General features: G+C 70.4%; 52 protein-coding genes and 1 riboswitch (2 of these 53 cut by a window edge). Of the genes, 30 read left to right on the top strand and 22 right to left on the bottom strand.

Going from position 1 to position 57247, the window contains the following annotated elements; all coding sequences use genetic code 11:
* Window positions 1-468, top strand: partial view of a 3-keto-5-aminohexanoate cleavage protein gene (locus D451_RS0102155; protein ID WP_014908185.1) — the 3' portion only. Its footprint begins 258 nt before the window's first position; only the last 468 of its 726 coding nucleotides appear in the window; its start codon lies beyond the left edge, outside the window; it ends in the stop codon at window positions 466-468.
* Here D451_RS0102155 and D451_RS0102150 read toward each other — a convergent pair.
* Together D451_RS0102150 and D451_RS0102145 are read right to left on the bottom strand one after the other, a co-directional pair.
* Entirely contained in the window at window positions 465-809 is a 345-nt protein-coding gene (locus D451_RS0102150) for a MerR family transcriptional regulator (protein ID WP_017533257.1), read from the bottom strand. The two genes, D451_RS0102155 and D451_RS0102150, sit on opposite strands and share 4 nt — an antisense overlap.
* A 34-nt stretch (window positions 810-843) precedes the next feature.
* On the bottom strand, window positions 844-2061 hold the full coding sequence (locus D451_RS0102145; protein WP_017533256.1) for an MFS transporter: 1218 nt from the start codon (window positions 2059-2061) through the stop codon (window positions 844-846).
* A 407-nt stretch (window positions 2062-2468) separates the two neighbouring features.
* Between D451_RS0102145 and D451_RS0102135 the strand changes: the two genes are divergently transcribed.
* Together D451_RS0102135 and D451_RS0102130 are read left to right on the top strand one after the other, a co-directional pair.
* Window positions 2469-3818, top strand: coding sequence for a hypothetical protein (locus D451_RS0102135; protein ID WP_241463275.1), 1350 nt, complete (start codon window positions 2469-2471; stop codon window positions 3816-3818).
* 130 nt (window positions 3819-3948) lie between these two features.
* The gene (locus D451_RS0102130) at window positions 3949-4734 is read left to right on the top strand and encodes an SAM-dependent methyltransferase (protein WP_017533253.1); all 786 of its coding nucleotides are present in this window, start codon (window positions 3949-3951) and stop codon (window positions 4732-4734) included.
* A 22-nt stretch (window positions 4735-4756) separates the two neighbouring features.
* Here the strand turns inward: D451_RS0102130 and thpR are convergent, their stop codons facing one another.
* Window positions 4757-5305 carry an RNA 2',3'-cyclic phosphodiesterase gene (gene thpR, locus D451_RS0102125; protein ID WP_017533252.1) on the bottom strand — a complete coding sequence of 183 codons (549 nt, stop codon included), beginning with the start codon at window positions 5303-5305 and terminating at the stop codon, window positions 4757-4759.
* Between the two features lie 75 nt (window positions 5306-5380).
* Here thpR and D451_RS0102120 point away from each other — a divergent pair, with 75 nt between their 5' ends.
* A complete protein-coding gene (locus tag D451_RS0102120; RefSeq protein ID WP_014908304.1) occupies window positions 5381-6112 on the top strand; it encodes a sulfite exporter TauE/SafE family protein in 732 nt (243 codons plus the stop codon).
* Here the strand turns inward: D451_RS0102120 and D451_RS0102115 are convergent.
* Both D451_RS0102115 and D451_RS0102110 read right to left on the bottom strand, forming a co-directional pair.
* Complete coding sequence (locus D451_RS0102115) at window positions 6102-7520, bottom strand: MFS transporter (RefSeq protein ID WP_036567672.1); 1419 nt, start codon at window positions 7518-7520, stop codon at window positions 6102-6104. The two genes, D451_RS0102120 and D451_RS0102115, sit on opposite strands and share 11 nt — an antisense overlap.
* 195 nt (window positions 7521-7715) lie before the next feature.
* Window positions 7716-9173, bottom strand: coding sequence for an NCS2 family permease (locus D451_RS0102110; RefSeq protein WP_026124757.1), 1458 nt, complete (start codon window positions 9171-9173; stop codon window positions 7716-7718).
* Window positions 9174-9393: 220 nt separating this feature from the next.
* Between D451_RS0102110 and D451_RS0102105 the strand changes: the two genes are divergently transcribed.
* The 3 genes from D451_RS0102105 to D451_RS0102095 are packed head-to-tail and all read left to right on the top strand — an operon-like array spanning window position 9394 to window position 12147.
* The gene (locus D451_RS0102105) at window positions 9394-9669 is read left to right on the top strand and encodes a DUF2530 domain-containing protein (RefSeq protein WP_026124756.1); all 276 of its coding nucleotides are present in this window, start codon (window positions 9394-9396) and stop codon (window positions 9667-9669) included.
* Window positions 9670-9721: 52 nt separating this feature from the next.
* The gene (locus D451_RS0102100) at window positions 9722-11218 is read left to right on the top strand and encodes a DUF7059 domain-containing protein (protein ID WP_014910585.1); all 1497 of its coding nucleotides are present in this window, start codon (window positions 9722-9724) and stop codon (window positions 11216-11218) included.
* A 53-nt stretch (window positions 11219-11271) separates the two neighbouring features.
* Window positions 11272-12147, top strand: a complete 876-nt coding sequence (locus D451_RS0102095) for an MOSC domain-containing protein (RefSeq protein WP_036567658.1) — start codon at window positions 11272-11274, stop codon at window positions 12145-12147.
* Window positions 12148-12156: 9 nt separating this feature from the next.
* Here the strand turns inward: D451_RS0102095 and D451_RS0102090 are convergent, their stop codons facing one another.
* From D451_RS0102090 to D451_RS0102075, 4 genes are all read right to left on the bottom strand, one after another.
* The gene (locus D451_RS0102090; RefSeq protein WP_026124754.1) at window positions 12157-15297 is read right to left on the bottom strand and encodes a sacsin N-terminal ATP-binding-like domain-containing protein; all 3141 of its coding nucleotides are present in this window, start codon (window positions 15295-15297) and stop codon (window positions 12157-12159) included.
* 212 nt (window positions 15298-15509) lie between these two features.
* Window positions 15510-16265, bottom strand: coding sequence for a DUF3027 domain-containing protein (locus D451_RS0102085; RefSeq protein ID WP_026124753.1), 756 nt, complete (start codon window positions 16263-16265; stop codon window positions 15510-15512).
* A 248-nt stretch (window positions 16266-16513) separates the two neighbouring features.
* Window positions 16514-16897 carry a cold-shock protein gene (locus tag D451_RS0102080; protein WP_026124752.1) on the bottom strand — a complete coding sequence of 128 codons (384 nt, stop codon included), beginning with the start codon at window positions 16895-16897 and terminating at the stop codon, window positions 16514-16516.
* Window positions 16898-17375: 478 nt separating this feature from the next.
* Window positions 17376-18134 (bottom strand): hypothetical protein, encoded by a 759-nt coding sequence (locus tag D451_RS0102075; protein ID WP_014912661.1) that lies wholly within the window; start codon window positions 18132-18134, stop codon window positions 17376-17378.
* A gap of 167 nt (window positions 18135-18301) precedes the next feature.
* Here D451_RS0102075 and D451_RS0102070 point away from each other — a divergent pair, with 167 nt between their 5' ends.
* The 5 genes from D451_RS0102070 (at window position 18302) to D451_RS0102050 (ending at window position 23990) form a co-directional block, all read left to right on the top strand.
* A complete protein-coding gene (locus D451_RS0102070) occupies window positions 18302-20752 on the top strand; it encodes a helicase-associated domain-containing protein (RefSeq protein WP_017533248.1) in 2451 nt (816 codons plus the stop codon).
* 97 nt (window positions 20753-20849) lie between these two features.
* Window positions 20850-21272, top strand: coding sequence for a hypothetical protein (locus D451_RS0102065; protein ID WP_014913049.1), 423 nt, complete (start codon window positions 20850-20852; stop codon window positions 21270-21272).
* Between the two features lie 269 nt (window positions 21273-21541).
* A complete protein-coding gene (locus D451_RS0102060) occupies window positions 21542-21865 on the top strand; it encodes a hypothetical protein (RefSeq protein WP_014911761.1) in 324 nt (107 codons plus the stop codon).
* Between the two features lie 67 nt (window positions 21866-21932).
* The gene (locus D451_RS0102055; RefSeq protein WP_017533247.1) at window positions 21933-22262 is read left to right on the top strand and encodes a hypothetical protein; all 330 of its coding nucleotides are present in this window, start codon (window positions 21933-21935) and stop codon (window positions 22260-22262) included.
* A gap of 81 nt (window positions 22263-22343) precedes the next feature.
* On the top strand, window positions 22344-23990 hold the full coding sequence (locus D451_RS0102050; RefSeq protein WP_017533246.1) for a DNA repair helicase XPB: 1647 nt from the start codon (window positions 22344-22346) through the stop codon (window positions 23988-23990).
* A gap of 453 nt (window positions 23991-24443) precedes the next feature.
* On the opposite strand, the gene D451_RS0102045 is transcribed toward D451_RS0102050, so the two are convergent.
* Complete coding sequence (locus tag D451_RS0102045; RefSeq protein ID WP_014910570.1) at window positions 24444-24680, bottom strand: hypothetical protein; 237 nt, start codon at window positions 24678-24680, stop codon at window positions 24444-24446.
* Between the two features lie 236 nt (window positions 24681-24916).
* Between D451_RS0102045 and D451_RS0102040 the strand changes: the two genes are divergently transcribed.
* Both D451_RS0102040 and D451_RS0102035 read left to right on the top strand, forming a co-directional pair.
* Window positions 24917-25894: a R2-like ligand-binding oxidase gene (locus D451_RS0102040; RefSeq protein ID WP_017533245.1), complete on the top strand. Its 978-nt coding sequence runs from the start codon at window positions 24917-24919 to the stop codon at window positions 25892-25894.
* Between the two features lie 146 nt (window positions 25895-26040).
* A complete protein-coding gene (locus tag D451_RS0102035) occupies window positions 26041-26865 on the top strand; it encodes a cupin domain-containing protein (protein WP_017533244.1) in 825 nt (274 codons plus the stop codon).
* 31 nt (window positions 26866-26896) lie between these two features.
* On the opposite strand, the gene D451_RS0102030 is transcribed toward D451_RS0102035, so the two are convergent.
* Both D451_RS0102030 and D451_RS0102025 read right to left on the bottom strand, forming a co-directional pair.
* Window positions 26897-27484 carry an LURP-one-related/scramblase family protein gene (locus D451_RS0102030; RefSeq protein ID WP_014909456.1) on the bottom strand — a complete coding sequence of 196 codons (588 nt, stop codon included), beginning with the start codon at window positions 27482-27484 and terminating at the stop codon, window positions 26897-26899.
* Between the two features lie 11 nt (window positions 27485-27495).
* Window positions 27496-28596 (bottom strand): zeta toxin family protein, encoded by a 1101-nt coding sequence (locus D451_RS0102025; protein ID WP_017533243.1) that lies wholly within the window; start codon window positions 28594-28596, stop codon window positions 27496-27498.
* 139 nt (window positions 28597-28735) lie between these two features.
* Between D451_RS0102025 and D451_RS0102020 the strand changes: the two genes are divergently transcribed.
* From D451_RS0102020 to D451_RS0102010, 3 genes are all read left to right on the top strand, one after another.
* A complete protein-coding gene (locus tag D451_RS0102020) occupies window positions 28736-29176 on the top strand; it encodes an NUDIX hydrolase (protein ID WP_017533242.1) in 441 nt (146 codons plus the stop codon).
* Between the two features lie 111 nt (window positions 29177-29287).
* Window positions 29288-29554, top strand: a complete 267-nt coding sequence (locus D451_RS0102015) for a type II toxin-antitoxin system Phd/YefM family antitoxin (RefSeq protein ID WP_017533241.1) — start codon at window positions 29288-29290, stop codon at window positions 29552-29554.
* On the top strand, window positions 29551-29820 hold the full coding sequence (locus tag D451_RS0102010; RefSeq protein ID WP_017533240.1) for a type II toxin-antitoxin system RelE family toxin: 270 nt from the start codon (window positions 29551-29553) through the stop codon (window positions 29818-29820). Before D451_RS0102015 ends, D451_RS0102010 begins: the two co-directional genes overlap by 4 nt.
* A 7-nt stretch (window positions 29821-29827) precedes the next feature.
* On the opposite strand, the gene D451_RS0102005 is transcribed toward D451_RS0102010, so the two are convergent.
* The gene (locus D451_RS0102005) at window positions 29828-30712 is read right to left on the bottom strand and encodes a CPBP family intramembrane glutamic endopeptidase (RefSeq protein ID WP_017533239.1); all 885 of its coding nucleotides are present in this window, start codon (window positions 30710-30712) and stop codon (window positions 29828-29830) included.
* 140 nt (window positions 30713-30852) lie between these two features.
* Between D451_RS0102005 and D451_RS0102000 the strand changes: the two genes are divergently transcribed.
* The 4 genes from D451_RS0102000 to D451_RS0101980 all read left to right on the top strand — a co-directional run bounded on the left by D451_RS0102000 (window position 30853) and on the right by D451_RS0101980 (window position 36591).
* Window positions 30853-32589, top strand: a complete 1737-nt coding sequence (locus D451_RS0102000; RefSeq protein ID WP_017533238.1) for an ABC transporter ATP-binding protein — start codon at window positions 30853-30855, stop codon at window positions 32587-32589.
* A complete protein-coding gene (locus D451_RS0101995; RefSeq protein ID WP_017533237.1) occupies window positions 32586-34424 on the top strand; it encodes an ABC transporter ATP-binding protein in 1839 nt (612 codons plus the stop codon). The genes D451_RS0102000 and D451_RS0101995 overlap by 4 nt, the downstream gene beginning before the upstream one ends.
* 56 nt (window positions 34425-34480) lie before the next feature.
* Window positions 34481-35242: an SAM-dependent methyltransferase gene (locus D451_RS0101990; protein WP_026124750.1), complete on the top strand. Its 762-nt coding sequence runs from the start codon at window positions 34481-34483 to the stop codon at window positions 35240-35242.
* 1073 nt (window positions 35243-36315) lie between these two features.
* A complete protein-coding gene (locus D451_RS0101980; protein ID WP_234305860.1) occupies window positions 36316-36591 on the top strand; it encodes a hypothetical protein in 276 nt (91 codons plus the stop codon).
* Between the two features lie 106 nt (window positions 36592-36697).
* Here D451_RS0101980 and D451_RS0101975 read toward each other — a convergent pair whose 3' ends face one another.
* Window positions 36698-37258 (bottom strand): GlcG/HbpS family heme-binding protein, encoded by a 561-nt coding sequence (locus D451_RS0101975; RefSeq protein ID WP_017533233.1) that lies wholly within the window; start codon window positions 37256-37258, stop codon window positions 36698-36700.
* A gap of 163 nt (window positions 37259-37421) precedes the next feature.
* Here D451_RS0101975 and D451_RS28480 point away from each other — a divergent pair, with 163 nt between their 5' ends.
* From D451_RS28480 to zwf, 4 genes are all read left to right on the top strand, one after another.
* The gene (locus D451_RS28480; protein ID WP_241463277.1) at window positions 37422-38615 is read left to right on the top strand and encodes a sensor histidine kinase; all 1194 of its coding nucleotides are present in this window, start codon (window positions 37422-37424) and stop codon (window positions 38613-38615) included.
* Window positions 38612-39235 (top strand): response regulator, encoded by a 624-nt coding sequence (locus tag D451_RS28475; protein ID WP_017533230.1) that lies wholly within the window; start codon window positions 38612-38614, stop codon window positions 39233-39235. Before D451_RS28480 ends, D451_RS28475 begins: the two co-directional genes overlap by 4 nt.
* Window positions 39236-39292: 57 nt before the next feature.
* The gene (locus tag D451_RS0101955) at window positions 39293-39763 is read left to right on the top strand and encodes an NUDIX hydrolase (RefSeq protein ID WP_017533229.1); all 471 of its coding nucleotides are present in this window, start codon (window positions 39293-39295) and stop codon (window positions 39761-39763) included.
* Between the two features lie 353 nt (window positions 39764-40116).
* Entirely contained in the window at window positions 40117-41526 is a 1410-nt protein-coding gene (zwf, locus tag D451_RS0101950) for a glucose-6-phosphate dehydrogenase (RefSeq protein WP_017533228.1), read from the top strand.
* A gap of 109 nt (window positions 41527-41635) precedes the next feature.
* On the opposite strand, the gene groL is transcribed toward zwf, so the two are convergent.
* The 3 genes from groL to thrC all read right to left on the bottom strand — a co-directional run bounded on the left by groL (window position 41636) and on the right by thrC (window position 45308).
* Window positions 41636-43267 carry a chaperonin GroEL gene (groL, locus tag D451_RS0101945; RefSeq protein ID WP_014908880.1) on the bottom strand — a complete coding sequence of 544 codons (1632 nt, stop codon included), beginning with the start codon at window positions 43265-43267 and terminating at the stop codon, window positions 41636-41638.
* A 447-nt stretch (window positions 43268-43714) separates the two neighbouring features.
* A complete protein-coding gene (locus tag D451_RS0101940; protein WP_014908476.1) occupies window positions 43715-43993 on the bottom strand; it encodes a ubiquitin-like small modifier protein 1 in 279 nt (92 codons plus the stop codon).
* 55 nt (window positions 43994-44048) lie between these two features.
* Complete coding sequence (thrC, locus tag D451_RS0101935; RefSeq protein WP_017533227.1) at window positions 44049-45308, bottom strand: threonine synthase; 1260 nt, start codon at window positions 45306-45308, stop codon at window positions 44049-44051.
* A 13-nt stretch (window positions 45309-45321) separates the two neighbouring features.
* A riboswitch (SAM riboswitch) is annotated at window positions 45322-45460 on the bottom strand.
* A gap of 300 nt (window positions 45461-45760) precedes the next feature.
* Here thrC and D451_RS0101930 point away from each other — a divergent pair.
* Complete coding sequence (locus D451_RS0101930; protein ID WP_017533226.1) at window positions 45761-47197, top strand: alpha,alpha-trehalose-phosphate synthase (UDP-forming); 1437 nt, start codon at window positions 45761-45763, stop codon at window positions 47195-47197.
* Window positions 47198-47272: 75 nt separating this feature from the next.
* On the opposite strand, the gene D451_RS0101925 is transcribed toward D451_RS0101930, so the two are convergent.
* Both D451_RS0101925 and D451_RS0101920 read right to left on the bottom strand, forming a co-directional pair.
* Window positions 47273-47851 carry a GrpB family protein gene (locus D451_RS0101925; RefSeq protein WP_014910340.1) on the bottom strand — a complete coding sequence of 193 codons (579 nt, stop codon included), beginning with the start codon at window positions 47849-47851 and terminating at the stop codon, window positions 47273-47275.
* Window positions 47852-48120: 269 nt separating this feature from the next.
* Window positions 48121-49287: a S8 family serine peptidase gene (locus D451_RS0101920; RefSeq protein ID WP_026124748.1), complete on the bottom strand. Its 1167-nt coding sequence runs from the start codon at window positions 49285-49287 to the stop codon at window positions 48121-48123.
* Window positions 49288-49518: 231 nt separating this feature from the next.
* On the opposite strand from D451_RS0101920, the gene D451_RS0101915 reads away from it, so the two are divergent.
* On the top strand, window positions 49519-49803 hold the full coding sequence (locus D451_RS0101915; RefSeq protein ID WP_014908429.1) for a DUF3263 domain-containing protein: 285 nt from the start codon (window positions 49519-49521) through the stop codon (window positions 49801-49803).
* A gap of 95 nt (window positions 49804-49898) precedes the next feature.
* Window positions 49899-50744, top strand: coding sequence for a trehalose-phosphatase (otsB, locus tag D451_RS0101910; RefSeq protein WP_017533225.1), 846 nt, complete (start codon window positions 49899-49901; stop codon window positions 50742-50744).
* Here the strand turns inward: otsB and D451_RS0101905 are convergent.
* Entirely contained in the window at window positions 50713-51747 is a 1035-nt protein-coding gene (locus tag D451_RS0101905) for a serine hydrolase domain-containing protein (RefSeq protein WP_026124747.1), read from the bottom strand. The genes otsB and D451_RS0101905 overlap by 32 nt on opposite strands.
* 174 nt (window positions 51748-51921) lie before the next feature.
* Here D451_RS0101905 and argJ point away from each other — a divergent pair, with 174 nt between their 5' ends.
* Window positions 51922-53082, top strand: a complete 1161-nt coding sequence (gene argJ, locus D451_RS0101900) for a bifunctional glutamate N-acetyltransferase/amino-acid acetyltransferase ArgJ (protein WP_017533223.1) — start codon at window positions 51922-51924, stop codon at window positions 53080-53082.
* A gap of 176 nt (window positions 53083-53258) precedes the next feature.
* Here argJ and D451_RS0101895 read toward each other — a convergent pair whose 3' ends face one another.
* Entirely contained in the window at window positions 53259-54851 is a 1593-nt protein-coding gene (locus D451_RS0101895) for an MFS transporter (protein ID WP_017533222.1), read from the bottom strand.
* Between the two features lie 165 nt (window positions 54852-55016).
* On the opposite strand from D451_RS0101895, the gene D451_RS0101890 reads away from it, so the two are divergent.
* On the top strand, window positions 55017-55664 hold the full coding sequence (locus D451_RS0101890) for a TetR/AcrR family transcriptional regulator (protein ID WP_017533221.1): 648 nt from the start codon (window positions 55017-55019) through the stop codon (window positions 55662-55664).
* A gap of 156 nt (window positions 55665-55820) precedes the next feature.
* On the opposite strand, the gene ptsP is transcribed toward D451_RS0101890, so the two are convergent.
* Window positions 55821-57247, bottom strand: partial view of a phosphoenolpyruvate--protein phosphotransferase gene (gene ptsP / locus D451_RS0101885; RefSeq protein WP_017533220.1) — the 3' portion only. It continues 286 nt past the right edge of the window; the window shows 1427 of its 1713 coding nt (coding positions 287-1713); its start codon lies off the right edge, out of view; it ends in the stop codon at window positions 55821-55823.

Here is a 57247-nt window from a genome sequence, read left to right as displayed (position 1 = left end):
CCTTGGAGACGCTACGACCTGGTGCAACGGTGGGCGTCCCCGGCCTTGCCCGACTCGGTTTCGGTGAACCTGCACGAGGCCGGTTCGGTGGATCTGGTCCATCTGTTGGGCGACCGCCGGGTGGCGGTCGAGGCCGGGGTGTGGACGGTGGAGGCGGCCCGCATTCTGATCGCCACGGGGCTCGAGGTGGCGTCGGTGCTGGTGGAGCCGACCCAGGTCGGGGTCGATGACGCCCGGCGCAACGCGGAGCGGATCGAGTCCCTGCTGGACCGGGCGAAGGTGACGGCGCCCAGGACCCTGCACGGTTCGGACGCCACCGCCTGGCCCATGTTGGAGACGGCCCTGGACATCGGCCACGACATCCGGATCGGGCTGGAGGACACGATGCGGCTTCCGGACGGCTCGGAGGCCTTCGACAACGCGGCCCTGGTGGCCCACGCCGTCGGGTTGGCCGCCGAGTCCTCTTAGAGCTCCGCGATCCGTTCCTCCAGGCGCCGCTCCGTGGCGGTGAGGGTGTCGATCCGCTCCCGGACCGCTTGAAGGCGCTGTTCGTACAGGGCGACGGCCTCGGCGCAGGCGGGCTCACGGACCAGGTCCAGTTCCAGGCAGGCCTGGAGCTCTTGGACGTCCTCCGAGGTCAGTCCGGACTCCAGCAGGAGCCGGATGTTGCGCACCCGCTCCACCGCGTCGGCGCCGTACTCCCGGTAGCCGTTGGCGGACCGTTCCGAGGCGAGCAGGCCCCGCTGTTCGTAGTACCGCAACGACCGCGGGCTGGCCCCGGTGCGTTCGGCGAGCTCTCCGATCCGCATGCCGTCCCCCTCTCTCCTCGAACCGGACGCCAGTCTACGAAAGGGTGTCCTCCCGTACCGTTCCGACCTGACCGGACGTGGGGAAACGCCGGACGGAGAGCGCCATGGCGACGAAGGCGAGCAGGCCGATCGCGGTGGCGGTCGCGGCCACCCCGGCCCCTCCCTGGGAGGAGACGACCACGCCGCCGAGCGCTCCGGCCACGGCCGTGCCCACGTAGAGGCCGCCGGTGTTGAGGGCCAACGCCTCGGTCCCCTCCTCCCCGGCCAACCCCAGCAGCCGTGCGCTCATCGGCGCCGCGAAACCCCAGGCGGCGAACCCCCACAGCGCCAGCACGGCGGCCAGGGTCCACACGGGGACCGCTCCCCCGCCGAGGTACCCGAGCGCGGCCAGGGTCAGGCTGGTCGCGATCATCCCGGCGAAGGAGACGAGCAGGACCCGGTCGGCGCCCCACCGGTCGGTGGCCCGACCGCAGACCATGGTCCCGACGGCCCCGGCCGCGCCGACGACGGCGATCAGGGGGGCCAGAGCGACCCCTCCGGCGCCGGTGAGGTCGCGGGTCAGGGGCGCGATGTAGGTGTAGACCATGAACCCGCCGCTCGCCCCCATGACGGTTCCGAGCACACAGGTCAGGATGGCCGGTCTCCCCAGACTGCCCAGTTGGTGCCGAAGCCCGGCCTCCGGCGCCCCGTCGAGGGCGGGCAGACGTGAGGCGGCGATGGCGAGGACCGCACCGGTGAACAGGGCCACGGCCAGGAAGGTCGCGCGCCAGCCGAAGAGGGAGCCCAGGAGGGAGCCGATCGGCACTCCGAGGAAGAGGGAGACGGTCAGCCCGGCGGCCACGGTGCCGACCGCGCGTCCGGTGTGCTCCGGCGCGACCAGTCGGGCCGCCATGGAGAAGGCCACCGGGGTGAGCACCGCCGCGATCAGGGCGGCGACCACCCGCATCACCAGCAGGGACGCGTAGCCGGGGACGAGCGCGGTCGCGAGGTTGACGCACGCGAACAGGGCGAGCCCGGTCAGGAGGAGGGCGCGGCGGGGCAGCCGGGCGGTGGCCACGGCCAGCACGGGGGCGGCCACGGCGTAGGTGATCGAGAAGACCGTCACCGCCTGTCCGGCGGCGGCGACCCCGATGTCGAGGTCGCGGGCGATGGCGGGTAGAAGGCCGGCGATGACGAGGTCGTCGGTCCCGACCGCGAAGGCGACCAGGGCCAGGTACCAGGGTGCTCCCGAACGGAGCGTGTGCGAGGACATGCCGGCACGCTAAAAGCCTGACACCTGTGTCAAGGTCAAGCCGGGGGACGCCGGCCGGACCGGTTCAGCCGAAGAAGGAGCCCAGGACCACGATCAGCATGATCGTTCCGAGCACCACGGGCAGCAGCCAGCGCTGCTTGCGGTTGTTGGTGAGCATGCTCATGACGTGCCCCGCTCCGGTGCTCGTTGGGATTCGCCACCCCAGGTTAGCCCCAGGGTCCGGGCGGTCCGGCAGGGGTCCGACCCGTGCCTTCCTGTCCGAAGGGCCCCGAACCTCATGGCCGGGCGGATCCTCACGGTCTACGCGGGATCGCCGAGCACCGGACGTGATCAACCACACCGCCCCCGAACACTCGTGGGCTCTGCGCGACCTCGACCGCCCCCTGTGGGCACGATCGTCCGCTCCGGTGACCCGGGAACGGCCACCGGGGGAACGCGGCTCTGTCGATGACGCGTCGCCGGTGAGGGGCGCGTGTTCGGCGTGGAAAGGTCGCCCGCGAGGTCCCACGAAGGGTTCCGATGTCCCTCGATCGGCGCTTGGTCCCACCGAGCGGTTAAAGTCCCCTTCGTCGACGTTGAGAGAAGAGAAGAACGGAACCGGTTCGTCTATGAGATCGCTGAACGGAACGGCGCTCTGCGTCGCTTCGGTTCTCCTTCTTTCCGCCTGTGGGACCCCCATGGAGGCGGTGCGCCACGACACCGACACCGAGTACTTCCGGCCCCCTCTGACCCTGCGGGATCTGGCCGCGGTCGAGGAATTCCTGGCGGAGAGCGGACGGGTCGTGGAGGAGGATCTCCTGGTCTCCTCGGACGGAGCGGTGGCTGTTCTCGCGGACGAGGTCGTCTCCGTGGCGATGGACCCCGTGGAGGAGGTCTGGAGTTACCCGGCCGAGGACGTCACGGATGTGGGGGTGACCGCCGATGGGGCCTCCGTCGTCGTCGAGTACCGCGAAGCGCTGGGGCCGATCGAATCCGTGTGGACGGTGGTGCTCGGCTCGAAGACCGGGAACGTGCTGGATTCGCACCGCTCGTGGGGTTCGGCTTCGGAGGGCATCGGTGAGCTGACCGAGGACTCCAGGGTCCTGGTCGAGCAGGACACCGTCGTGACCTTCTCCTCGTTGGCCGGAGCCGAGGCGCTATGGGAGCGGGATCTGAGCGAGGCGTGCGCCTCCGGAGACCCCCGAGAGGTCAGGGTGGCCACTCTGGAAAGGAGAGTGCTGGCCTCGTACGCGTGCCCGGGCGAGGGGACGGTGCACGTCGAGGCGTTTCACGCCGCGTCCGGGGAGACGTTCTGGGAGCGTTTCTGGAATGGCGACTCCGTTCCCGAGGTTCAGCCTTGGCTATCCAAGGAGGTTCCCGGCGACGGTGTCGAGCCCGTGACGACGATGTTCGCCGACGGCGCCACCGGTCGGACTTCGATTCTCACTCTCCGGGAGAATGGCTACGCCCCCGAGGTGCTCGACCCGTGGAGGGCGATCCCGGATCTGAACGAGTTCATCGAGAAACCCCTACTGGACATGGATCCGACCCCGGAACGGATCATCTTCACCGACGATCGGAACATGACCGAGAATCTTCTGATCGTTCGTTCGATTCACGCGCTCGTCGAGGACGAGAGCGTCCCCTTCTCCGAGGACGACGTGGACGAGAGCCTCAAGATCGAGGGTGAGCTCGCCGAGAATCCTAGGCAGTGGAATATTTCTCCAGAGGCCTACGTCTTCCCCTTGAGGGATGAGATCGAGATCGCCCTGTTCTGACCTGCCGCCGAGAGCCCCGACGCACGGGGACCTCTCTTCCGCTATCGGGGACGGAGGCCTTACGAGGCAAGGGTTCCGGTGGCGCCGGGGTTACCCTGTCAGCCCTACCCCCTGCACGAAGGCCGGCACAGTGAACGAACCCGTGATCGACACCGCCACCGCGCACTCCGCCCGAGTGTGGAACCACTGGCTGGGCGGCAAGGACAACTATCCCGCCGACCGCGAGGTCGGCGACCACATCAGGGAGATCTTCCCGGGCATCGTCACCGCGGCCCGCGCCGACCGGGCCTTCCTCGTCCGGGTCGTCACCCATCTGGTGCGCGAGGCCGGGGTCCGCCAGTTCCTGGACATCGGCACCGGCCTTCCCACGGCGAACAACACCCACGAGGTCGCCCAGGCCCTGGCCCCCGAGTCCCGTGTCGTCTACGTCGACAACGACCCCCTCGTGCTCTCCCACGCCCGTGCCCTACTCACGAGCGTTCCCGAGGGGACGACCCACTACGTCGACGCCGACATGCACGAGCCGGAGAAGGTTCTGGCCGCCGCCCGGGAGCACCTGGACTTCACCCGGCCGATCGGGCTGACCATCATGGGCACCCTCGGCCACATCGCCGACGACGCCACGGCCCGCTCCCTGGTGCGGGCCTACGTGGACGCCCTCCCCTCCGGTAGCCACTTCGCCGCCAACGACTCCACGAACACCTCCGCGGAGGTCGTCGAGGCCGCCGAGCACTGGAACGCCAACAGCGCCGCTCCGATGCACCTGCGCTCTCCCGAGCGCATCGAGGAGTTCTTCGACGGCATGGAGCTGTTGGAGCCCGGCGTGGTCTCGGTGTCCCGCTGGCGCCCGGACACGACCGACGCCGGTGTGCCCGAGCACGTCGACCAGTACGGCGGGCTGGCCCGCAAGCCCTGACCTCGGGCTCCACCCATGTCCGCTACCGTCCGGACGTCTCCCAGGAGCGGACGGCGCGGTAGCGGCTCTCTCCCACACGGCGGCTCTCGACGAGGTCGATCCGGTCGGAGCGCCAACCGGCCCGGGGCGGCGGGCCCAGTGTGCGCAGGATCCGCTCGGTGACCAGGGGCGGGCGGGCGCGGGCCAGGGTCAGGTGGGGAACGAAGGGCCGTGACTCGACCCGGACCCCGGCCGATCGGGCCGCCTCCCGTAGCCCGTCCACCAGCCCGATGAGGTGCTCCCCGGTCACCCCCGCCCAGACCACGGAGGCGCGCGGGGCGCTCAAGGGGAAGACCCCCCAGCCGTCGAGGGAGAGGTCGAGGGGTGGATATCCGTCGAGGACGTGGTCGAGGGCCTCGAGGAGGCCGGGCATGAGGGCGCCGTCCACCTCGCCGAGGAAGAGCAGGGTGAGGTGCCATTCCTCCCGTCTGGTCCACTTGGCCTCCGGCACCCGCCGTCGGACGTGCCGCACCGCGCGGTCCAGGGTCTCGACGACCTCCGGGGAGGGCCACAGCGCGACGAACGACCTCATGCTCTCCTCTTTCTCCACCGCTCGACCCCGAGTAGGGTCTTCGAGTCCCTCCCACCTTTCCAGTGAGCAGCCCTCATGTCCGTTCTCATCTGCGTTTTCGTCGTGCTGACCGTGGCCGCCATGGTCCGGATCGCCGCCGGCTTCGGTTTCGCCCTCGTCGCGGTCCCACCGTTGGCGCTCCTCTTGGACCCGGTGAGCGCGGTCGTGGTCGCGGCGACGCTGGCGGTGCCGTTGAACCTGTGGGTCATGGCGCGCGACCGCGCGCACGTCGACCGGAGAGGGGCGTCACTGCTGGTGGTGTGCACCCTGGCGGGTGTCCCGTTCGGGTTGTGGGCGCTCAACGTCCTGTCCGAGTCGACCCTGTTGACGCTGATCGCGGCGTCGGTGGTGGCGGGGACCCTGCTGGTGTGGCGCCGGGTGCGGGTCCCGGGCGGGATGGTCGCCGTGGCGGGCATGAGCGCGTTGTCGGGCGCCTCGTTCGCGGCGACGGCGATCGACGGACCGATCCTGGTGGCCGGCCTCCAGGGGTCGCGGTTGGCCGACCTGGCGCCTCGGGTCCAGCGGGCCACGCTCGCCGTGGCGTTCTCCGCGACGAGCGTGGCGACACTGGTGGGTTTCGTGTTCGGCGGTCAGTTGACTCCGGAGGTGGGCGGGCTCGTCCTCTCGGGCGCCCCCGCCCTGCTGATCGGCACGTTCATCGGAGAACGGCTGTTCCGGAAGTTGGACGCCGAGCTCTTCCGTCGCACGATCCTGGTGCTGCTGTTGGTGAGCTCGGTGTCCGTGGTGACCCGTGTGGTCACCGCCTGACCGTTCTCTCGTCCTCGTCCTCGTCCTCCGCGGTCGACGGCTTCTCCGGAGGACGTGGCGTCTCGGGGATCACCTCGTCCGTGGGGGCATCCAGGGTGCGCGCGGCCCCGTCCGTTCCGGTCGGTTCCGGGCCCGTCTCCCCCTTCTCGGGGACCTCGACGGTCGCGGCGTCGGACTTCCGGGACAGCAGGTCGCGCACCCTCACCTCCTTGACCCGCATGAGCAGGGCGGAGAGCACCCCGACCACCAGGACCGTCACCACACCGCCGACGATGAGGCTGACCCGGGGGCCGAAGGCGTCGGCGAGCAGGCCCACCACCGGAGCCCCGATCGGCGCCACGCCCATGAAGACCAGCAGGAACATGCTCATCGCCCGTCCCCGCATCCTCGGGTCGACGCTGAGTTGGAAGGTGGCGTTGAGCGTGGTCACGTAGGTCATGAAGAGCACGCCCATGGGCACCAGGACCACCACGAAGGACACGTAGCCCGGCATGAGGCCCGCGAACACCTGGGCCGCTCCGAACCCCATCGCGCCGATGAGGACCAGCCGCAGCCGGGGGTGCTCGCGTCGGGCGGCCAATAGCGCGCCGGCCAGAGCACCGACCGCGAGCGCGGCCGCCGCCACGCCGAAGGCCTCGGCTCCGTTCTCGAACACGTTGTTGACCACGAGCGCGATCTGGTTCTGGCTGTTGGCTCCGAAGAACTGCACCGAGGCGGCCAGGATCAGCAGCAGGACGAGGTCGTGTCTGCCCCCGATGTAGCGCAGGCCCTCGCGGATCTGCCCCTTGCCACGCGGTACGGGCTCGGTGGGGTTGAGCTCGGCCGTGCGGATCATGGTCAGGGCGACGATCGTGAAGGCGAACGAGGCGCCGTTGATCATGAAGACGGGGCCGCTGCCGATGGCGGCGATCAGCAGACCGGCGATGGCGGGGCCGGTGACCCTGCCGAGCTGGAAGCTGGCGCTGTTGAGGGCGATCGCGTTGGGCAGGAGCTCACGGTCGACCATCTCCGGCACGAAGGCCTGACGCCCCGGGTTGTCGAGCACGGTGATCATGCCCAGCCCGAAGGCGAAGAGGTAGACGTGCCAGACCTGGGCCGCGCCCAGGGTGGCCAGGACACCGAGGCCCACCGCGAGCACGCCCATGGCGGACTGGGTGAGGATCAGCAGTCGGCGCTTGTCGAAGCGGTCGACCATGGCCCCGCCCCAGAGCCCGAAGAACAGCATCGGCAGGAACTGGAGGGCGGTGGTCATGCCCAGCGCGATCCCGCTGCCGCCGCTGAGCTGGAGGACCAGCCAGTCCTGGGCGATCCTCTGCATCCAGGTGCCGGGGTTGGAGACCAGTTGACCGAGGGCGTAGATCCGGTAGTTACGGACACCGAGGGAACGGAACATCGCGATTCGTCGCATCATCCCCTCCCCGCGGGAACGTGTCCGTGGAGGGAGGCTGAAACCACCACCGCGACGGTGGTGTGAGGGGCGAGAAGAAGTAAACGGCGTTGACTCATCACTCGAGCCAACGCCGTCCACAGTCGTTCTCATTCCCCCGACACACGGGTTCGAGCCCGATGTGCCGGAGGGAACACCCTGGTGATTCGGGAGGAATCAGCCGATCAGCGCATAGATCGGCGCCTCCGCGAAGTGGATCAGGAAGACCACCGAGATCAGCCAGAGCAGCGGGTGCACCTGGCGGGCGCGACCGGTCACCATCATGACGAAGGCGTAGGCGATCAGACCGAAGCCGATGCCGTTGGCGATCGAGTAGGTGAACGGCATCATCGTGATCGCCATGAACGATCCGATGGCGATCGCCGGGTCCTTGAAGTCGATGTTGGTGACCTGGGTCAGCATCATGAAGCCCACCATCACCAGCACCGGGGTGGCGGCGTGGAACGGGATCAGGCTGACCAGCGGGGTGAAGAACGCCGCGATCACGAACATGAAGCCGGTGACGATCGGGGCCAGACCCGTACGGGCTCCCTCCGCGACACCCGCCGCGGACTCGGCGTACAGCGTGGCGACCGAGGCCGAACCCATACCGCCCAGGACGGTGCCCAGGGAGTCGGCGACCAGCACCTCGCGGGTGCCCTCGATGTTGCCGTCCTCGTCGGCCAGGTCGCCCTGACGCGCGACGCCGACCATGGTGCCCATGGTGTCGAAGAAGTCGGCCAGCAGCAGGGTGAAGATCAGCATCAGGACCGTGGCGATCCCGACGTCCGACCAACGCGCGACGATGTTGAAACCACCGTCGGTGAAGAGGAGGAACAGGGAGACGTCGGGCATGGCGACGACGTCGCCGAGGCTGCTCGGCAGGCTCGGGACGATCGCGCCCCAACCGAGACGGTCGCCGCCGTCGCCGAAGACCGCCTCGACGATGATGGCGAGGACCGTGGTGATCACGATGCCCAGGAGCAGGGCGCCCCGGACCTTGCGCACGTAGAGGGCGATGCTGATCAGCAGGCCGATGACGAAGATCAGGATGGGCCAGCCGTTGAGGCCGCCGTTACCGAGCTGGACCGGGGTGCCCTCGCCCGCCTGGACGAAGCCGGCGTTGGCCAGACCGATCATGGCGAGGAAGAGGCCCACACCGACGGCGATGGCCACCTTGAGCCCGGGCGGGATCGCCGCGAAGACCGCGGTGCGGAACCCGGTGAGCACGAGGATCAGCAGGAAGATGCCCTCGACGATGATCAGCAGGAAGACGTCCGCCCAGGGCATGAGGGGCGCGATCCCGTAGGCGACGACCGCGTTGAGCCCCATGCCCGCCGCGATGGCGAAGGGGTAGCGGCTGACGATGCCCATGAGGACGCAGGAGATCGCGGCGACCAGGGCGGTCATGGCGGCGACCTCGGGGATCCCGAGCAGGTCGCCGTTGACGTCCTCGGCCGTGCCGAGGATCAGCGGGTTGAGGACCACGACGTAGGCCATGGCGAAGAAGGTCGCCAGACCACCGCGGATCTCGGTTCCGAGGGTGGAGCCCCGTTCCGTGATCTTGAAGTAGGCGTCCAGGGGCCCCGCAGGGGCTCTGCGGGTGTCCGAGGAGGAGGGAGTTGGTGCGTTCACGTCATCAGCCTGACCTGGTCGTGTTACGGGACAACGAGGATTCGGGGCCAGATTAGTTGCATCTTCATACAACCCGGGACACACCTTTCGCACGAGATTCATAGGAATCGCCATATGGTCGGATGACCTGCTCATGGGATGTGACCAACGCATCTCCGCTCCGACCTCGCGGTACGGTCCACCTCACTCCCCCGAAGGCCGCACCGGATAGCCTGAGGCCGTGCGTACACCTCGCCGGCCCGACCCGGAAGTTCACGAAAGCGACTACCGAGTGCCGGCCGCCATCGGCACCATCGCGTGGGCGGTCGCCCTCGTCGTGCTGCTCGCCATGGGCGACGGGCTCCCCGCCTCGGAACGGTGGTGGATCGGCGTCTGTGTGACCGGAATCGCCCTCGGTGTCTTCGGTTTCCTCTACATCCCCCGTCTGTTCCGTAAGCGGGAGAACGCGGCGGAACGCGCCGCCGATCGGGCCGAACGTCGAAGCGGAACCTCCTGACTCACACCCTCGCCACCACCGGGGCACCGCCGGCCTGACCGATAATGGGCGGGTGTCTGAGACAGAATTCCCACGCGCTCTCGCCGACCGCCTCCGCGGCATCCTCATCGATGCCGACTACACGGTGTCCGGGGTCCGCGATCGCCTCGGCGACGCCGCGGCCAAGGCCCTGGCCCGCGAACAGCTGGTGCCCGCCCTGCGCGCCACCGGCGGGGAGGAACGTCTCGGGCTGCTCCTTCGCCTGTGGTGGCTGCGCAGCCCCATCCCGCTGCGCGCCGCCGCCGCCATCCTTCCCGTGGACGAACTCGTCCGGACCGGGCTGGTCACCGTCGACGAGGGCCCCGAGGGCCCGGTCGTGCGCGCCCTGGTCCACCTGGGCCCGTGGGAACTGGAGGACGACCGTCCCGGCTTCGTGGTCTCCGACCCCAAGGTGCGTCCGGGCAGCGGCGACGTCCCCGGTCACGACCACGTCGTCGGCGCGGGCGGGGCCTCGGCCAACCTCTCCCGGTTGATGGTCGACGGGCCCTTCGAACGCGCCCTGGACCTGGGCACCGGCTGTGGTGTCCAGGCCCTGCACCTGGCCTCCCGGGCCCAAGAGGTGGTCGCCACCGACCTCAACCCGCGCGCCGTGCGCCTGGCCGGGATCAGCCTGGCGCTGTCCGGCATCACCGACGCGCGTCTTCTCCAGGGGTCCCTGTTCGAGCCGGTGGAGGGCGAGCGCTTCGATCTGATCGTCTCCAACCCCCCGTTCGTCATCACCCCGGAGACCGCCAGATTCACCTACCGCGAGTCCGACCTTCCCGGCGACACCGTCTGCGCCGAGCTGGTCCGCCAGGCACCGGCCCACCTCACCGAGGGCGGCTGGGCCCAGTTCCTCGCCAACTGGACGCACACCGACGGCGACGACTGGGCCGACCGCGTCGGCGGATGGATCACCGGCACCGGCTGTTCGGGCTGGGTGGTCCAGCGTGACGTCCAGGACCCGGCCGAGTACGTGGAACTGTGGCTGCGCGACTCCTGCGAGCACGGCACCCCCGAGTACACCCGCCGTTACGACGCCTGGTTGGACTACTTCGAGCGCGAGGGCATCAAGGGCATCGGTTTCGGCTGGATCAGCCTGCGCAACGACGTCGCCCAGGACGCCACCGTCCGGGTGGAGGAGCTGCGCCACGAGGTGGAGCAGCCGGTCGGCCGCTACCTTCCCGACGTCGTGGACGGGGCTATGACCGCCCACCGTCTCACCGACGCGGCGCTGCTGTCCGCCCACGTGGCGCTCGCACCGGGCGTGATCGAGGAGCGTGTGGCCGTCCCCGGGGCCCCCGACCCGGAGAAGATCCTGCTCCGCCAGCGTGAGGGCGCCCGTCGTGTGGCACGGGTCGGAACGGTGGAGGCCGCCCTGGCCAGCGTCTGCGACGGCACCATGCCGGTGGGGCCGCTGCTCGACGCCATCGCCGAACTCATGGGCGAGGACCCCGAGATGATCCGCGAGCGCACCCCCGAGGCTCTGCGCACCCTCATCTCCGAGGGCTTCTTCCGGGTCGCCCGCTGATCACGAGGGGCCTGGTGATACCCCTCCCGACCGGGTCCGGATAGCGTGAACGCATGACCGCCGCTCCTCTCGCACGTGTGCACGCGCTCACCGTCCATCCCGTGAAGGGGTGCGCGGGCCTGACCCTGACCACCGCCCGACTCACCCCCGCCGGTATCGCCCACGACCGCGAGTTCATGGTGGTGGACGACGCGGGGACCTTCCGCAGTCAGCGCAAGGACCCTCGGATGGCGCGGATCGTCCCCGGCCTCTCCTCCGACGGCTCCCGGCTCTCACTGTCCATCGACGGACACACGCCCGTGGAACTGGAGACCGTCGTCGAGGGGCCCCGTCTGGACGTGACCATGCACGGAAAGCCGTTCCAGGGCGTCGACCAGGGCGACGAGGCCGCAGCGTGGTTGACGGAGACCCTGGGGACGCCGAGCCGTCTGGTGCGGGTGCCCTCCGACCACCGGCGTGTGACCGGCGGCCTGATCGCGGGCACGGCCGGTTTCGCCGACGGCCACGCCGCGCTGATGACCTCGTTGTCCTCGCTGGACCTGCTCAACGAACGCGTCCTCGCCTCCGGCGGCTCCCCGGTGCCCATGGAGCGTTTCCGCCCCAACATCGTGGTGTCGGGCTGGGACGATCCGCACACCGAGGACCGGGTGCGCTCGGTCCGCGTGGGCGGGGCGGAGCTCGGCTACGCCAAGGTGTGCGTCCGCTGCGCGGTCACCACCGTGGACCAGACGACCGGAGTGCGCTCCGGCCCCGAGCCGCTGCGCGCCCTGGCCGGCTACCGTCGGGTGGACACGGGCGGTGTGGCCTTCGGGTCGAAGTTCGCCGTGACCGCCCCCGGGACGGTGTCCGTGGGGGACCCGGTGGAGGTCACCGCCTGGGACGACCCCGAGGAGGGCCTGGGAGAGCGGCTCCTCGCCGCCCTCGGCTGAGACTCGCCCCTACTCCAGGTCGACCTCGGTGAGCAGCCGCGCGGCGGCCGAGGGGTCGCGCAGGACGGCCGCCAGCAGGTGACGACGCGACCATCGTCCGGCCCGCAGGGCCAGCGCCCGGGCCAGCCCCTCGGTCCCGGAGGCGTGCACGGTGCCGTCTCCGACGTACCAGTCCACCTCGACCCCGTCCACGACGAGCCTCTCGTGGTGCAGGTAGGTGCGGTCGGCCCGTTCCGCGTCCGCGAGGAACGGCTCCATCTCGTCCGGCACCGCCCTGACCCGCCCGGCGGAGGTCACCTTGCCCACGACGATCTCCGAGGCCAGGTCCAGGTCGAGCACGTCGGCGAGGCGTTCGGCGACCTCGGTGGCGGCCAGGACGACCGGCCGCTCCTCCAACAGGGGCAACAGGTCGGGTGAGTCCACCACCACGACGTCATCGGCGTCGGCGACCACGATCCGTCCCTCGCCGACCGCCCGCACCAGGGTGGGCGGTGAGACCAGGTCGGCGTCGACGTCGGCCAGCGCCGTCCACAGGCGGCGCAGGGACGCCCGGTCGACGTGCCGCTCCGGATCGGCCATGCGGGCCAGCAGGTCGTCGGGCCCGTCCGGGTCGGCGAGCAGTTCCTCCAGCGAGGTCCGCACCCCCAGGGCCCGGGCGAACTCCGGGTCCACCTCGGCGGGCACCTCGTCGTAGAGTCCGCGCAGCGCCGGATCGGCGTCGGCGGTGCGCAGCTCCACCGGCGCGTGCCCGCCCAGCAGCGCCCTGCTCCGCAGCCACCAGGCGGTGTAGGAGGGCAGGTCCACGACCCGACCGTCGGGCATGAGCAGTCGGGCCGGTTCGGTGACGGCCTCGCGCAACGGCCCCGTGGCCAGCATCTCCAACGCCCGGGGCCAGGCGTCGTCGGCGATGTAGTCCAGGTCGGCGACGCACACCAGCTCGGGGACGACGGGGGGCAGGTCCGGATCGCCGAGCCGTTCGACGACCTCGTCCGCCCACTCCTCCAGCCCGTCGGGCCCGCCCTCGCCGGCGGTCCCGTCGAAGGCGGACGCCGGGTCCTCCCCCAGGGCCACCTCCTCGGCGCGGAGCACGGTGAGCTCCCAGACGGCCCCCACGGCGCGCAGGGCGTCGATCCCGTGGCGGTGGACGAGGTCCTCGTGCACGGTCCCGAAGGGCGCGTCCTCGGCCAGCAGGTCGGCGAGCGGGGCGCCGGGGACGAGGAGCTCGGCGGCGATCGAGTAGCCGTCCTCGTCGTCGCGCAGGGCCAGCTCGGAGAGCCAGGGAAGATCCTCGACCGTACTGCCGGAGGCGGCGACCAGGTCCAGGACCGCCTCGGCGATCGGCTCGGGGTCATCGGCGTCCAGCGAATCGCGTACCGCCGCCTCGGTGCGGGGGTCGGCCAGCACCGTGGCGGCTCCGGCCTCCACGGCGCCCAGACGCAGCAGGAGCGGATGCGCGGCCTCGGGGTGGACCACCCGCACGCCCAGCGTCGCCAGGGCGCCCGGGTCGATACGGGTTCCGTCGGCGTCGGTGGTCTCGGTCCAGTCGTCGGTCGGCGACAGGAGCGAGCGCGGCCCTCGAACCAGGCGACCGTCGGCCAGCGGCACCGGCAGGGCCCCGAGTTCGTCGAGGTCGGCCCCACCGGTCCCGGCCGCGGCCAACGCCGAGTAGAGCGAGGCCCACCAGGCCGGCGGGCGTTGGACGTCGGCCAGCAGGTCGGCCAGGTCGGCCAGGCCCAGGCGGCGCACCCTCAGAGAGGCCGGTGCCGGATGGCGGGGGCTCAGGTCCCCCGACAGCAGCGGCGGAACGAGTTCGGCGAGCCGTTCGACGAGCTCCGGAGAGCTCGAGGAGCCACCGGTGTCGAGCAGGACCGCGTCGCGCGGGGCGATCGGATGCCCTGCGGCGGTGGCCAGGAACGGGGTGTCCTGGAGCGGTTCGGCGACCCTGGCGCGGAAGACGGCGTCGATGGCGCCGCCGCCCACCCGGGTGGCCGGGACCAGGTCCAGGGCGGCCCCTGGGGCGAAACGGCGCAGCAGGGCACAGTAGGCCTCGGCGGCCTCCATGAGCAGCAGGTCGGTGGCGGCACCGGGACGCACGGCCCGCCGGTCCGATCCCAGCGGGAAGGTGCCGATGAGGACCGCGGGCAGGTCGAGTTCGGTGTCGGTGGGTGTGGGCGCGTGCACGACGCTCTCGACGTCGGCGGGCAACGCGCCGATTCCGCCGTCCTCGTCGACGGGGACCGCCCAGGTCAGCGACCACGAGGTGCGTTCGCGTTCCTCGGTGGGCCGTTCCTCCAGGTGTCGGGGGTCGAACTCCCCGGCACGTTCGATGACGCGCCAGTGCGTGACCCGCGTGCCGCCCCCGTTCCGGTGGGTCGTGATCAGGTCGCCGCCGACGGCCTCGTCGCCGTCCTCACGGGTGAGGACGCGTTCGACGCCATCGACCACCACCCGCACCTCGGACAGCCCGCCCAGGGCCAGCATGAGCGCCTCCCCGGTGCGGTCCAGAAGCTCCCGAACGCGCTCACCCGAGCGTTCGTCGCGGAGCACCAGGGTGATGACCGTGTCGTATCCGCCCTCGGGGTGTTCGGGGCTGACGTCGGCCGGGAAGGGCAGCCGCAGCATGGGCACGTGGCCGGAGCGGCGGGCCACCTCGTCGGCGAGGTCGGCGTGGGTGCCGTCGGCGTCGACCAGGTCGGCGAGCACGGCCCTGGCGCGTTCGGCGCTGAAGTGCACGGCCGAGCCGGCGGAGTCCACGATGACGTTGTCGCTGAGCGCCACCACCGCGGAGAACCCGACCCCGAACCGCCCGGCGGAGCCGTGATCGTCGCGTTTGGCGGAGGCCCGCAGAGTGGCGAGCGACTCCACCCCTTCGACGGTCAGGGGCTCGCCCGTGTTGGCCACGGTGAGGCGATCCCCGTCCAGGGCCAACAGGAGGCGCCCGGGCACCCCGGCCCGACGGGCCGCGTCGGCGGCGTTCTGGGCCAGCTCGACGACCACACGGTCGCGGTAGCCGCCCAGGCCGAAGTCCTCCTCGGCGTTGGCGTCCTCCCGAAAGCGCGCGGGGGCGTCCGCCCACGCCGAGAGCACACGTCTGCGCAGTTCGGCGGTGTCGTAGGGGTCGTTCGCCACGGGGTTCACCGGCTCGGCCATGATCGTCTGCTCCTCGCGCGGGTGCGCGTTCCGGTCGGTCCGGCGCGCGGACGCGCACGGGCCCGGCAAGGTGAGTGTGGTGGACAGCTCGACCCTAGCCCACGCGCGGCCGGAGACGGCCTCGGGCCGGGACATGGCGTGTACGCGTCAGGGCCCCGTCGCGAAGGCGACGGGGCCCTGTTCCGGGTCCTGGTGGATCGGCCCGTCGTGGCTCAGGAGTCGGAGGTGACCAACTCCAGCTCGGCGGTGTCGTCGAAGACGATGTGGTCGTACCCCATCTCGTCGACGACCGGCGCGACCGGCTCGTTGCGCGGGCCGGGTCGGCGTACTTCGGAGTGGGCTCCACAGCCGTGGTCGAGCGAGACGACCTTGCCGTCGTCCGGGGCGTACTCGTTGGTGCACACACCGAACATCTGGCGCAGCTCCCCGGCGAGCGGGGTCATGAAGCCACAGGTGCCGCACCGTGCGGGGGCGGCCGTGGCGATCGGACTGCGCGGGCCGGCGTCGCCGTTGTACCAGCGCTCCGCGGCCTGTTCACGGCCGGTCTCGGAGAGGACGTGGCGTCGGCCCAGGCCGAGCTCCCACACCATCTGCTGGTCCATGCCCTCGGCGTCGAGTTCGCCCTCGGGCACCTGCGTGTAGCCGGGGACGAGTCGTTCGTCGTCCTCGTCGGTGGGGAGAAGGTCCCCGACACCGACGTCGCCCGGGCGCAGTCGCTCCTTCCAGGGCACCCACGCGGGCGCGGTCAGCGCGCCCTCGCCCGGCAGCAGGACCACCTCGTTGACCGTGACCTTCTTCGCGCGCGAGGCGCGCACCACGGTCACGGCGTAGGTCCACCCCGGGTAGGCGGGGTCCAGGCACTCGAAGTAGTGGGTGACCAGGCGTGTGTCCTCGACCTGGGCGGTGAGATGCTCACCCACCCATTCGGGTCGCCCGACCTCCGCCGCCACCGAGCGGGCCAGATCCACCGCGTCGATACATGCCTTGTCCGGTACAGGAGAACGTCGAGAAGGGCTCACGTTCCCCATTCTCACTGATCGGGGGCACCGATTTGACCACAACGAGGGTCAAGGTTCGTCCGATACACCGTCCGAGCCGGGTCCGACAGGCTCATGGACCTACCGGAAACACCCTGGCCACCGCGTTCTCCGCGTGTCGCACCGGGTCCGGAACGGTGTCGTGGCGGGGACCGGAACGTCCCCGCCACGACACGGCCCTAGGCCTCCAGGTCGTCCGCGACCACGCGCAGGACCGCCGCCACACGGGACGCCTCGCGTTTGTCGGGGTGGCGGCCCCGTCGGTAGCCGTTGGAGACGTTCTCCAGGAGTTTGATGAGATCCTCGGTGATGACCACCATCTCATCGGGCTTCTTGCGTCGCGCCTTGGCCACGGAATGCTGCGCGTCGAGCAGTTTCACCTGAAGGGCCTGCGCGCCCTTACGGCCCTCGGCCACACCGAACTCGACCCGTTGGCCCGGGCGCAGCGATGTGGTTCCGGGCGGCAGAGAGGTGGAATGGACGAAGACCTCTCCGCCGTCGTCACGGGTGAGAAAGCCGAAACCCTTGTCGCCGTCGTACCACTTGACCTTACCGGTGGGCACGGTAGAGACCTCATGCTTTCACTGGCGGGTGACGCGTGGGGAGGTGGAAACGGTGTCGTCCACCCTTTCCCCCCACCCCGGCGACCCCTGGTTTCCAAAGTCGGACACAAGGCTAGTACCCGGGCGCTTCCCAAAGCGAGAGGAAATGTGGCGGGGCCGATATGGCGGTACGTGAACGAGGCCCGGGGACGACTCACCCGGGCCTCGTCGACGTCGGCGTCGCCCCCGTCACCGCTGGTTGCGGAGTGTGGGACGGGACTCGGCGGAGTCGGGGGCGCCGTCGACAGGTCGGTGTCCTTGCTGGAGGCAGGTTCACCTGAAGTGACCACCGTGAAGCGAAAGCGGCGGTGTACCGAAATGACTACCCGAAGCCGCACGTACGGATGCACCGTAACGGGCCGACCGGAAAAGGTTATTCCCAGCGTTTGCCAAGCGATGACCCTCGGGCCTCCGACGCGGGGAAGGGGGACGGCCGGGTTCAGCGGCCGGCGCGATCGGCCGCGCGCGCGGATCGCGCGGCCTTGGGGAAGAGATAGAACACGCATACCAAGGAGGCGATACCCAGGGCCGGGACGCCCGTGGCGGGAAGGGCCTGCTGGATGTACTGGTCGATGAACCTGGCCTCGCCGTCCCACACGACCACGCCGACCGTGCAGGCCACCAGGGGCAGCCCCACCCCGACCCACTTGTCCTTGGCGTTCCACACGTGGCTGAGCAGGATGAGAGCGGCGCCGAGCACCCACAGGAAGGCGACGTCCCACCAGAGTCCGGTGAGCGTCAGCATGAGCAGGGCGATCGCCTCCGGAGCCCGGTGACGCACCAGGAGCAGACTGTTGCGCACCACCCCGGGCCTACGCGAGGTCCTACCGTCGAGGCGCTGGTCGGTCTGCCCGGGCCCCTCCAGGAGGGCGAGGATCCCCTGGCCGGGTCCGCCCCGCCAGGGCGGCGGCGGACGGTCCGCGTGCCTGGGTTTGGGCGGGATCATCTCGTCGTCCTCGAGGTCCATCTCCTGCCCGGTCAGTTCCTCCTGGACCAGGTGTTCCGGAGCTCCGAAACCTCGAAGGATCCGTCGCACGGTGTCGACATCGTCGTTGCCGGCCGCCTCTCGGCGCTCATCGATACGCGCGCGCAGGCTCGTCAGATAGGCCGTCCGCTCTTTCGCCGTGACACGACCGTGCAGCGCGAGTCCGACTTCCGAGAGATAGTCGAGTACCAATTGTTCCGAGCGCTGGGTCATGGCCCCATATTGGCCGACGACGAACCGCCTTTTAACCCCCACCCCTCTGTTTCGGATGTCCCATTCCCTTCCGATACGGCCGTCGAAGTGGGGGCGGACGACCTGGGAGAGGTCCGGCCGGGGAGCGGGTACACCGTCGATGGCCGGATCGCTTAGCGTGGGATCCGATGACGCACTACGCACGGCCCGAGCCCACCGGCGACCCCGCCGACGACGCGGCCACGGGACGGCCTCCCACGTTCACCGCCTGGCTCCGCTCGCGCTCCGACGACGAGCTCACGGCCCTCCTGCGCGCCCGGCCGGACCTGGCCCGACCGGTCCCGACCGATATGGGCGCCCTGGCCCACCGTGCGACCTCGCGCAACGCCGTGCTCCGCGCTCTGGAGCGTCTCGACCGGTTCACCCTCCAGGTCCTGGAGTCCGTGGTCGCCCTCGGCGACGACCGCATGTCCGAACCGGTGGGCACGCTCCCCGTCGACCTCGCCCGCGCTCTCGGTATGACCCCGGCGCGGGGCACCGGGCGTGATCCGCTCGACGACGCCCTGCGCACCCTGGCCTCCCTGGCGCTGGTCTGGCCCGACCGGGGCCGGCTGCGCCCGGTCCAGATCCTGCGCGACCTGCTCCCCCACCCGGCGCGTCTGGGGCCGCCCGCCCGCGTGCCGTTGGCCGCCCTGCCGCATCGTACGGTCGAACGACTGGCCGCCGACCTGGTGCCGCACAGCACCGCCGACTCCCCCGTGGAGGCGGTCGCCACCGCCCTGTCCGACCCCGATCGGATCCGCGGCCTGATCGGCGAGGTCGACGCCTCGGCGCACCGGCTCCTGGACGGGCTCGCCTGGGGGCCGCCCAACGGCACCGTCTCGGACGCCCGCCGGGAGATCACCCTGGCCACGGCCTCCTCCCCGGTCGAGACGCTCATCGCCCGAGGCCTGCTCGTTCCGGTGGGGGACGACACGCTCACCCTTCCCCGCGAGGTCGGCCTGTACCTGCGTTCGGACGTGCTGTTCCGGGACGTGAGCACCGCGCCCCCGCCCTTCGAGGGACGTGCGCGGGACCCCGAGGCCGTGGAACGCGCCGCGGCCGGCCAGGCCTTCGTCGTCCTGCGCGCCATCGAGGAGCTGCTGGAACAGTGGTCCCGGGAGCCCGCGGCGGTCCTGCGCAACGGCGGACTGGGCGTGCGCGATCTACGTCGGGCCGCCCGCACGATGGAGACCGACGACGCCACCGCCGCCCTCTACCTGGAGACGGCCCGCGCCGCCGGGCTGCTCGGCACCGACGACCGGCTGTCCGGCGAATGGCTGCCCACCCGCGAGTTCGATCTGTGGCGGGAGAGCCCGGCCGAACGGCGGTGGCTGCGTCTGGCCCACGCCTGGGCGGGTTCGGACCGGGTGGCCTCCCTGGCCGGCTCTCGCGACTCCGGCGGTCGGGTGCGCAACGTCCTCGGCCCGGGGTTGGTCCGTCCCGCCGCTCCCCAGGTACGCCGCGACGTGCTGATCGAACTCGGTGAGGCCGAGCCCGGTACCTCTCCCGACCCGGCCTCACTGATCGCCCGTCTGGACTGGCGCCACCCCCGGCGTCGCTCTCCGGTGCACACCGAACTGGTGGAGACCGCCCTGACCGAGGCGGCCGCCCTGGGCCTGACCGGCGCGGGCGCCCTCGCCGAGCACACGCGCCCTCTGCTCGTCGACGACGAGGAGAGCGCCGCCGAGATCCTCGCCGCCGGGCTGCCCCGGCCCCTGGACCACGTCCTGGTCCAAGGGGACCTGACCGCCGTGGCCCCGGGCCCGTTGGTGAACGGTCTGGCCCGGGAGCTCGCGCTCACCGCCGACGTGGAGTCCACCGGAGGCGCCACGGTCTACCGCTTCACCGAGGACTCGATCCGCCGGGCCCTGGACGCCGGACGCGGGACCACCGACATCATCGGGATGCTCGAACGTCACTCGCGGACCCCGCTGCCCCAGGCGCTGCGCTACCTGGTCTCCGACGTGGGCCGCAAACACGGCCGGTTGAGGGCGGGCAGCGCCTCCAGCTACCTGCGCTGCGACGAACCCTCGCTGCTCGCCGAACTGGTCGGCGACCGGCGGGCCGCCGACCTCGAACTGGTGGCCCTGGCCCCCACCGTCGTGGTGAGCGGGCTCAATCGGGCGGCGTTGATGGAGCGGCTGGACCGGCTCGGCTACCACCCCGTGGCCGAGAGCGGTGACGGCGCCATGAGCCTGAGCCGACCCGAGGTACGCCGCGCCGAACCGGACACCGACGTCGAGTCCTCGGCCGCCCCGACCTCCGCCGGCATCCGCGCCGCCGTCCGGGCCCTGCGCGCGGGGGACGAGGCCGCGACGGTGGCGAGGGTCCCCGTGCTCCTGCCCGAGGACGGCACGGCCGGGGCCCGCGTCAACGCCTTGGTGGAGGTCCTGGAACGGGCCGCCGCCGACGAGCGCCGCGTGTGGATCGGCTACACCGACACCGACGGCCGTCAGGTCGGCCGGATCGTCGCGCCGGAGCGGATCGACGGCGGTTTCCTCATCGCCTACGACACCACCCGCGACGCGGTCCAACGGTTCGCGCTCCACCGCGTCACCGGCCTGGCCGAACTGGCCGCGGGGGACGACGACGCCTGAGCGCGCGCCCGGACCGCCCCGGGCCTCGCCCGCCCTGACGGGGCCACCCCCTAGAGTGGCGTCTGATCGGTTGGTCCGGACCCGGGAAGAGTCCCACATGAGCAACGCGTCACTGCCCCCTGGAGCCTCGTCCCCCCGCGACCGCGGGCACGAGGACCGTACGCCGAAGGGTCGGGATCGGGCCCCGGAGCGGGAACGGGACGAGGAGCGCGAAGCCTCCTCCCCCACCGCGAACGGGGGCGCCTCCAGTAGTTCCACCATGGCGCTGATCCTGCACTCCATCACCGCCCTGTGCTGCGCCAACTGGATCTTCGGCATCGCCGGAATCACGTTCGCGGTGCGGGCGGCGCACGCGCGGGACCGGGGCCGGCCGGATCAGGCCGAGGTCCTGACCCGCTACTCCTGGTACTGCCTGGGAGCGGCGGGGGTCATGTTCTTCGTGATGGTGATCCTGACCTTCGTGATGTTCACCCAGGCGGGTGACTGGATCCAAGGGATCGTCGACGTGACACAGTACTGACCCCGGATTGGCAGAACCGGGAGGGAGCCGACCGCGTCCGATACGGACGAGACGGGTATGCGACCAGAAACGGCGCGAACGACCCGAACGGGTCGGGCATCGATCGAAAGGAGGCTCGGTGGACCTTGAACGGTGAACCGCACGACCCTCGAGCCTTCTGGACCCGGGAGCCCGCCTCCCTCGCACGCCCGCCCGTCCCCGGGCCGAGCCGCTCCGCGGGCGCTCCTCCGCCCCCTACGGTCGGCCCTCCTCCGCCGTGGACCGCCCCGGTGCCGCCGCGTCGTGCCTCCTTCGACCCCTCCGGACCGCCGCCCCGTGTGGGCGGGGCCGTGGCCGCTCTGGTCGTCGCGCTGCTCACACTGGTGGTACCGATCCTCGGTTTCTCGATGGGGCTCTGGTTCTTCATCGTGCTCGCCAACGTCCCCGGGATCGTCATGGGGGTCATGGCACTGAAGCGCGTACCCGACACCGAGGCCGTCGAGCGATACATCCGCTACACCTGGGGATGCACCTTCGCCTACACCGCCCTGTACGTGGTGTTCGCGATCCCGGTGCTCGTCCTCACCTTCTTCATCCTGCTCCTCGGCATCTGACCGACCCCGTCCGACAGCACACCCCCGGGCCTCAGCGACGCCCGCCCAGTGAAAGCAAGAACCACATATGAGTTACGGTCCCCCACACGACCCCTACGGCGGCCAGGGCCCCGGCTATCCGCCGCCGCCCGGTCACTTCCACTCCCCCTACCCGGTGCCGCCGCCCAAGGGGGGCGCCATCGCGGCGCTGGTCGTCTCCGTCCTCCTGGTGATCTCCTGCTACGGGATCTTCGCCGCGGTCGGTCTGATCTTCTCGATCATGGCCGTCAGCGAGCAGTACGACCACGAGAAGGTCTCCCGGTTCACCCGCTACGCGTGGATCGCCAACGGCGTCGTCATCGGGCTCCTGGTGCTGTTCTTCGTGGGCATCATCGTGTTCGCCGTCCTGACGTCGTGACACCCCGACGGGCATGATCGGGCGGCCTCCGGTGTTGCATCTGGGGTCGCCCCTCGTCCACCGTCCCTCGGAAGGTCCCGCGTGTCCTGTTTGATCGTCCAATCCGACAAGACCCTGCTCCTGGAGATCGACCACGAGTCGGCCTCCGAGTGCCGCCGCGCCATCGCCCCGTTCGCCGAACTGGAGCGCGCCCCCGAGCACGTGCACACCTATCGGATCACCCCGCTGGCGCTGTGGAACGCGCGCGCGGCGGGACACGACGCCGAACAGGTCGTGGACGCCCTCATCCGGTTCTCCCGCTTCCCGGTACCTCACTCCCTGCTCGTGGACATCGCCGAGACGATGGACCGGTACGGCCGGCTCACCCTGGTCGGCGACCCGGTCCACGGACTGGTCCTGGAGTCCTCGGACCGCGCGGTCCTGGAGGAGGTCGTCCGCGCCAAGAAGCTCAAGGGCATGTTGGGCGAACGGCTGAGCGAGGACTCCGTCGCCGTGCACCCCAGCGAGCGGGGCAACCTCAAACAGGCCCTGCTGAAGATCGGCTGGCCCGCCGAGGACCTGGCCGGATACGTCGACGGCGAGGCCCACGCCATCGAACTGGCCGACGGCGACTGGGAGCTGCGCGGCTACCAGCGCGAGGCCGCCGAGAGTTTCCACGCCGGCGGCTCGGGCGTGGTGGTCCTGCCCTGCGGCGCGGGCAAGACGATCGTCGGCGCCGCCGCCATGGCGATGACCGGCGCCACCACCCTCATCCTGGTCACCAACACGGTGTCGGTCCACCAGTGGAAGACGGAGCTGCTGCGTCGCACCTCCCTCACCGAGGACGAGATCGGCGAGTACTCGGGAACCCGCAAGGAGATCCGGCCGGTCACCATCGCCACCTACCAGGTGATGGCCGCCCGCCGTAAGGGCGTCTACACGCACCTGGAGCTGTTCGACGCCAAGGACTGGGGGCTGGTGGTCTACGACGAGGTCCACCTGCTGCCCGCGCCGATCTTCCGGATGACCGCCGACCTTCAGGCCCGACGCCGTCTAGGGCTCACCGCGACCCTGGTCCGCGAGGACGGCCGCGAAGGCGACGTGTTCTCGCTCATCGGCCCCAAACGCTACGACGCGCCGTGGAAGGACATGGAGAACCAGGGCTGGATCGCCCCCGCGGACTGCGTGGAGGTCCGGGTCGACCTGACCGAGTCCGAACGGCTCGCCTACGCGACCGCCGAACCCGAGGACCGCTACCGGTTCTGCGCCTCCTCCGAGACCAAGACCTCGGTGGTGCGCGAGATCGTGGAACGCCACTCCGCGGAACAGGTGCTGGTCATCGGCTCCTACATCGACCAGCTCGACGAGCTCGGCGAACGTCTGGGCGCCCCCGTCATCAAGGGCGAGACCCGCAACAAGGAGCGTGAACGTCTCTTCGACGCCTTCCGCTCCGGAGAGCTGCGCACCCTGGTGGTGTCCAAGGTCGCCAACTTCTCGATCGACCTCCCCGAGGCCGGCGTCGCCGTGCAGGTGTCGGGCTCCTTCGGCTCACGCCAAGAGGAGGCCCAGCGCCTGGGCCGGGTACTGCGCCCGAAGGCCGACGGCCGCACCGCCCGCTTCTACGCGGTGGTCGCCCGCGACACCCTCGACCAGGACTACGCGGCCCACCGGCAGCGCTTCCTCGCCGAACAGGGCTACGCGTACCGGATCACCGACGCCTCCGACCTCCTGGCCGGCGACGAGAGCTGAGGAGATGTTCGGGCGGCCCCGTGGTGAGGTAGAAGACCGCGTGGCCGTCGCCACGGGGGGGTTGAGGTAGGAGATCGAGCGGCGGGTCACACCCCTGGGGGTGAAGGTGGGAGTCCGCACCCTCCGGTACCCCAGGGGGTCGCTCCACACGGTCTCCTACCTCGCCACGGGGGGTTGCCCGTTCGGGCGCCGGGAGTGTTCTGCAAGACGAGTCAAGCCGCCCGCGAGGAACGAGCCAGGCGTAGACGAGGATGAAGAACGCTCCCTCTTAGGGCGCCCGAACACGCGCCGAAGCGCCAGCGGAGGCGCAAAGCAAACACTTTCGGGCCCTAGCCACAGCAGGGTGTAACGGCCGCACACCCTCCCACACCAACCCCAGGGGGGTGAGGTAGGAGATCGTGTGACCGTCACCCCAGGGGGTCGGGGTAGGGGTTCGGGCGCCCGAACCCCCGGTCACAGGGAGGGCAGGACCCCGATGACGTAGGTGCCGGCGGCGATCCCCCAGGCGACGAGGGAGTAGCCCAGGGTCCGGGCGCGCAGTTCGCGATCGCCTCGGACCGAGGCGGCGGTGAAGGCCGCCACCAGGAGCGCCAGACCGAGGAGTGCGGGGATCACCGAGGCCAGCGCGAAGAGCTGGGACTGGGCGGCGCACGCGGCGTATCCGGGACTGCCGGGATCACCACAGAACACGTCGTCCCCCGATCAGATCGTTCATGTGGTCGTTCACCCCCGACCGTACCGTTTCGGCGAGGCCGGATCGCCGCCGTCCTCGACCGGATCGCGGGTTGCGGGTCGTCGAGGCCGTGCGGGGCCGGCGGTGAGGCCCGTATCACCTCAAGGTCTTTACACGAGGGGCCTTCGTGTCCAATCATGAGGGCGGCGCGCCTCGAAGTCCTCCCCCCTCCACCCCTCGCACGGAGGTGCACATGGCTCCGACACCGACCCCCTCGTCCGTCCGCCGCTCCGGTTTCCGCTCTCTCGGTCAGGGCGGTCTGAACTGGGACTCCCTGCCACTACGGCTCTTCGTCAAGGGCAACGCGAGGTTCTGGGACCCCGCCGACATCGACCTCTCCCGCGACGCCGAGGACTGGGAGCGACTCGACGAAGAGGCGCGCACCCGTCTTCTGCGTCTGTGCGCCCTCTTCGCCGCGGGCGAGGAGGCCGTCACCGAGGACATCCAGCCCTTCCTGCGCGCCATGGCCGCCGAGGGGCGACTGGGCGACGAGATGTACCTGACACAGTTCGCCTTCGAGGAGGCCCGGCACGTCCAGGCCTTCCGACTGTGGCTCGACGCGATCGGGGTCCGGGACGACCTGCACGGATACGTCGACACCAACCCGGGCTACCGGGCCCTGTTCTACGAGGAACTGCCCGCCTCGATGGAGGCCCTGCTCGACGATCCGAGCCCTCGCAACCAGGTGCGCGCCTCGGTCACCTACAACCACGTCATCGAGGGCTCGCTGGCTTTGACGGGCTACTACGCGTGGAACCACGTGTGCACCGTGCGCGACATCCTCCCCGGGATGCGACGGATCATCCGACTGATCGGCGACGACGAGCGGCGGCACATGGCCTGGGGCACCTTCACCTGTCGGCGTCACGTGGCCGCGGACGACGCCTGCTGGGGCGTGGTGCACGAACGGCTGGAGGAGCTGCTCCCCCACGTGCTGAGCACCGTCGAACACGGCGACACCCCGTCGCGGGATCCGCAGGTCCGGCGTTACGAGCTCCCTCCCGGCCGGCTCATCGAGTACGCCGCCGATCGTGCGACCCGCAGACTGGGCGCCATCGAGGCGGCCCGGGGCGTGCCGTTGGAGCGGATCGATCTGGACGCCTCACCCCTGGAGTTGGAGGAGCGCTTCGGCGACGAGGATCAGGCCGCCATGGCCTCTCCGACCCCCTGAGCTGAACCCCGAAGCCCCGTTATTCCGGGTTCACCCTGGCCGGATTAGGTCCCGACCGCCCAGTGTCCGACCGTGGGTCGGCGGGCAGGCCATCCCCTACCCCGCCGAAGAAACGTACGAATCGCACACCTGACGGGAGACCCACCATGTTCTTCGATCCCACCGTCGTGGCCCGCTACACCGCCGAGGACGTACGGCAGACGCACACCTTCCACGATGGGGAGGCGTTCGTCGGCTACGTCGCCGACCGGCGGGAGGGCTCCCCCATGGGGCTGGCCTTCGTGCACTTCGAGGCGGGCGTGAACTTCGACTTCTCCTGGCCCTACGACGAACTGTCCGTGGTCACCGAGGGCCGGCTGACCGTCCGGACCGCCGAAGGGGTGATCTCCGCGGGCCCGGGTCAGATCCTGAATCAGCCGCGCGGCGTGCCCGGCACGTTCGAGATCGAGGAGCGGCTCCGGATGGTCTGCGTCCACCACCCCACCTTCCAGGAGGCCGTCGGGGTGTCGGTGGAGGAGTTCGGGGCGCTGTCCGAGCGGGACGAGGAGCCCGACATGTCCGCTTCGCCGCGTGGTCCCGAGCACTCAGGCGGCTTCTTCGACCCCACGATCATGCAGGTGTTCGATTCGGACGACCTCACCGACTGGGTCACCGTGGACGAGGTTTCACGCGCCTACGTGGGATACGTCGCGGATCGGGAGCAGGGCTCGCCCATGGGCATCGCCTTCTCCCGGTTCGGGCGGGGCGGCGTCTTCGACCTCGTCTTCCCCTATGACGAGGCCGCCGTGATCACCAAGGGGCGGGTCACGGTCGAGAGCGCCGGCTCCTCCTTCACGGTGCTCCCGGGAGAGCTGCTGTACATGCCCGCGAACACCTCGGCCGTGTTCAGGTTGGAGGAGGACACCGAGGCCGTCGGCGTGCACCACCCGACCTTCGAGGAGGCGTTCGGGCACCCGCCGCACCGGTCGTGACCCGGGGGCACGGGGCACGCGCCCTCGTGTGTCACTTGCCTTCGCGCAGGACCAGGTCGATGGCGATGGAGGAGGCGATCACGAGGGTGCGGAGCGGCTCGGGCAGCGAGGGGTAACGGTGGTGCAGCGCGTAGCTGTCGGCCGCGGTGAAGATCTCCCCGAGGTCGGGAAGCTTACGGTCGACCCGGGCGACCTCGTGTTCGGCGTGATCCTTGATCCGGAAGTCGTATCCGATGAAGTCGCCCTCGATGCTGCCGACGGGCCTCTTCCAGGGGTCCATGAGGGTGAACCTGGATCCGAAGAACTTGAAGTCCTGTTCGATGGAGCCCACCGGACGCCCGTCCGGCAGATTCACGCTGGTGGAGGCGGTCATCCAGGACCAGTGCTTCTGGATGACCAACCGCGTGTGCCCGTGCATGTCGTCGACGTGTACGAGGCGCGCGAACCCGCCGGTGTTCTTGGCCATGAAACGGAGCACCTGCATGCCTCCGTCCGCGCCCTGCTCCTTGACCCTCGCGATCGGACGCCCGTGGGGGTCGAAGACCTCGTAGTCGGAGACGTCGGTGAAGTAGCGCTTGGGCTGTCTCACCAGGAGAGGGTTGGCGTTGAAGATGTCCATGAGGAGGGATTTTAGGGCGTGTCCTCCGAGCGCCAGAGCTCGCGTCGACCCCTTTCCGCCTCCAAGGCGATCCGCCCGAACGGCTCGGTCCTCCACGTGCCGTTCTCACGGTGGTTGGAGTAGAGGGCGTCGCCCTCGCGGGAGAGCACGTGGAGCGAGTCGACCAGGTGGTGGGTCTCCAGGAACTCGATGGTGTTGGGGACCCCCAGGTAGAAACGGTCGTGGTGGAGTTCCGGCAGCCATCGGCCGAACCCCTGGTCGCGGGTGGCGCGGGCGTGCCGGTCCAGGATCGCGAAGCGGCTGTTGGAGGCGTGAGTGGCGACGAAGGCGACCTCGACCCGGTAGCCGGCCTCCTTGAACCCGGAGACCCAGGCGGAGGCCCAGTCCGCGCGGCCCAGCGGGTGGCTGCACACCACGTCGAAGCGGCCCGTGCGCACATGCTCCATCGCCCGTCCGTGGAGGGCGCCCACCTGGTGGGAGACGGAGGTGGAGGCGGTCCTGTCGTCGGCGCTCATGGCCCACTCGTAGTCGGGTGACAGGCGCAGCAGGTCGTCCCCGTCGTAGCTCACCGTCCCCTCCGGCAGGGCGGGCAGGATCGAGCGTTGGAGCGTGCTCTTGCCCGATCCGGGCTGGCCGCCGAACAGCAGCAGGCGGGGATGTTCGCGTGGGACCCCGGTGAGCCGGTCGCGCAGGGCGACGCCGAAGAGGGTGTCCAGGTCGTCCTCCGACAGCGCGCGCCGCAGGTCCGCGGGTGTGGCCCCGGCGGGGGCGCGCACGGGCTCGGCCCGCAGCGCGGCGATGAGGTCGGGCAGTTCCGCGGCCGCCCGTGCGAGTTCCTCGGTGGTGAGGAAGGGCAGTCGGGCCTCCTCCTCGAGGAGGGACGTGGCGCGTTCGAGGAGGTCGGGGGAGCTCTCCCGGCGAGAGAGACAGGCGCCGATGGCGGCGCTGTAGAGGTTGTGGACGCGTTCGATCAGTTCGCGTCGCGCGGGGCTCAGGGGCGGAACACGTCCGCCCGCGCTCTCCCCGAGAAGGGGGGTCGACCCGTTCGCCGTGGTCTCGTCGGAGAGGTCGGGGCCGAGGCCCGGACCGGTACCGGTGCTGGAGGAGGTCATGTGCGTCCGCTCTCGCTGTGGCCTGCCTGTCCGCGCGGTCCTACGGGTACGAGCGACCGCCGGCATCCACGGATCGTAGTGCCTGGGATCACCTCGAAGCGGCGCTTCGACCGTTTCTCCACCGTCCTAAAGTGGCCACATGTCTTCCACTCCGACCTCCACCTCCGGCGTCTCCGGATCTCCCTCGGTCATCGACGCCCTCTCCTGGGTCCACATCGAGAACGGCCGCCTGTTGTGCGTGCGTTCGCGGAACCGCGACCGGCTGTACCTGCCCGGCGGTAAGCGTGAGCCGGGCGAGAGCGATGAGGCCGCCGTGGCCCGGGAGACTCGGGAGGAGGTCAGCGTGTCCCTGCGTCCGGGAACGTTCGAGCGGATCGCGGAGATCGACCAGGTCGCCCACGATCAGCCCGAGGGCACCCGGGTGCGGCTGATCTGCTTCACCGCCGAGTACGACGGCGAGATCGCCGCGGACAACGAGGTCGGCGAGCTGGCCTGGGTCGGGTACGCCGACCGCGCCCTGTGCGCCCCCGCCGTCCGTGACCTGGTCGACCTTCTCCACGAGCGAGGCCTGCTCACCTGATCCGTTACCGAGGGGCCGTGGAAGACCCCTTCCACGGCCTCTCGGCGTTCCACCCTCGGTTCTCCATACTTCTTCAGGCGTACCGAAGGTTCCATGTGTACCATTGGGACCATGAGCGAGATGCAGGTGGAGTCCATTCGTCAGGTGCGTGATCACATCGCCGACGTCGTCGATCGTGCCGACAGGGAGGACTCACCGACCGTGATCACCAGACGCGGGAGAGAGGTCGCCGCCGTCGTCCCCATCGACCTCCTGCGCAGATATCAGCAACTGGAAGAGCAGGAGATCATGCGCATGGTGCGTGAGCGCATGAACAACCCCGAACCCGGGATCCCGATGGAAGAGGTCATGGCGGAGATCTTGGACGGCCCCGAGTGAGCTACCGAACCGTCTTTCGACCGGAAGCCCGCTCGGAACTCCGCAAGCTTCCACGCAATGTCGCCATGACGGTGTTCCGCAAGCTCACGGAACTGGAGCGGGACCCTCTGGGGTTCGGCACCACGGCGCTGGTGGGAGCCCCCGAGATCCGCCGTCTACGAGTGGGCGATCATCGGGTCGTCTACACCGTGGAGAACGAGAAGCTCATCATCTGGGTGGTGCACGTCGGACACCGCTCCAGCGTGTACGACCGACCCCTCCCGTGATCTCGACTCACCGACCGGCCGAGGAGTCTCTCGGCGCCTGGTCCGGGACCTTCTCGGACCAGGTGCCGGTGTCGCGCAGGAGCATCATGGTGGTGAGCAGCCCGAGCACGAGCGGGAGCATGAAGACGGTCCCCATGACCGTGTCCAGGTCGCTCACCTCGAACAGCCCCCAGTTGAGCAGGCCCTGGGCCCCGACCTGGAAGGCCAGGTGGAAGCCCACACAGGCCCAGAGGTTCCCGGTGACCAGCCTGATACAGCCGAGCACCAACGCCACCCCGATGAACAGCGGCAGCCGTTCGACGAGCACGCCCCAGCCCTGGGAGAACACCCACAGACCGGCCCCCCACAGGCCGAAGAGCACCGCCTGGCCCAGGACGGCCGCCCAGCCCGACATCACGGTGTTGAGGTTGCGGAAGAGGTGACCGCGGAAGATCAGCTCCTCGGGAAGCGCCTCATAGAGCAGTACCAGGACGACCACCATCATCAGGGAGAACACGACCTCCGCCGTGGGTGCGCTCGGGGTGATCGTCACCCCCAGGGCGAGACAGACCCCCAGGCCCAGTGAGGCGGGGAGCAGCCACGAGGCCAGGCCCACGAGGAAGGGGCGCCAGGCCTCGCGCGGCCCGGTCAGGCGCAGGCCCTCCCAGGGGCGACGGTCCAGGAACCTGCGGGCCGCCCAGACCATCGGCACCGCCAGGGCGAAGGCCACCAGGGCGTTCATCCAGTGGGCGAGGTTGCCGGAGTCACCGGCCTCGATGGGCGACAGGTCGTTGAGGGCCGCCAGCGAGTACCAGATCAGCGCGGCCGCCATCGTGACGGCGGTGATCCTCAGGAGCAGCGGGGGTCGTGCGGGGCCGTCGGTCCGGTTCGCGCGGGGGATGTTCGGGTCCATGCCTCCAGCGTCTCCGCCCGTGTCCGTTCGGCACATCGGGGAACACCCCGAAAGCTCCCCTGACGCCCTTCCTCCCCCTCCCTACGGGAGGCGAGAAAATAGGTGGATTCTCTCGGATCCGCTGGTTAGAGTCCCTGAACGTGCGCGTTCTTCCCCAGCCTCCGGGCGTCCCCGACCACCGTTCGGCCGACCGATACCTGCTCTGGCTCGCCCGTTCCGAGTGGCGGTCGATCACCTGGGCGGGTGTGACCTGCGCCGTCTACAACCTGGGCGGCGTCATGGTCGCCACCCTGCTCGGCATGGCCCTGGACTCCGCTCTGACCGCCGGCGACCCGCGTTCGCTGTGGACGTGGTTCGCGGGCATCACCCTGTGCGCGCTCGTCACCGCGGCCGTCGTTCCGCTCTACGAGCGCGCCTCCTGCTTCAACTGGTACACCTCGGCCTACCGGACGGTGCAGGTGGTCACCGCGCGCGCCGCGCGGCTGGGCCCCACCCTGACCCGGCGACTGCCCTCCGGCGAGGTGGTGGCGGTGGGCACCGACGACATCGACCGGATCGGCGACCTGTACGAGCGGTCCGGTCTGGCGATCAGCGCCGTCACGACGATGGCGGCGATCAGCGCCCTCATGTTGTCCTCGCACGTCACCTTCGGTCTGATCGTGCTCGTGGCGGTGCCGGTGATCGTCCTGGGCATCGGTCCGCTGCTGCGTCCCTTCGCCCGGCGCAAGACGCGGCACCGTGACCGGCAGGCCGAGCTGGCCACCCAGGCCACCGACCTGGTCTCCGGCCTGCGCGTGCTGCGCGGGGTCGGCGGCGAGCGGACCGTGGGCGGACGCTATCGGGAGGAGTCCCGCCGGGTCAGGGACGCCGGGGTCCGGGTCGGCTGGTGGGAGGCCTCCCTCCAGGCGGTCCGCGAGCTGTATCCGGGTCTGCTGCTGGTGGGGATCGTCTGGTACGGCGCCCGTCTGGCCCTGACCGGTGAGCTCACCATCGGACAGTTGGTCGCCTTCTACGGCTACACCGGTTCCCTGGCCGTCGCCCTGCGGCACCTGATGGAGTTCCTGTCGATGCTGGTCTCCGCGCGGGTGTCGGCGGCCAGGGCCACCCGGGTGCTGGCCCTGGAGCACGACCTTCCAGAGCCCGAGACCCCGGTCGCGGGCCCCGAGGGCCCCTACGACCTGCGCGATCCGGACAGCGGCGTGGTGATCGGTCATGGCCGGGTCACCGCGGTGGTCTGCGCCGATCCGGACGACGCGACGCTGGTCATCGAACGGTTGGGGCGCTACCACGACGGCGAGGGCCCCGGCGCGGAGATGGTGGAGCACACCGGCGGCCGGACCGTGCGGCTGCGCGACCTTCCGCTGCGCGAGACCCGACGTCGTGTCCTGGTCGCCGCCAACGATGCCCATCTCTTCTCCGGTCCTCTGCGCGAGGAGCTCGCCCCCGACGGCGGGCTGCCCGAGGAACGTCTGACCGAGGTGGTCCGGGCGGCCGCCGCCGAGGACGTGCTGCGCCGTTCCCCCGCCGGGTTCGACGCCGTGCTGACCGAGCGTGGGCGCGAGTACTCGGGCGGGCAGCAGCAGCGTCTACGGCTGGCGCGGGCCCTGGCCCAGGACCCCGAGGTACTGATCCTGGTCGAGCCGGCGTCCGCCGTCGACGCGCACTCCGAGGCCGCGATCGCCGAACGGCTGCCCGCCGAGCGCGCGGGTCGGGCCACCGCCCTGGTCACCACCAGCCCGCTGTTGCTGGACCACGCCGACCACGTCCAGTTCGTCGAGGACGGCCGTGTGAGCGCGGAGGGGACCCACCGGGAGCTGCTCGCCCTCGCGCCCCGCTACTCCGATACCGTCCTGCGCACCGCCGGGGAGATGGCATGATCCCGACCACCGACCGCCCGCTCATCAGCGGCCCCGACGATCCGGTGTTCGGTCCCGCCTCCGATCAGGAGGCGTCCGGGCTCCCGGTCGCTCCGGCCCCCGTGGTCTGGGCCCGGCTGCGCAGGGCCGTCCGCGAGCACGGTCGGACCCTGCTGGCGGTCGTGCTCCTGTACGGCTGCGCGACGGCCTCCGCGGTCGCCGCCCCATGGGTGCTCGGAAGGATCATCGACGAGGTGCGGGCCGGCGCGGACGCCGGGCGGATCGACCTGATGGCGTTGATCGTCATCGGGGCGCTCGTGCTCAACGCCGGGTTCGTCCTGGTGTCGGTGGCCCTGTCCATCCGTTTCGGTGAGGGCCTGCTGGCCGAGCTCCGTGAGGAGTTCGTGGAGTCCACACTGCGTCTGCCCCTGGGCACGGTGGAGCGCGCGGGCACGGGCGACCTGGTCTCGCGTACCGGGCGTGACATCGGCACGCTCGGGTTCATGGTGCGCCACGCGGTCCCGGTCATGGCGGTGAGCACGGCGACCGTGGTGGTCGTGCTCGTGGCGCTGGCCCTGGTGCACCCGGCCCTGCCGTTGGCCTGGCTGCCGACGGTCCTGATCGTCGCCGTGACCACGCGCTGGTACGGGCGTCGGGCGCCGGCCGGTTACCTCCGCGAGATGGAGACCTACTCCGACCTGACCCAGGGGGTGGCCGACACCGTCGAGGGGGCGCACACCCTGGAGGCACTCGGTCGACAGGAGCGGCAGGACGCCCATAACGACCGGCGTGTGCACCGTTCCTACCTGATCGAGCGGTACACCCTGTGGCTGCGCTGCGTGTGGTTCCCGCCGTTGGAGTTCGCCTATCAGCTGGCGGCGGCCTTGACCTTCCTCCTGGCGGGCTACCTGTACATCAACGAGGTGATCTCCCTCGGCCAGATCGCCACCGCCGTCTTCCTGGCCGTGCAGATGACCCGGCCGGTGGACCAGCTGGTCGACCAGATCGACATCCTGATGTTGGGGTTCACCAGCCTTCGCCGCCTGCTCGGGGTGCGGATGGTCGAGGAGGAGACGCCCGTACCGGTCCCGGCCGAGAAGGACGCCCCCGGCACGGCCCGTCTCCGCGAGGTCCGGTTCGGCTACACCCCCGACACCGAGGTACTGCACGGGGTGGACCTCGACCTGCGCCCCGGTGAACGGCTCGCGATGGTCGGTCCCAGCGGCGCCGGCAAGTCCACCCTCGGCAAGCTGTTGGCGGGGGTGCACGCGCCGACCTCCGGAAGCGTCCGGGTCGGCGGGGTCGATCTATCCGGTCTCTCCCCCGAGGAGCGGAGGGAGCGGGCGATCCTGCTGAGTCAGGAGAGCCACGTGTTCCGGGGGACGATCGCGGAGAACCTGGCGTTGTCGCTGGACCGTTCCGACGTGGACCGGGACCGGATGTGGCGGGCGCTGGCAGCCGTGGACGCCGACGCCTGGGTGCGTTCCCTGCCCGACGGGTTGGACACCGAGGTGGGTTCGGGGCGCGACCCACTGGACCCGGCCCACGTACAGCAGTTGGCGCTGGCCCGGGTGGTGCTGGCCGACCCGCAGGTCCTGGTCCTGGACGAGGCGACCTCGTCGATCGACCCGCGTTCGGCCCGCCGGTTGGAGAGTTCCCTGGCCGGGGTGCTGGAGGGCCGTACCGTGGTGGCGATCGCGCACCGGTTGTACACCGCCCACGACGCCGACCGGATCGCCGTGGTCGAGGGCGGCGGCGTCGCCGAGCTGGGCACCCACGACGAACTGCTCGCCCTGGGCGGTTCGTACGCGGACCTGTGGCACGCCTGGCACGGTGAGGCCCGGCCGACCGGCTGAGGGACCGGCCCGGAAAAACGGTGGACAGGGTCGCCGTGCGCGGCGATCCTGTCCGGATGTCCTCCCACGCGCTTCCCCCGTACCACCGTGACCTCTCCTTCCACGGTCCGCTCTCCGACGAACGCGCCGCCCGACTGGTGCGCTCCCTGGGTCTCCTCGACGACCGGCACGTCGTCGACCTCGGGTGCGGCTGGGCCGAGCTCCTCCTACGCGCTCTCGCCACCTCGCCCTCCGCCACCGGTTTCGGGATCGATCTGCACGAGGAGGACATCCGTCAGGGGCGGGCCGCCGCGAGGGAACGGGGTCTGGACGAACGGGTCGAACTGGTGGTGGGCGACGTCGCGGCCTGGAAGGGCGGGCCCGCCGACGTGGTGTTCAACATCGGGGCCTCGCACGTGTGGGGCGGGGAGCCGGTCACGCACACCGAGAACGCCCTCACCGCCCTGGCCGACCTGGTCCGCCCCGGCGGCAGGGCCCTGTTCGGGGAGTGCTTCTGGCGCCGGACCCCCACCGAAGAGGAGTACGCGGCGATGGAGGGGACCCGTGGGACCCGTGGCCAGTACCGGCCACTCCCCGATCTGGTCGATCTCGCCCTGGACCACGGCTTCCGGTTGGGCTCCCTGTCCGAGGCCGGCGTGGACGAGTGGGACGTGATGGAGAACAGCATCGCCCTGGCCCGCGAGGAATGGCTCCTGAACAGCCCGGACGCCCCCGACTTCGAGGAGGTCCGTGAGCGGGCCGACCGGATGCGACGCTTCCGGACGCACGGCGCCCGGGACACCCTCGGCTTCGCCTACCTCACCCTGATCCGGGTCTGAACGCCTTGGGAACCGACGATGGGCCCCGGATCCTCGCGAACCTCCGAGGCCCATCGTCGCTCTCATAGAACATGGGAGACGGTGCACCCGATCACGGAAGCGCTTCGTGGGCACTCGACGCTCACGGTGAACAGGAGACCCGGCGGTCCGTCGGGCGGGCCCGTCACGCCCTCGCGGGCGAGGTGAGGTCTCGGACCGGGCATCGACGAAGGACGGGATCAGAAGAACCGCAGGCGCTCGCGCTCTCCGCTCTCGTTCTCGACGTAGACACGGTCACCCTCGGCCATGGCCGACTCCAGGTAGGCGTACACCTGGAGAGCCCTGTTGATCACGTCGGTCTGTGTATCCCCGGTGGCCGCGACCGCCTCTTCCAGGGCCTTGGCCGAACGAGCTGTGAGATTGACGGTGACCCGCGTCGAAGGTCCACCTCCTCGTCGTCCGGTCGAACGACCGGGCTTTTGAGAGATCTCCGTGACTTCGGTTCCTGTGCTCCTGGGTGGCATGACACATCCTCTTTCTCCGACTCGACCAGGGTTCGTTCAACGGAATGCCGCGGAGATCCACGCGCGCGGAGAAGCCGGGAGACGCCGCCCGAGGGTTCTCACGGGCGACGGAGGGGGGCCGTTCGGTATCGCGGTGAGGGTGCCGAGACCACGGGTCGCGTCGGTGTACGTGATCGGTCCTTGATCACGGGAGAACCGGTTCCTCCGAGTTCCGTCACCGCCGAGCGCCAAGGTCCCCCCTGTCTCTTCACATCGTTCATCCGTCAGGAAGGAGTGTATCAATCTGACTACGCATGCTGTCAATGCATCTTTCATGATGCCAATGACTGCCTAAAAACTGCGTACATGATAATCTCATGACGTGGTCACTCGACGCCACGGCGTCACCGGGTGCGGTACGACACGGGCTCCACCGGGTCGGACGGCATCGCCCCCCTGACAACTCGACCGTTGGAGGTCTGGCACATGGGAAATACCCGGGGAAGGGTCCCGCGGAAGCGGGTCACTCGGGTCGCAACCTACGCCGCGGAGATCCGTCTCGAGAACGAGTCTCCCAACGAGCGGGCCGACGTGGTCTTCGACAAGACCCCCGTCGCCTACAAAGTCGAGGGCGGCATCGGCGTGGACGGCGCCTGGGGCAGCCTCGAGGGCAGCGCCCGGGCGGGCTCCGTGGTCGAGAGGGCCTCCGCGGCCCTCCTCTCCTTGGGCGGGGCCACCCTCCCCGCCCTCGCCTTCGGCGGCCTGGCCCACGTGGTCGGAGCCCCCGTGTTCGGCACCCTCGCGGTCGCCGGAATCGTGTGGACCATCGCCCTCGTGGTGGTCCTTCGCATCACGCGCGCGCGGTGATGGCGACCGGGGCCCTCTCCGGCGGCTTCGCCCGCCCCGCCCAGGTCCGAACGCACCCGCGCCGGCCCCCTCATGGGGACCGGCGCGTACGGGTTTCGGGGGACGGTCAGCCCTCGTAGTCCTCCAAGGCCTCCAGGGCGGCCTGGGCGATCTCCTCGTCGATGTCTCCGGAGGGCGCGCCGCCCACGCCGATACCCGCGATCGGAGCGTCGTCGGAGGTCACCGGCACACCACCGGCCAGGAAGAGGGTGCCGGGGATGTCGGCGATGGTGGGGCCGTCACCCGAGGCGTTCTCCGCCAGTTCGCTGGTCGGACTTCCCATGGAGACCGCGGTGAAGGCCTTCTGTTCGGCGGAGTCCTGCGTCTGCGGACCGGCGTTGTCGGTCTTGAGCACCAACCGGACCGAACCCGAACGGTCCATGATGGCGATCGAGACCTGTTGGCCCTGCTCCTGGGCCTCGGCCAGACCGGCCTCGCCCGCAGCGAGCAGGGCGTCGGCGCTGAGGACCTCGTGGTCGGCCACCGCCTGGGGGGCCACCGCCGCCGCTGCCGGGGCGGGCCCGCCGGGGGCGTCCTCAGGCAGGAAGGTCGTGGCGGCGACGCCGCCGACGACGGCCAGACCCAGACCCGCTCCGGCCATGGTGGCGATGAGGTGGTTGCGCTTCATGTCCGATCACTTTCCCTTCGTGGACATCTCGTCTTCGACATCCACCACCTTCGTCGAGAATCGGCCGGTCGCCATCGGGTGAGCGAGTGAACCTCGCGCACCGTTCGGGCCACCTTCCTCGTCATCCGATCGGATGACACCGATACTGATGTAGGTGGGCACCATGGGAACGGTGGGACGAAAAGCTTCGGACGGCGGGGTCGGCAGCCCGCTCCTCAACGCGGTCATGCACATCGGCTTCTTCACGCTGCTCATCGCCTCGGCGATCCGGCTGCTGATCAGGCACGAACTGGACGACCGGACGGTGGCCGCCCTGGAGTTGGCCCTCGTCGTGGGCCTTCTGTACGCCGTGGGCCTGCTGTTGTGGCGCCGCGCGCACCGGGCGGTCCTCTACGGCTGGCTGACCGGTGTGCTCGTGTGCTGGATCGCCCTCGTCTGGATCGCGCCCTCGTTCGGCTTCGCCGCCATCCCCCTGCTGTTCCTGGCGCTGCGGCTGCTGCCCGCCCCGGCGGCGATGGTGGTCGCCGCGGTGCTGGCCGTGGCCACCACCGCCGGATGGGTCGCCCTGACCGACGTCGACGACCCCACGGTCTTCGTCGTCCCCGTGACGTTGGCGGCGATGGTGGTCGGTACCGTCACGGTCATCAAGCGCGAGAGCGAACAGCGCAGACGCATCATCGCCGACCTGCTCCGGACCCGCGACGCCCTGGCCGAGTCGCACCGCCGTACCGGTGTCCTGGAGGAGCGCGAGCGCCTGGCACGCGAGATCCACGACACCGTGGCGCAGGGGCTCTCCAGCACCGGCATGCTGCTGCGCGCCGCCGATCTGTCGTGGGAGAGCGACCCGGACCGTTCCCGGGCCCTGATCCGGCAGGCCACCGAGGGGGTGGAGCACAACCTGGCGGAGGCCCGCGCCTTCGTCCAGGGCGAGGGCCCCGCCTCCCTGGAGCACGCGACGCTGCGCGAGGCGCTCGCCGACCTGTGCCGCTCCCTGTCCGAGGAGACCGGGATCGAGGCCGGCCTGACCTGCGACGGCGACCTGGACGGGCTTCCGGACACGGTGAACGCCGCCCTGCTGCGCATCGCCCAGGGGGTGCTCGCCAACGTTCGCGAACACTCCGGGGCCTCGCGGGTGGCGGTCTCCCTGGCCGGCATCGGCGACCGGGTGACCCTGGACGTGCGCGACGACGGGGTCGGCTTCGATCCTTCGACGTCGCGCTCCACCTCCGGGCGCGGTTACGGGCTGCCCGCCGTCCGGGCGCGGGTCGAGGAACTGGGCGGATCCCTGAGCGTGGAGAGCGCCCCCGGAGCGGGTACCGGGGTGTCGGTCTCCCTTCCCGTCGAGGAGGGCGAGTGAAGCTGTTCCTGGTGGACGACCACCCCATCGTGCGCGCCGGTCTGATCGCCCTGTTCGAGGGCGAGGAGGACATCGAGGTCGTCGGCGAGGCCGCCGACGGCACCGACGCGCTGCGGTTGATCGGGCTGCGCGAACCGGACGTGGTCCTGATGGACCTGCGGTTGGCCGGGGGCACCGACGGGGTCGAGGTCACCGAACGCGTCCTGAGGCTGCCGCGCCCGCCCCGAGTACTGGTGTTGACCACCTACGAGACCGACGGCGACATCATGCGCGCCCTGGACGCGGGGGCCTCCGGCTACCTGTTGAAGGACAGCCCTCCCGACCGGCTCTTCGAGGCGGTCCGGGCCGCGGCTCGCGGAGAGACGGTGCTGTCCCCGCACGTGGCGGCCCGGCTGGTCCGGCGGGTACGCGACCCTCTGCCCGGGGTGACCCCGCGCGAGACCGAGATCCTCCGCCTCCTGGCGCGGGGCGCGGGCAACCGGGAGATCGCCGAGGGCCTGTTCATCACCGAGGCGACGGTCAAGACGCACCTGCAACGGATCTACGCCAAGCTCGGCGTGGAGACCCGGACGGCCGCGGTGCGGGTGGCCGTCGACCGGTCCCTGATCAGGCTGGACTGAACGACGGCCGGCGCCCCGCGCGGACCGGCGACCGCCCCCACCTGTACCGTCGGCCCCATGATGGAGACGACGGTGGACCCGCGGAGGCTGGTGGAACAGGCGCGCGCGGAGGGGATCACGCGCTTCTCGGTGGGGATGATCCTGCACAGGGCCGAGGGGCGGGAGTTCCTGCTGCTGCGCCGTCGTCCCGACGACACCTCCTTCCCCGGCGGGGAGGACCTCCCCTCCGGCGGCGTGGAGCCGGGTGAGGGCCTGTTCGAGGGACTGGCCCGGGAGCTCCACGAGGAGATCGGCAGGCAGGCCGACGCCCCCGTGCGGCCGGATCCGTTCGTCTCCTGGTTCGACTACGTGTCCCGGAGCGGGAACCGCAAGCGCTGGTTCGCCTTCTCCGCCCCCTACGACGGCGCCCCGATCCGACTGTCCGAAGAGCACACCGGCTTCCGCTGGGCCCCGATGCGGGAGTACGACCGGAGCGACCTGTCCCCCCAGGTGGCGGGCGCGGTCCGGGACCGGCTCGGCACGTTCTAGGGAGTGTTTTTTGGATGCTTTCGTTGGGCATCGGCGGAGCCGATCCGTGGCGAGCGGCCGCCGGGCGATCTCTCGCCAGACGACGAGCGAGAGTTCCCCTACTGTGCTCCGCTACGCAGGCTCCGCAGGATCGCACAGCGGGGGCCCGCCCGGGTTCGGCTGTCCGAGCGACGTCGGCGCCGCGAGAGGAAGCCCGGCCACGCGAGCACGGAATGATCCAAAAAAACACGACCGAGGTTCGGGGCTCGGCGGGAATTCTTGGCCCGCCCTTGGGCACCCGCCCCCTTCTCCCCGGGTATGCGGCCCTTGGCGGCCCCGACCGAGCGGGGACGCCGCGAAGTGGGGGGAGCACGATGACGACCGGACCCGACGCCGACGCCCTGGTGATCTTCGGGGTCACCGGAGACCTGACGCGGAAGTACCTCATGCCCGCCCTCTACCACCTGGTGGAGCGGGGCGAGGCCCCCGCCCGGATCGTGGGCGTGGCCCGGAGCGGCTGGGACACCGACACCCTGCGGCGTCGGGCCCGGGAGGCGATCATCGAACACGACACCGCCCTCGACGGCCGGATCGACGAGGCGGTCTTCGACGACCTGGCCGGCCGGCTGACCCTGGTCTCGGGCGACCTCGACGATCACGAGACCTACACCCGACTGGGCGAGGCCCTGCGGGGCGTCTCGTTCACCGCGCACTACCTGGCGGTGCCGCCCGCCCTGTTCGTCGAGGTGGCGCGGGCCCTGGCCGACAGCGGGCTCGCCCACGATTCCCGCCTGGTGGTGGAGAAACCCCTGGGAGACGACCTCGCCTCGGCCCGCCGACTGCGGCACGGGCTCCTCGCCTGCTTTCCCGAGGAGCGTCTCTACCTGGTCGACCACTTCCTGGGCGAGGAGTCGGTGCGCAACCTGCCGCTGACCCGCTTCGGCAACGGCCTGCTCGAACCGCTCTGGTCCCGCGCCCACGTCGACAACGTGCAGATCACCATGGCCGAGGACTTCGGCGTGGCGGACCGGGGCTCCTTCTACGACGCGGCCGGGGCGATCCGGGACGTCTTCCAGAACCACCTGTTGCAGCTCTTCGCCCTCCTGGCCATGGAACCGCCGCTGTCCACCGACCCGGCCGCGATCGAGGACGAGAAACTGCGGGTGCTGCGCGCCACCCGCACCCTGACCCCCGAGGACGTGGTGCGGGGTCGTTACGACGGCTACCTCGACGTGGAGGGGGTCGATCCGCGTTCCACCACGGAGACCTTCTTCGCGCTGCGCATGTGGGTGGACGCCCCGCGGTGGGCGGGGGTGCCGTTCTACGTGCGTTCGGGCAAACACCTGCCGCTCACCTCCTGGGAGGTGGTGGTCGAGTTCGCGCGGCCCCCGATCGACCTCTACCCGGGCCCCGCCGACCTGGTGCGCTTCCAGCTGGAGCCCTGGTCGGGGGCGACCATCGAGACGTCCCTGAACGCCCCCGGCGCCGAGGGCGATTCCCCGGTACCGATCGCGATCGGCGCCGACATCGGCCGACGGCTCGGCCGTGGTCATGAGGCCTACGAGAACGTGCTGCGCGGGGCCGTGGTGGGCGACCCCGGAAGGTTCGTGCGCTTCGACGTGGTGGAGGAGTCGTGGCGGATCGTCGACCCGATCGTGGACCTGACGTCCGTGCCCGAGACCTATGAGCGCGGCACCTACGGCCCCGTCTCGTCCCTGGAGCTTCCGGGGTCCTCGGGCTGGCATCCGCCCGCCGACGCGATCCGCCCGCACGGCATCGACTGAGCCGCGAGGGAGCGCCCCCGGAAAAGGCGAAACCGGGCGGACCCCCGAAGGGGACCGCCCGGTCGTCGCGGGCGAGGTCGCGTATCCGGACCTCGGAGGTTCGGACCTCTTAGAAGTCCATACCGCCCATGCCACCGGTCGGGTCGCCGGCGGGAGCCGCGGCCTTCTCCGGCTTCTCGGCGATGACGGCCTCGGTGGTCAGGAACAGACCGGCGATCGAGGACGCGTTCTGCAGAGCGGAACGGGTGACCTTGGTCGGGTCGATGACGCCGTCCTTGAACAGGTCGGTGTACTCACCGGTGGCGGCGTTCAGGCCGAACCCGGGCTCCAGGTTCTTGACCTTGTCCGCCACGACGCCGCCCTCGAGGCCGGCGTTGACCGCGATCTGCTTGAGCGGCTCGGCGATGGCGCGACGCACGATGTCGGCGCCGATGGCCTCGTCGCCGTCCAGGTCGAGCTTCTCGAAGGCCGGGACGCTGGCCTGGAGCAGAGCGACACCACCACCGGGCAGGATGCCCTCTTCGACGGCGGCCTTCGCGTTGCGAACGGCGTCCTCGATGCGGTGCTTGCGCTCCTTGAGCTCCACCTCGGTGGCGGCGCCGGCCTTGATGACGGCCACGCCGCCGGCCAGACGGGCGAGACGCTCCTGGAGCTTCTCGCGGTCGTAGTCGGAGTCGGTGCGCTCGATCTCGTTGCGGATCTCGTTCACGCGACCGGCGATGGCGGTGGCGTCACCGGCACCGTCGACGATGGTGGTCTCGTCCTTGGTGACGACGATCTTGCGGGCGCGGCCCAGCAGCTCCAGCTCGGTGTTCTCGAGCTTGAGGCCGACCTCCTCGGTGATGACCTGGCCGCCGGTCAGCACGGCGATGTCGCCGAGCTGGGCCTTGCGACGGTCACCGAAGCCCGGGGCCTTGACGGCGACGGACTTGAAGGTGCCGCGGATCTTGTTGACCACGAGGGTCTGGAGGGCGCCGTCGGCGACGTCCTCGGCGATGACCATCAGCGGACGGCCGGACTGCAGGACCTTCTCGACAACGGGCAGGAACTCGTTGTTGTTGGAGATCTTGGAGTTGACGATGAGGATGTAGGGGTCCTCGAGGACCGTCTCCATGCGCTCGAGGTCGGTGGCGAAGTAGGGCGAGATGTAGCCCTTGTCGAAGCGCATGCCCTCGGCGAGCTCCAGCTCGAGCCCGAAGGTCTGCCCCTCCTCGACGGTGATGACGCCTTCCTTGCCGACCTTGTCCATCGCCTCGGCGATGGTCTCACCGATCTGGGTGTCACCGGCGGAGATGGAGGCGGTGGAGGCGATCTGCTCCTTGGTCTCGACGTCCTTGGAGAGGTTGCCGAGCTCCTCGTTGATGCGGGCGACGGCGGCCTCGATGCCCCGCTTGAGGCCGACCGGGTTGGCGCCGGCGGCGACGTTGCGCAGACCCTCGCGGACGAGGGCCTGGGCCAGGACGGTGGCGGTGGTCGTACCGTCACCGGCGACGTCGTCCGTCTTCTTGGCGACCTCCTTGACCAGCTCGGCCCCGATCTTCTCCCACGGGTCCTCGAGCTCGATCTCCTTGGCGATGGAGACACCGTCGTTGGTGATCGTGGGGGCGCCCCACTTCTTCTCCAGAACGACGTTGCGGCCCTTGGGACCGAGGGTGACCTTCACGGCGTCCGCGAGCTGGTTCATGCCACGCTCGAGGCCGCGACGGGCCTCCTCGTCGAACGCGATCAGTTTGGCTGCCATTGAGTTCTTGTCCTCCCGTGACCGGGCTGATACGCGACGGGGACGAGGCCTGCGCCCGCGACGGACGACCGCGTTCCCCCGACACCCTTCCGTCGGAGGCCCGTGATCTCGCAGCCTCGATCCGGTTAGCACTCGACAAAGGTGAGTGCTAACCAGTCACCTTTTTAGCACTCGCCCATGGAGAGTGCAAACGATGTGGTCACGATTTCCACAGCCGGAGGAACACCCGTCACCTGGAGGAACATGCCTCGTTCCGGGCGTTTTGAGCGGTGGGCGAACAGGGAGGATCGGCCGCTCCGTGACCTCCTACCCAGGAGCGACCCCGGCCGCACCCTCCTGCACCCCCCGATTCACCCGGGCCTCACGAGCCGGGTCCCACGACGAAGGGGCGGACGTCTCGGCGAGACGTCCGCCCCTCATGCTCATGCGAGGCGTGGAACCTCGGGCTCAGCAGCCTCCGGCCACGGCCGGGATGATCGACACCTGCTGACCGTCCTTGACCTCCGTCTGAAGGCCCTTCTCGAAACGGACGTCCTCGTCGCCGACGTAGACGTTGACGAAGCGGCGTACCTTGCCGTTGTCGTCGAGGATGCGGGCGCGGATGCCCGGGTGGTTGGCCTCCAGGTCGTCGAGGATCTCGGCGAGGGTGGAGCCCTCGGCGCTGACCTCGGAGGCGTCACCGGTGTAGGTGCGCAGGATGGTGGGGACGCGAACGCTGGCGCTCATGTGGTGGTTCTCCTGGTCTGTGAAGTGCGGTGGCGAAAGCGGCGGGAGGTGACCGTCAGGCCAGCCCGGCCTCGGTGAACGCCTTCAGCGAGGGCTTGATGGTGGCGGTGACGCCCGCGTCGACCGCGTTGAGGGTCTTGAGCCCGTCGCCGGTGTTGACGATGACGGTCTCCGCCTCGGTGTCGAGCTTCCCCTCACGGACCAGCTTGCGCAGGACACCGGTGGTCACGCCGCCCGCGGTCTCGGCGAAGATGCCCTCGGTACGGGCGAGGAGCTTGATGGCGTCGACGATCTCGTCGTCGCCCACGTGCTCGATGGAACCGCCGGTGCGCTGGGCGATGTCGAGGACGTAGGGCCCGTCCGCCGGGTTGCCGATGGCCAGCGACTTGGCGATGGTGTCCGGCTTGACCGGCTGGATGACGTCGTGGCCGTTCTCCCAGGCCTTGGCCACCGGGGAGCAGCCGGTGGCCTGGGCGCCGAAGACCTTGTAGGGGCGGTCCTCGACCAGGCCGACCTTGATCAGCTCCTGGAAGCCCTTGTCGATCTTGGTGAGCTGGGAGCCGGACGCGATCGGGATGACGATCTGGTCGGGCAGCCGCCAGCCGAGCTGTTCGGCGATCTCGTAGGCCAGCGTCTTGGAGCCCTCCGCGTAGTAGGGCCGCAGGTTGACGTTGGTGAAGCCCCAGCTCTCGCCGGCCGGGTCGCCGATGAGCTCGGAGCAGAAGCGGTTGACGTCGTCGTAGTTGCCGTCGATCGCGACGACCTTGCCGCCGTAGACCGCGGCCATGACGACCTTGCCCTCCTCGAGCCCCGCGGGGATGAACACGCAGGACTCGAAGCCGGCCCGGGCGGCGGCGGCGCCGACCGCTCCGGCGAGGTTGCCGGTGGAGGAGCAGGACAGGGTGGTGAACCCGAAGGTGCGGGCGGCCTCGACGGCGATCGCGACCACGCGGTCCTTGAAGGAGTGCGTGGGGTTGCCGGAGTCGTCCTTGACGTGCAGGGAGGAGAGGCCGAGTTCGGCGGCCAGACGGTCGGCGCGGACCAGGGGGGTCAGACCGGGGTTCATGTTCGGGAGCTCGGCCACGTTGTCGGGGACCGGCAGGAGGGAGCGGTAGCGCCAGATGTTCTTGGGGCCGCTCTCGATCTCCTCACGGGAGACGTTCCCGAAGTCGTAGGCGACCTCGAGGGGGCCGAAACAGAAGCCACAGGCGAAGATCGGCGAGAGCTCGTAGCGTTCGCCGCACTCCCGACAGGAGAGGGCGGTCCCCGGGCCGAAGGCGCGGACGGCGGTGGGTTCAGTGGCGGCAATCGCCATGGCGAGGCGTCTCCCCTCATCTTTCCTGGTGGCCACCTTGACCCCAGGCCGGAGTTGGCACCTGCCTCGACCGGGACACGAACGCGTGTCCACATGACGAGATGGTTGCCGGGGCTTCGCAGGGCCGGTCCCTCCACCCCTCTGGATGAGCAATATGAAATTGTGGCTCTCTCCTCGGAGAACGCACCGCCACTGTAACGGACGTATCGCCCGGTTTTCCATCGAGGGTGACCCGTATTACACTCGCGTCTCATATTTCGATACAACTTGAGACGGCCTTGTCGGAGCGGGTTCCCGGCGTTCCCCGTGGTGCGACCGCGTCCCGAGGGACCTTGGCCGTGTTTGGATCCGGGGCCCGCAGGCGAGACCTACGGATGCGCCCCTCGTCCGGGCGCCCTTCCACGTGGACCCACCGTCCCACCATCCGCACGCGCTCCTGAGAGGACCAAGACGTGGACAAGGCACAGATCCTCATCGCCTCGAACCGAGGGCCGGTCTCCTTCTCCACCACGGCCGACGGCTCCCTGGAACACCGACGGGGAGGCGGCGGCCTGGTCTCGGGGATGATCTCGGTGGCCACCGGGATCGATTCCCTCTGGGTCTGCGCCGCCCTCTCGGACTCCGACCGGCGCGCCGCCGGTGAGGCCCCGGGGGCGCGGCTGGACCGTACTCACGACCTGGGCGGGATGAGCGTCCACATGTTGGACATCCCGGCGGACGTGCTCACCGGCGCCTACACCGACGTGTCCAACTCGACCCTGTGGTTCGTGCAGCACATGATGTACGACACCCCCAACAAGCCGTCCTTCGGTTCACGTTTCCGAGAACAGTGGGGGCACTACCGCGCCTACAACGAGGCCTTCGCCGACGCGCTGGTGGCCGGGGCCGCAGTCAACGCCCGCGTGGCCGTCCAGGACCTCCACCTGGCCCTGGTCCCCCACATCCTGCGCAACCGCCGCCCCGACCTGCGCATCGCGCACTTCTCGCACACCCCCTGGGCCCCGCCGGAGTACTTCCGGATGCTGCCCTCACAGGTGGCGCGGGAACTACTGGAGGGCATGCTCGGCGCCGACCACCTCGGCTTCCTCAGCCCCCGCTGGGCCGACGCCTTCCTGCGCTGCTGCGCCGAGATCCTGCGCGCCGACGTCGATCTCGAACGACGCACCGTGGAGCACGGCGGCCGGGTGATCGAGGTGGGCGTGCACGCCCTGGGCGCCGACGAGGACCTGCTGCGCGAGAGCGCGGCCGAGCCGGCCGTCGCCGAACGCCGGCGTACCCTGCTCGACCTGGTCGGGGACACCCGGCTCATCGTGCGTGTGGACCGGACCGAGCTGTCCAAGAACATCGTGCGCGGACTGGAGGCCTACCGGGAGCTGCTGACGGCGCGCCCGGAGTGGCGGGGCCGGGTCACCCATCTGGCGTTCGCCTACCCCAGCCGGGGCGACGTGCCCGAGTACCGCGCCTACACCGAGTCGGTGCTGCGGACCGCCAAGGAGATCAACGAGGAGTTCGCGACCGCCGAGTGGACCCCGGTGATCCTGGAGGTCGACGACGACTACCCCCGGTCCCTCGCCTCGTTCCAGCTCGCGGACGTGCTGCTGGTCAACCCCATCAGGGACGGCATGAACCTGGTCGCCAAGGAGGGCCCGGTGCTGTCCGAACGCGACTGCGCCCTGGTGCTCTCCCGTGAGGCGGGGGCCGCCGACGAGCTGGGCGACGCCGCCCTGCTGGTCGACCCCTACGACACGCTGGACACCGCCGAGGCGCTGCACACCGCGTTGACGATGCCCGAGGAGGAGCGGCGCAAGCGCCGGGAGCGTCTGGCCGAGGCGGCGGTGGCCCTGCCGCCGCGCCGCTGGTTCGAGGACCAGCTCCGTTCCCTGGGCTGAGTCGACCGTCTCCACCGGAACGGGCCCTGGACCTTCGGGGCCCGTTCCGTGTCCGTCACCCGTCCGAACCGGGCCTCATTCGGCGTCGGGCACCCGGGCCATGAGTTCGGCGACGATCCCGTTCCTGGCGTCGATGTAGTCCTGGAGCCGCTCCCAGGTGCGTTCGCCCAATTCCCGCTTGAACGCCGCGTAGCGCTCGCGGGCCTCCTCGTCGGCGATGAGAAGGTCGCGGAACGCGCGCATACGTCGCGGTTCGGCGCAGTTCTCGGAGAAGACGAACAGGTTCACGTTGACCCGGGAACCCTTCAGAAGCCGGTATTCGACGCGGTCCGTGCTGCGGACGGACATGCTGTAGCCGGCCCGTTCCAACTCCGGCAGGTAGGTCGAGCCGTCGTCGGGGTCGTCCACCACCATCAGGACGTCGATGCACGGGCGCGCGTCCAGCCCGGGCACGGCGGTGGAGCCGACGTGTTCGATGGTGAGGGCGCGTTCGCCGAGGGCGCCGCGGATCCGGTCGGCCTCCTGCCGGAACAGGTAGGGCCATTTGGGGTCGTGGGGGACGATGGCGATCCGCCCGTTCACCGGGCCCTGTGGGGTCGGTCCGGGCCGGGGCTCGCCGCGAGAGGGAAGCGAGGGGGACTTCAGGGAGGACATTCCACACAGCCTTGTCCCTGGTGATGCGCGAGTCAAGACCTCTCACGTGGCTTACATATGCACGCGCATTTCCTCGATGACGGACTGTTGACCTGGGCTGACCGTCGGCTATGACGCTTTTCTCCGTTTTTATGACGGCACGCGGAACCAACTTTCGCACCGTTCGGAAGAAACGCGCCGACCCGTTTTTCTCCCCCACTCTCCCACCCCTCACATGACGAACGGGGCGCCCCGAGAGGCACCCCGTTCGTCGTCGGTCATAGCGCCGACTACTTGCTCTTGCGGCGACGGCCGCCCTTCCTACGTCGCGACGGCCGCTCCTCCTCACGGGCCTGGGCGGCGCGCTCCAGCGCCAATTCCTCCTCCTCGGCCTCGCGCTCGGCCTTGACCCCGTACGGGTCCGCCGAGCTGCGACGCACCCACAGCACCAGGCCCAGCACGATGACCGCCAGGACCAGGCCGATCAGGGCGAACCACATCCAGAGCGGGATGTGCACGCCCTGGTCCTCCTGCACCAGGTTCTCGTCGATGAGCGGGATGTCCTGCGCCTCGCCCGAGGCGCGGGCCATCGCCGACTCCACGTGCAGCGTGGGCAGGCCGCCGCTCCCCTCCTGGGAGCCCTCGACCATGGCGTCGCGAAGCTGCGCCGGGTCCAGCTGCGGGTACTCGGCGGTGAGAAGGGCCGCCGCTCCGGCGGTGATGGCCGCCGCGTAGGGCGCGCCGTCCACCTGGGTCTGTCCCATGTCCGGGCCCGCGGTCTCCAGCTCGACGCCGGGGGCGGTCAGGTCGATGAGGGAGGCGTCGGGCGACTCCGGTACGAGTCCCCCGTTCTGGTCCACCCCCGCCACGGCCAGAACGTTGGGGTCCTCCTCACCACCGGCCGGGCCGACCACCAGGGTGTCGCGATCCGTGGCGAAGGCCGTGGCCTCCAGCAGCGCCTCACTCCCGTCACCGGCCCTGGGCAGCAGGATCACCTGGACCCCGCTCTCCACCGCGTGCCGGACCGCCTTGGACAGGTCCCCCTCGGTGGGGATCGCCAGGACGGAGGCCTCCGGTGCCACTCCCAGCACACCGCCGTCGGCGTCCATGCCGTGGCCGTGCGCCACCACCAGGGCGGCCGCGGCCGTACCCTGCTGATTCGCGGTCCCGTTCTCACCGAGTTCGGTGTCGATCTCGACGTTGTCGCGCAGGTCGGGGTGTTCCTCGTCCACGGAGGCACCGGGCATGGCCACCGTGACACCGCGGCCCTCGGTCCGCTCCCAGACCTCCTGAGCGCCGATGGACGTCAGAGCCCACTGCTCGGGTCTGAAGTCGGGAATGTCCGCGGCCGCGGGAGCCGCCGTTCCCCCCAGCACGGCCAGGGACGCGCAGGCCCCCGCCACGACGCCCAGCAGATGGCGTTTGTATGTCCTGCTACGGCTGTTGCCCCCGAGCACGTCAGGCTCCCTCGAACGTTGCGGTCGGCGTTCCGCCGGGCCCTCCCCCGGACCCTCGCAATTCTGTCATGCGCACACGATTCCGGCTTGGACAAGTACTGTGCAGGGTAGGGAAGGCAACTGTATCTCTGCTGCCAGTCCTAGGGTTTGCGCTCCTCATACGGCATGTCGAGTCGCTAGCATGAGTCGCGCCGATCCGGACCAACCGAAGACCCGTCCAGGGGGTGTCCTATGCCGAATATCGGTCCGGCCGAAGACGGCCGGTCGGCCCTCGCCGAACGCGAACAGCGCATCCTCGCCTTCGAACGCCAGTGGTGGAAGTTCGAGGGCTCCAAGGAGCAGGCGATCCGTGACGAGTTCGGGTTCTCCGCGACCCGCTACTACCAACTGCTCAACGGTCTGGTCGACCGTCCCGAGGCCGCGGCCTTCGACCCGATGACCGTCAAGCGGCTGCGCCGCCTGCGCGCCGACCGACAGCGGCAGCGCAACGCCCGCCGCCTGGGAATCCATCTCTGAACCACGATGGCGTGCCCCGCGCACACGGCCCCGACGGTGATCCCGCTCGGGGCCGCCACGGCGTTCCCCACCGACGACGATGACGAGGTCCTCGCATGTCCCCGGCCGAGCCCGGACCCCTGCTCTCCCCCACGACCGACGCCGGACGCGCCGCCCTGACGGCGCTGCTGGACGACCCCTCTACGGCGCTGACCGGCTTCGACTTCGACGGCACCCTGGCGCCCATCGTCGCCGACCCCCGGGACTCGGCGCCCCAGGCCGGGATCGTCGAGGCACTGACCGACCTGGCCGACCTGGTCGGAACGGTCGCCGTGATCACCGGACGCCCCGCCGAGACCGCCGTGCTGTTGGGCGGGCTGGACCGGGTGCCCGGCATCGTCGTCCTCGGCCACTACGGAGCCGAACGGTGGGTGGACGGGCGGGTGATCGCCGCCGACCCGCCGCCCGGGGTGGCGTTGGTCCGTTCCGAGCTGCCCGCCCTGGTGAAGGCCTCCGGAGCCCCCGCCGGGACCTGGATCGAGGACAAGGGGCGTTCGCTGGCCGTGCACACACGGCGTGCCGAGGACCCCGACCGGGCCTTGGCGCTGCTCGCCGAGCCCTTGAAGGAACTGGCCGAGCGTGCCGAGCTCAAGTTGGAGCCGGGCCGGATGGTGATCGAGCTCCGTCCACAGGGTGTGGACAAGGGTGCCGCCCTCACCTCACTGGTCGAGGAGAGGGCGGCGCGTTCCGTCCTCTACGCCGGCGACGACCTGGGCGACCTGCCCGCCTTCGCCGCCGTCACGGCCCTGCGCGAGCGCGACGTGCCCGGTCTGACCGTCTGCTCCTCCTCCGACGAGGTCACCGAGGTGGCCGACGCGGCCGACCTGGTCGTCCCCGGCCCCGCCGGTCTGGCCGAACTCCTCGCCGAACTCACGAAGAGGATTCGCGGGCCTGTGGAATGAGCGCCGCACGGGCCGCCGTACGCAGATCCACCAGCCCGGTGCGGTCGCGCCCGTAGTGCACGGCGTTGGTGAGCACGCCCACGTACCTTCCGCTCTCGGGGTGCATGAACAGGCTCGTCCCGGTGAAACCGTTGTGGTAGACCACCCCCTCCGGGGTGATGAGCCAGCCCAGACCCCGTGAGAGTCCGTTGCCCGCGTCCACCTGCGGCGTCCAGCTCTCCCTGATGAACGAGCCCGGGACCTCCCCCTCTTCGCCGTCCTCGCTCAGACGCAGGATCTCCCGGGCGAAGGCGCCCAGATCGATGGCGGTGCTGAACACACCGGCGTGCCCGGCCACCCCGCCCATCAGCGCCGCCGCCTCGTCGTGCACCACGCCCCAGGTGGGGGCGGTGCCGACCAGACGGCGTTCGGTGGGCGCCACGTGGGGCGAACGGGGCAGCGGACCATAGGTGGTCGAACGCATCCCCAACCGGTCCCACAGATCGGCGGTCAGCCGGTCCAGGCCCCGCCCGTACAGACGCTCCAACAACAGACCCAAAAGGATGAAGCCGCGGTCCACGTACAGGTAGCCGGGCTCCTCCAGCGGGTCCTCCAGGATGGCCTCGGCCAGATCCTGGTCGGTCCCCACGTACCGCTCCAACCAGGTGACCTGGTTGAGTCGGCTGGTGTGGGTGAGGATCTGACGGGTCGTCACCCAGGCCCCGGGAAGCTCCTCCCCCGGAAAGTATTCGGACATCGGAGCGTTGAGGTCCAAAACCCCTTCGGCGACCGCTCTACCGACCAACGGCCAGGTCGCCATCACCTTCGTCAGGCTCGCGACGTCGTAGGACACGTCCGGAGCGGTGTCGTGTTCGCCGTCGATCCGACCGACGGCGACGAACTCCCACATTCCTCCGGTACCGATGACCGCCGCCCCTCCCGGAAGCCAGTCGGCGTCGACCATCACCTTCAGGACCCCTCGGATCCGCGCTCCCGTTTCCGTGAGCCAGTCACCATCACGCACCACACGCCTCCCCCCGAGCGGTCTGCTCCACTCTCGGCGGATACCCCGTCGACCCGGGCTTGTCACACCCTCGTCGTCTCCGAACAGTACGAAACCCCCGCAGGTAGAGGCCGTAATCAGGGCACTTGGGCGTGGCGAAGTAGGCTGTCGACCACGAGTTCCCCGAGGAGGACCATGAGCAGCCAGACCCCCGTTCCCGCCGGATTCGTCGGCGTGGCCGGAAACATGGGCATCAAGGACCCCAAGGACGACTTCTTCGCCGTGGTCTCCCAGACCCCGGCGGTGGTGTCCGCGGTGTTCACCCGATCCCGCTTCGCCGGACCCAGCGTGCGCCTCAGCCGCGACGCCGCCGCCGACGGTCGGGCCCGAGGGGTCACCGTGGTCGCCCGCAACGCCAACGTCGCCACCGGGCAGATCGGGACCCGCGACGCCCGCGAGGTCCAGGAACGCGTGGCCCGGGCCGCCGGGATCGACCCCGACGATCTCCTGATCGCCTCCACCGGTGTCATCGGTCGCCCCTACCCGATGGAGCGGATGCGCGAGTACCTGGACGGGCTGCCCGCCGAGTTCCCGCCGGCCGACCTGGACCGGTCCGCCTCGGCGATGATGACCACCGACACCCACCCCAAGATCGTGTCCGTGAAGGTGGGCGAGGCGACCCTGACCGGCATGGCCAAGGGCGTCGGCATGATCGAGCCGGACATGGCGACCATGCTGGCCTGGTTCTTCACCGACGCCGAACTGGAGCAGCCGGTCCTGGACGAGGTGTTCCGCCGGGTCGTGGACCGCACCTTCAACGCGCTGAGCATCGACAGCGACACCTCCACCAGCGACTCCGCCGCGATCTTCGCCAACGGCCTCGCCGGCCCGGTGGACGTCGCCGCCTTCGAGGAGGCCCTGTACGGGGCGGCCCTGAAGCTGGTCCGGATGATCGCCTCCGATGGCGAGGGCGCCGGCAAGCTCATCGAGGTGCGGATCACCGGTGCCCGCGACGACGCCCAGGCCAAGCGGATCGGCAAGGCCGTGGTGAACTCCCCACTGGTCAAGACCGCCGTGCACGGCGCCGACCCCAACTGGGGCCGGGTCGCGATGGCCGTGGGCAAGTGCTCGGACGAGACCGACGTCCTCCCGGAGAACGTACGGATCGTCTTCGGCGACGTGGAGACCTTCCCGGCCGAGTCCACCGAGGAGACCCTGGAGCGCGCCTCCCGCCACATGAAGGGCGACGAGGTGTTCATCGGGGTGGACCTGGGCATCGCCGACGGCGACTTCACCGTCTACGGCTGCGACCTGACCGAGGGCTACATCCGCATCAACGCCGACTACACGACCTGAGGCGACCCCTCCGGCCCGATACCGCGAGGGCCCCGGTCCGATCGACCGGGGCCCTCGTCATGTCCGGCGGGACATCGACCCGCCGTCTTCGATGAACATCCATGCCCGCCCGTGCCGGCCGTATCGACCCGGGCGGGGTCCTGGCGTGAGGCCGGGTTCGGCCGCACGGAACCGGATCACACGTGGACGACGGGACCGTCGGTCATCCGCCCCGAACGCATGAACAGCGCCAGGATCGCGCCCAGCAGCAGTAGCGCCGAGGCGATGATGAACGCCAGGTGGAGCCCGTCCAGGAAGGCCAGGTTGCTGGCCTCGGTGACCGCCGCCGTGACGGTGGCGTCGGCCCCCTCCGGCACGACCGCCCCGCCCTGCGCGACCGTGCTCTGCATACCGGCGAGCTCACCCGAGGAGGGCTCCTCCAGCCCGGCGGAACCGTAGTGCGAGGGCAGGGTGGAGACGATGGTCGCGGACATGACCACGCCCAGGACCGCCGTGCCCAGCGAACCGCCGAGCTGCATCGCCGCCTGCTGCACGGCCGAGGCGACCCCGGCGAACCGCACCGGGGCGTTGCCGATGATGGCGGCGGTGGCGCCGGTCATCACCAGGCTCAGCCCCACGCCCAGCAGCACGAAGGCCACCGACATGTAGGGCACGCCGGTCTCCCCGTCCAACCGGGAGAGCATGAACATGCCGATCGACGCGGACAGCAGGCCCACCGTCGTGGGGGGTCTGGCACCGACCCGGTCCAGGATCCGACCTGCGATCGGGGAGGTGATGGCCATCATCGCGGTCATGGAGATGAGCTGGAGCCCGGTCTGGGCGGGGCTCATCCCCCGCACGCCCTGGAGGTAGAAGGTGATGAAGAACAGGGAGCCCATCAGGCCGACCGCCATCAGCACCGTCAGCACCACGCCGATCGACACCGACGGGTTGGTGAACAGGCCGAGCGGGATCAGCGGCTGCTCGGGTCTGCGCTCCCACAGCACGAAGGCGAGCCCGAAGACCAGGGTGGCCCCCAGGGAGGCCAGGGTGATCGGGTGGCCCCAGCCGATGCTCGGCGCCTCCACCAGGGCCCAGACCAGGGCGAAGATGGTGATGCTGATGAGCACGATGCCGGGCACGTCCATGCGGCTGCCGGGGTCGGTCGGCGCGTTGGCCGAGAGCAGCCACATCCCCAGCGCCAAGGCGAGCGCGCCCACCGGGGCGTTGATGTAGAAGACGGCCTCCCAGCCGAACGCGCTCACGAGCACGCCGCCCAGGATCGGTCCGCCCGCCGTGGCGGCGCCGATCAGGCTGCCGAAGACGCCGAAGGCCCGGCCGAGTCGGCTGGGCGGGAAGCTCGCCCGCATCAGCCCCATCGCGGAGGGCAGCAGCAGCGCGCCGAAGACGCCCTGCACGATCCGGAAGGCGATGAGCATGACCACGCCGGACGACAGCGCGATGGCCACCGAGGAGAGGACGAACCCGACCACGCCCACGAGGTAGGTGTTGCGGTGGCCGAAGCGGTCGCCGAGCTTGCCCGCGGTGATCAGGAAGACCGCGAGGCCCAGGAGGTAGCCGTGGGTGACCCATTGGAGTTCGGCGAGGGAGGCTCCCAGCGAGGCGCCGATCGCCGGGTTGGCGACCGCCACGATGGTGCCGTCCAGCGCCACCATCATCACGCCGAAGGCGATGGCGACCAGGGTCGCCCAGGGGCTCTTGGTGAAGCCGCCCTTGATCCGGTCAGGTGGCGCGGTCGGCGCCGACGGCGGCGAGGCCTGTGTCGTCATGTTCTCCCCCGAGGAATCCCGTTATCGTCTCGGCGAGATTATGTCAGCGACTGACACTTGACAACCGCTGTCATAAGTCAGTAACTGACGTCATATCGCTCTCCATGTATCCTCGATGGGGAAGGCGAGATCCGGTCGAGGCCGGTAACGAGGGGAGGCGCGTCCGTGAACACGACGAGCCCCGAGCCGGTCGGGCTGCGCGAACGCAAGAAGGCCCGCCTCCGCCAAGAGCTGATCAACACCGCCGTCCGCCTCTTCCACGAGCGGGGTTTCGAGGGCACGACCACCGAGGAGATCGCCGCCGCCGTCGGCGTCTCCCAGCGCACCTTCTTCCGCTACTTCGCCTCCAAGGAGGCCGTGGTCCTGGCCGCCGCCGAGGGCGTGGACCAGATCCTGTTCGAGGCCCTGCGCGCCCGTCCCGCCGACGAATCGCCCTTCCTCGCCCTGCGCAACGCGATGCGCGACCACTGGGCGCATCTGGAGCGCGAGGGTCTGCACCTCATCGGCGCCACCGAGGACCTCAGCGCCCGCAGCCCCGAGATCCTCGACACCAACCTGCGTTACTGCAGGCAGCGTCAGGAGCAGCTCGCCCAGGTCGTGGGCGAACGCGCGGGCGTCGACCCCGCCACCGACCCCCGCCCCTCCCTCGTGGCGGCGGTGTTCTTCGCGGCCCTCAACAACGGCTACCAGAACTGGTGCTCCGAGGGCTGCCAGAACACCGAGCGGCTTCTACGCTCCTTCCTCGAACAGCTCGATCTACTTCCCCAGGCGATCGGCGACGACTGGGGCACCCCTCAGGCCCGGAGCGCCTGACCGGGCCCCGACCGCAGGAGAGACCCACCGCACCACCCCGCGCGCTGCGGCGTCTCCATCAAGGCGCGGCCCCGTACCGGCCCGGGGCGAACCCCGGGCACGGTCACCTCAGGACACGGCCTTGGCCACCCTCGTGCCCTTGCCTTCTCCGCTCTCTCAGAGTCCGGCCACCTCCGGACGCACCACCTCGCGCACCGCCTCTCTGGCCCGTTCCGGGCTCTCGGCGGTCAGGGCGAGCTCGGCCAACCGGCGGCATTCGGCGAAGGTGTGCCGGGACAGCGCGTACCGCACCACCGGCAGAGCGGGCGGGGCCATCGACAGCCCGGTCACCCCGACCCCCACCAGCACCAGGGCGAGCAGCGGGTCGGAGGCCGCCTCACCGCACACCCCGACCGGTCTGCCCAGCCTCTCCCCCGCGCCACCGACCTTGGCCACCAGTTCCAACAGCGCCGGCTGCCAGGGGTCGAGAAGCTCGGGGAGCGTGTCGAGGGTCCGGTCGACGGCCATGGTGTACTGCGCGAGGTCGTTGGTGCCGATCGACACGAAGTCGACCCGGCTCAGCAGCCGTTCGGCGGCCAGCGCCGCCCCGGGCACCTCCACCATCACCCCGACCTCGCCGATCCCGGCGGCGCGGGCCAGCTCGACGAACTCGCCCGCCTCGGCCGGGGTGGAGACCATCGGGGCCATCACCCGGATCCGGGCCGTCTCCTCGTCCTTGTCCACCTCGCGTACGGCGGAGGCGATGGCGGTCAGCTGGTCGACGAGCAGGTGGGGGTGGACGCGCGAGGTCCGAAAGCCCCGCACCCCCAGAGCCGGGTTGGCCTCCTCGCCGGTGGCGACGAACCCCAGCGGCTTGTCCGAGCCGGCGTCCAGCGTCCGCACGGTCACCGTCCGACCGGAGAAGGCCCGGAACAGGCGTGTGTAGACCGCGGTCTGCTCGGCGACGCTCGGGGGCTCGTCGCGGTCGAGGAAGAGGAACTCGGTCCGGAACAGCCCGATGCCCTCACCGTCGTGTTCGGCGCTCCGGCCCGGGTCGGCCTCCCCGGCGTTGAGCAACAGCGCCACCGGGACGCCGTCGAGGGTGCGGCCCGGTCCGGTGGCCTCGGCGGCCAGAGCACGACGGCGTTCGGCCCGCCCCTGAAGGCTCTCGACCCTGTCCTTGGAGGGATCGATCTCGACCGTTCCGGCGTCGCCGTCCACCGCCACCAGGGCGCCCTCGGCCAGGTCCTCGGCACCCGGGCAGCCCACCACGGCGGGCAGCCCCAGAGCGCGGGCCAGGATCACCGTGTGGCTGGTGGGACCGCCGAGCCGGGTGACGATGGCCTTCACCTGCTCGGGGTCCAGGCGCACCGTGTCGGCGGGGGCCAGATCGTGGGCGACCAGGACGTAGGGGTGGCCCGGCTCCGGCAGCCCCGGCATGGCCTGCCCCAGCAGCACCGCCACCGCCCGGTCACGGATGTCGGCCAGGTCGGCGGCGCGCTCGGCCAGATAGCCGCCGGCGGCCAGGAGCAGCTCCCGATAGCGTTCGCAGGCCTCGTGCACGGCCCAGGCCGCCGCCCTGCCCTCGCGGATCAGCGCCCCGG

The sequence above is a fragment of the Nocardiopsis alba DSM 43377 genome (assembly GCF_000341225.1).
Classification (GTDB): Bacteria; Actinomycetota; Actinomycetes; order Streptosporangiales; family Streptosporangiaceae; genus Nocardiopsis; species Nocardiopsis alba.
Note: the sequence above shows the minus strand (reverse complement) of the source record. Positions and strands in the feature narration are given on the sequence as shown.

Bases quoted from the DNA above. Each gene is read 5' to 3' on its own strand.
- D451_RS0101955 (WP_017533229.1), top strand. From the start codon at position 39,293: ATGATGGAGACGACGGTGGACCCGCGGAGGCTGGTGGAACAGGCGCGC.
- D451_RS0102065 (WP_014913049.1), top strand. From the start codon at position 20,850: ATGAGCAACGCGTCACTGCCCCCTGGAGCCTCGTCCCCCCGCGACCGC.
- otsB (WP_017533225.1), top strand. From the start codon at position 49,899: ATGTCCCCGGCCGAGCCCGGACCCCTGCTCTCCCCCACGACCGACGCC.
- D451_RS0101975 (WP_017533233.1), bottom strand. From the start codon at position 37,258: ATGAAGCGCAACCACCTCATCGCCACCATGGCCGGAGCGGGTCTGGGT.
- thrC (WP_017533227.1), bottom strand. From the start codon at position 45,308: ATGGCGATTGCCGCCACTGAACCCACCGCCGTCCGCGCCTTCGGCCCG.
- D451_RS0102015 (WP_017533241.1), top strand. From the start codon at position 29,288: ATGAGCGAGATGCAGGTGGAGTCCATTCGTCAGGTGCGTGATCACATC.
- D451_RS0101925 (WP_014910340.1), bottom strand. From the start codon at position 47,851: ATGTCCTCCCTGAAGTCCCCCTCGCTTCCCTCTCGCGGCGAGCCCCGG.
- D451_RS0102030 (WP_014909456.1), bottom strand. From the start codon at position 27,484: ATGGACATCTTCAACGCCAACCCTCTCCTGGTGAGACAGCCCAAGCGC.
- D451_RS0102040 (WP_017533245.1), top strand. From the start codon at position 24,917: ATGGCTCCGACACCGACCCCCTCGTCCGTCCGCCGCTCCGGTTTCCGC.
- zwf (WP_017533228.1), top strand. From the start codon at position 40,117: ATGACGACCGGACCCGACGCCGACGCCCTGGTGATCTTCGGGGTCACC.
- thpR (WP_017533252.1), bottom strand. From the start codon at position 5,305: ATGAGGTCGTTCGTCGCGCTGTGGCCCTCCCCGGAGGTCGTCGAGACC.
- D451_RS0102005 (WP_017533239.1), bottom strand. From the start codon at position 30,712: ATGGACCCGAACATCCCCCGCGCGAACCGGACCGACGGCCCCGCACGA.
- D451_RS0102055 (WP_017533247.1), top strand. From the start codon at position 21,933: ATGAGTTACGGTCCCCCACACGACCCCTACGGCGGCCAGGGCCCCGGC.
- D451_RS0101895 (WP_017533222.1), bottom strand. From the start codon at position 54,851: ATGACGACACAGGCCTCGCCGCCGTCGGCGCCGACCGCGCCACCTGAC.
- argJ (WP_017533223.1), top strand. From the start codon at position 51,922: ATGAGCAGCCAGACCCCCGTTCCCGCCGGATTCGTCGGCGTGGCCGGA.
- D451_RS0101995 (WP_017533237.1), top strand. From the start codon at position 32,586: ATGATCCCGACCACCGACCGCCCGCTCATCAGCGGCCCCGACGATCCG.
- D451_RS0102020 (WP_017533242.1), top strand. From the start codon at position 28,736: ATGTCTTCCACTCCGACCTCCACCTCCGGCGTCTCCGGATCTCCCTCG.
- D451_RS28480 (WP_241463277.1), top strand. From the start codon at position 37,422: ATGGGAACGGTGGGACGAAAAGCTTCGGACGGCGGGGTCGGCAGCCCG.
- D451_RS0102115 (WP_036567672.1), bottom strand. From the start codon at position 7,520: ATGCGACGAATCGCGATGTTCCGTTCCCTCGGTGTCCGTAACTACCGG.
- D451_RS0101990 (WP_026124750.1), top strand. From the start codon at position 34,481: ATGTCCTCCCACGCGCTTCCCCCGTACCACCGTGACCTCTCCTTCCAC.
- D451_RS0102145 (WP_017533256.1), bottom strand. From the start codon at position 2,061: ATGTCCTCGCACACGCTCCGTTCGGGAGCACCCTGGTACCTGGCCCTG.
- D451_RS0102095 (WP_036567658.1), top strand. From the start codon at position 11,272: ATGACCGCCGCTCCTCTCGCACGTGTGCACGCGCTCACCGTCCATCCC.
- D451_RS0101915 (WP_014908429.1), top strand. From the start codon at position 49,519: ATGCCGAATATCGGTCCGGCCGAAGACGGCCGGTCGGCCCTCGCCGAA.
- D451_RS0102070 (WP_017533248.1), top strand. From the start codon at position 18,302: ATGACGCACTACGCACGGCCCGAGCCCACCGGCGACCCCGCCGACGAC.
- D451_RS0102025 (WP_017533243.1), bottom strand. From the start codon at position 28,596: ATGACCTCCTCCAGCACCGGTACCGGTCCGGGCCTCGGCCCCGACCTC.
- D451_RS0102150 (WP_017533257.1), bottom strand. From the start codon at position 809: ATGCGGATCGGAGAGCTCGCCGAACGCACCGGGGCCAGCCCGCGGTCG.
- D451_RS0102090 (WP_026124754.1), bottom strand. From the start codon at position 15,297: ATGGCCGAGCCGGTGAACCCCGTGGCGAACGACCCCTACGACACCGCC.
- D451_RS0101940 (WP_014908476.1), bottom strand. From the start codon at position 43,993: ATGAGCGCCAGCGTTCGCGTCCCCACCATCCTGCGCACCTACACCGGT.
- D451_RS0102035 (WP_017533244.1), top strand. From the start codon at position 26,041: ATGTTCTTCGATCCCACCGTCGTGGCCCGCTACACCGCCGAGGACGTA.
- D451_RS0102075 (WP_014912661.1), bottom strand. From the start codon at position 18,134: ATGACCCAGCGCTCGGAACAATTGGTACTCGACTATCTCTCGGAAGTC.
- groL (WP_014908880.1), bottom strand. From the start codon at position 43,267: ATGGCAGCCAAACTGATCGCGTTCGACGAGGAGGCCCGTCGCGGCCTC.
- D451_RS0102120 (WP_014908304.1), top strand. From the start codon at position 5,381: ATGTCCGTTCTCATCTGCGTTTTCGTCGTGCTGACCGTGGCCGCCATG.